This is a genomic window from Cysteiniphilum sp. JM-1 (assembly GCF_008711525.1).
GTDB lineage: Bacteria > Pseudomonadota > Gammaproteobacteria > Francisellales > Francisellaceae > Caedibacter.
The window spans coordinates 57,672-108,416 of sequence record NZ_VXKS01000009.1 but is presented as its reverse complement, the minus strand read 5'-3'; the positions used below and the strand labels follow the sequence as shown (position 1 = coordinate 108,416).

Here is a 50,745-nt window from a genome sequence, read left to right as displayed (position 1 = left end):
GCGTATTCGCACATTATTATCGACTGCTCGCAAACAGGGTTGGAAGGTTATTGATACCATTGCGGATGTCTTTAATGGCAAAATCCCACAGTTCAATTAACAAGCTGCTGGGTAGTTACCATTGTTTTAATATATTTCAACCGGTAGGACTAAGTAATTTTTTATGATAGTCATTGCATGACTATCAATATGCATGTAATTTTTAGGCACAAATATGTGCACCATCTGTTCTTAATCTATTGATGTCTGTTCTGTAATCTATCCGTCGTGTAAACCTATCAACTAAAAAACAGGATATATTCAATGAAAAAATATTTTTTAAATCAAAAGATTAAGTCTTTAGCTCTATGTGTTGCAGCAGCATCAGGTGCTATCACTTTAGCAGGATGTAATTTGTCTGCTCCTAGTGACGATAATACGCAAAATAATCCTGATGTTGAAGCAATTCAACTACAAATAGGGACCGAAGTTGAGCCTGCAAAATTAATTAAAAGTCAATCGCAAGCAGTAATTAAGCAAAGTATTGCTTTTCCACGTAAGCCTCAGCTAGCTATTGCAAGTAAGTCTGATGCTGAATCAGTTGTGCATTTAAATGAGGTTGAAGTAATATCTAATGATAATATTGAACTTATTTCTTCATCTTTTAATCGTAATGATTTAACTGAAGGGAATAACGCGCAATTAATAACGCATATTGCTTATAAAGGGCAGACAGATCTACCTAATGCAAGCTTTAAATTACATGTTAAAGTTGATGGCGCTAAGGATATTGAGACTGAGTTTGATCATATACATTTAGTCCCTGAAATCAACGATGAAAGTGGTGTTGAGGTTAAGAAAACAACAGTTTATTGTGATGGTAAACTGGTTATTAAATTTAAGTTAGATGATAGCTTAGAGCCAGGAGATAATCTTGTACTTGACATAGCAAAAGGTGAAAATAGCCAATGGTTTTATGATGCGATCAGTGAATTTGATAAGCAACTGATCAATGAACAACAGCAGATTGTCATTGCGGAGCATGAATTCATAGTTGATGATAATGGCTTTTCAGAAATCGTATTACATTTGGATGTTGATAAGTTAGCAAGTCATAAAGAACAATTACTTGATAATGTAAACACTGGTGGTTTGATACATTTTGATGCAAGTGATATTAAACAAAAAAATATTGATATTGATGTTAACTTAGCGCCAGTCACTTTCTCAGAAGATAGTGTATTTTTTGCAAGATCTGATGATCCAATAACATTGCGATTAACAAATCACACAAATAAGAAGTTAAATGGTTTTACTATTGCTGACGAGAACTCTATAAAAGGCATTACTGTTTCTGGATTGCCAAACCTTTTAAATCCAGGTGAGACAGTCGATGTTGAGCTTAATGCGTCAGTAGAAGCAGCTGCCAATAAAAAGCCTTTAAAAATCAACTATCAAACTGAAAATAAAAATAAAATAGAGACTGTTGAGTTGTCCGTGACGGTTGCAAATGCTCAAATTTCTGTAAAGGATATTGAGAGTCGTTATTTGCCTACAGAAGGAGAGTATCCTGTATATACTCTAGTTTCTAACACTGGAGATTTTAATTGGTATCCAGCGGCAAGAGTAAGTGCAAATGCTTATTATCCGAAAATCAATCATATGCCAGATACATCAATAGATGGGGGATTGCCATGTGATAACTATGTAGAAGATGGATTACCTCAAGGAGGTAGTTGCTTGATGCTCGTTGACATCGTAAAACCAAAGACAATACCAGGAACTAAAACTTTTAAAATTATTTCAAAAGCCAAAGATGGCAGTTTCATCACAAACTTAGATAAAAATATTGAAAAAACTTATCAATTTAATACTGTCAAGGAAGGAATCACTTTCCAAAAAGAAGGTGAGAAAATTGATAAATTAGAAATTCCTGCAGGAGAAGAGAAGGTAAAGGTCACAGTATTTAATGATACACTGCAGGATATTCATAATATTCAAGCAGAGCTTACAAATAACAAAAATATTTCGATTGTTAATAACAGTTGCACAGAAGAGCTAGGGGCAAAGTTAAGTTGTGATATTACTTTAAAAGTTAAAAGAGATGGAATAGTTAACACTAGTACAAGTATTGTTTTATCTGCTAAGGAGATTACGACGTGTTTGCTTCCTTCTCAGTTAACATTACCGATTGAGATAAAAGTAAAAGAGAGAGTTATTTTTGCAACTGATGGGCTATATGATGGCAATCTAGGTGGTCAAGATGGCGCGAATGCTATATGTCAGAAAGAAGCAAAAGAAAAAGGTTTTAAAGGTGATTTCACCGCAATTTTGAGCCAAATAAATTTAAAACATTCATATGATCAAGAAGCTCGTTATGTAACCGTTGTCAATAATGAGAGCACAGTATTATATAACATCAATACTATGTATCAAACTTTAAGTGATGTTACACCTCATAAAGCATTACATGCTCTACTGCCAAAAGATGCTGATAACAAGTATGCGTGGTTTTTAAGTGATCCTAGATACACAGCTATAGCCTCATGTGAGCAATGGCATACTAATAGCAATACCCTTGGTAGTGTAACAAATGCTAGTGATAAGTCATTTTTGAACCAGAATCCTGTTCTTGAAAAATGCAGCACACAAAAACATCTATACTGCATGCAAAAATAGTCATCTAATCAATCAGAAAAGATCAAAAAAATTATACAAAATCATTGTTAAAAACCATTGCTTCTGATCGTGGTAGCTATTCTCTAATGTTCTTAAAGATAGCCTAAGCCACTTCGTTGATAAAAATGTCACAATAAAGCTAAATTCTGTGCGCTATATAGACTTATTATAAAAAAATAATTGATTAAAATAAATTCAGACCACTTTGAGTGGTCAGTACAGTAATTTATCACCCCACTATTAAAATAGAATAAAGGAAAATATATGAAACCAACAAAAATTGCTTTAATGTTTACAGCTATCTTATCAGGCAGTATCGCACTGAGTGGTTGCGATTTAAAACTAAACCCATTTAAAAAGAAAGGTGCAGATTCTGAGCCGACACCTGCGCCAGCTCCAATCAAACCAACTATAAATATTTCTGCCAATGGCAATATGCCAAAAATGTTAAAAAAAGGTGGTAAAGTTAATGCATGTCAACGAGTAGAAGTTGAGAGACCCGCATCTTTTGACTCTTTATCAATTGGTGCTCAAGCAGTTTCTTATAAACTTACAGGTATGAGCTTAAGTGATAGTTCTAAGAATAAATTAAAGTTTTCTCAAACCTCCAGTAACCAAGAAAGCAATTATGCTTGGATAGTCTGTGGTGACTTGCAATATGATGGTAATGACGATAAAGGAGCAGCAGATGCTAAATATGCTTTTAAAACATTGATTGAAAGCGCTGACGGAGCATTAGAGGGGCAGTCTAAGGAGTACCAAATTGATTTATCAGAAGATAATTTATATAGCATAGATTTTAAGACTGTTAAGTTTGATCGCTCAGGAAAAGCTGAGCTTAAGTTTACCCCAAAGCTGTCACGTGATGGTGAATTAACAATTGATAAGTATTATAACCCACAGATACAGATTAATGAGCAGTATTTTCCTGCTTTTAAAAAAATTTATGCTTCTCATAATATACCTGTAAATATGAAATGTAGCGATATGCTATGTACACAAACAATAATGTATGATTTTAATGACTTGTTTAACATAGTATCTGAATCTTCAGGTTCAGATACTGGTGCAATTGAGGTTGCGGATATGTTTACCTTTATAGCCGATAATTCGAAAGATCAGGATATCACGGGGACTCTCAATAACAACATAATAACTATTAATAACTCTAATATAAATTTCTCAGCACCAGGGGTAAATAAAATCAACCTACACAATGTTTCAGGAATTGAGTTATCCTTATCGCTTTTTGTTGATGCAGATATGCAAGATAATTTAGGATTAGAGTTTATAGTGGGTAGCAAAAAGTACGCCTTTGGTCAAGATTTTAAGGTTGCAGTAGACGAAATAATAACGCTTGAAGTTAAAGCTACACAAGCAACTAAATTAGGTGAAATGAAAATCAATATATCTGATAATCATCAGACATTAGAGGTTTTAAATATTAACGTTACTTCAGATAAACATTTCAATTTTAGCGTTAAGAATGTCTATAAAAATAACGATCCAATAGTGACCATAACAAATAGAGGTGCATTTGACCTTGATGTATCATCTATGAAATTTAAGCTTTTCCAGGAAGATGTCGTCGTAAAAGATTTAAACGTTACCTTTAATTGTAGCAAAGCATTAGCTCCTAACGAATCCTGTGAGATTATGTTAAAATCTAAAGTATTTCAGGAGAAATCCAACTTTAAACTGGAAATTAGCGATAACGGACTAACTAAAGATGGAATATTTAAAATTCTAGAAGCCGATGATTATGAGCTAGAATTAATACTTAATCCTAATTATGACATCAATATTAACGATAATGTAGTTGAATTCAGCTCAATGAACCTTTACAACAACGATTCAAAAAAAGAGTTCGATAGCAAAACATTTAATTTTGATATTTATAACCCATCCAATAAGGATATTCAGCTCAAAGAAGTTAAAATTAATGGATATGATGCTTTCTCTCTGAGCTCGATTTTTAAAGATATGACTATATATCCTAAAAAATCTGCTAAAGGCATTATATCATTGAAGAACGTAAATGATAGTGAAGATTCGCTCATGGAATTGACCTTTTTACACCCTGAAACAGGAGCAGAAATAAAGCAAAATTATACATTAAAATTCACTAAATTGTACCAACGCATTCTTAAACTATCAAATGAACGCTACAATGGAAAAAGTATTGGTGCTAATATTGATAACGACGATCTTGTTTGTGGAAATGACTTTCAGATAGTACTAACAAAAGACTTTAATAGTGAGTCATCATATACTTCTATATCTAAGAAAATACATTTAAGGGACAATCAGTATTTTACTTCTGAGTATAGTGGTGCAATTGTTGTGCTACCAGGGGGGTTTAAGAATGGAGAGACAATTCAAAATTTACGCGATGAGAAGCATGCATATGTAGATCATAATGAATACTGGTTCCATATGAATGATGGCCAGAAAAACAACTGCAACAGCTGGACATCAGATGGAAAAAAAGACCCTGGTCGCCATGCTTATAGCTATGGAAATTGGTTGCCAGTAAATAAGGATAATGGGGACATAAGCTGTAGTAATAAAAGAAGAGTCATGTGTGTTAGCAAGATTTAGATAAACAAAATAAAAAGGACAAAAAATGCAAAAAAATATTGAAAACAATCATGCGCTTTTAGCTCGTCTCACGGCTCAACGGCAAATGCTAGCAGCTAAGCTCAATGCAAAGAAAGAGATTATGGCACAGATCATGACCATTCAAGCAGAAATTGCAGCGATAGAACAAGAGTATAGCTCAATATGTGGTATTGAGACGCTAAAAAGTTCATACTTTTAACTGGAGTTAGGCTCTCTTCACTAAAGGCGTTTGCTTTGGATACATATTGATACTTTCTGAAATATTTTTATGATGATTGTGGTTTGAATTTGCTAGAATCTATGTTAAATCTAAGTGCTGGGTTACTCTGGTTATGTCAAAACTGATTTTAATTGTTGATGATGATAAAGAAATTTGTAGTTATATTGAACAAATATTACGAACAGAGGGATATTTTGTTCGTGTGGCATACAATGCTACAGAAGCTGAAATCCTAATAGAATCAGATAAGCCTGATTTGGTTTTGTTAGATATTATGATGCCTGGAGAAAGTGGGATTGATTTTTGCAGAAGGATTTATGACCTATATCAAATGCCAATTATGATGTTAACAGCATCAAGTGAGCTGGTTGATGAAGTATTGGCATATGAGTTTGGTGCGGATAATTATTTATCAAAGCCGTTTAATCGTAAGCTACTACTTGCAAAGATCAAGCATATGTTAAGACGCTTTTCAAATACGAAGGATAAGAGCGTTCGTTACTTCATTTTTGAAGATTGTGCGCTTGATTTGTATGAAAAAACATTGATTAGCAAAGAGGGAGTTGTAAAAGATCTCTCACTGTCAGAATATAAGATATTATTGGCTTTGATAAAAAGTCAGGGAAAGATTTTAACACGTGACGACTTGATTCGTCACATTTATCATAGAGACTTTGATGGATATAACCGAGCGATTGATGTTTCAATTAGTCGATTACGTAGAAAGCTAGGGGGAGACGCACGCAAAAATAAATTCATCAAAACTATCTCAGGTTTTGGTTATTTGTTTTTGCCTGCTGTCTTAGCAAAGAAAACGCTAATATTCGACAATGAATTAAGTAGTGAATGTGAGTAAAACAAATATCAGGTATATTTACTCTTGGGTTTTTAGTGTTAGTTTCACCTTGCTTTTCATAGTTGGTTGTCTACTCTCAGTCGAAACCTATTTACAGTATTTAGAACGTCAACGCTATAAGTCATTAGATATTATGGCAAGCGCATTGCCTAATTTATATGATAATAAGTCGTTAGATACATTGTACAAAGAGGGCTTTGCGTATAATTGGTCACACAGCCCTAAATATGATAATAATGTAATAATTAATTTGCAGATGTTTGAGAAGTTATCAAACACTGAGCATTACGCAGATTTGTTAACATACTTGGATAAGTATTTAGATCATAATATGATGCCAAATTATGCGGTTTCTTTGTGCGATCAACAATTGGCAAAATGTTTAAATTTATCGGTCACCGGTAGTGCGTATAAATACTTAGTATTACTGTCTGTATTGTTTTTTTTGTCTTTGGTTACGCTACTTTTTGTTTATTTTAGTTTAACTCAGCGAATGACACATGCTATGTTTCGTTTAACAACAGTTGCTAATAGACTGGGGTTGACCAATTTAAAGGTAACCTCTATTGCGCCATTAAATATCTACAATGCTGAAAAAGCGCTAAAAGAAATTGTGACTCAGCTAGAGCGCATCGTGGGTGAACAAATGCATATGTTATGTGCTATTTCGCATGATTTAAAAACACCATTAACAAAAGCAAAGCTCTATGCAGATGAGCATCTTCTAAAGAAAGATAATTTAAAGCTTAATACTTATTTTGATGAGATTGAGCACCTTCTCACGCAGATTTTGTCTTATACACGGCAACAGCATGATCAAGAGCCTCGGTGTAGACTCAATTTATATGATTTGCTCGAGTCTGAATGCTCAGATTATCAGTTTCATCATTTTGATGTGACTTTAAACGTTGCCGCCAATGATCAGCAATATTTGATAAGTGTACAGCGAAGAGCATTCAAGCGTGCAGTGCGCAATATTATTGATAATGCCTTAAAATATGCTGGTAAAGTGGTTATTGAAATCAGTGCTAACAAAGAAGAGTTAGTACTTTGCTTTTCTGATAATGGTCCTGGTATCCCAGAAGAAATCTTACATAGGGTTTGTGAGCCATTTTATCGTGTAGATTCATCACGACAAAACAACAACGGCATGCCAAGCATAGGCTTGGGATTATCACTTGTTCGAACCATATTAAAACAAAATAACATTAAACTTAAAATGATAAATCGTACGCAAGGTGGCTTGAAAGTGCAGTTTATCATTCCGATTTCTAGATAAATATCATCTGCTGTTTTCCAAGTAATTAGCATGTTGCTTTTTAGCGTAAAGTGGTGCGCAGGTTATCCTTATTTTGTTTCTATTGACTATTTAAAATACATCTATCCCAGAATTTGGGTAACTACATATGCTAAACAATTATCAACCTTAGGGAAAATGAAAAAAATGAAAAAAATAAAAAAAATAATTAGTATATTATCAATCGCAGCATTATTAACTACAGCAAATACTGGTTTGTTTGCAGCTGAAAATGATCCTGTTCTGAAGGAGAAGACTATTGAAGGTCTTCGTACAGCATTAAGCAAAGTACATGATAAGAGCTTGGGTGGTGATGTTAAAAGTATTAAACATTTAAAAATGATGACTGAGGATGCTAAAAAAGGTAAGCATTTAAAATCAATAATTGATGCAATTGTTGTCACAACTACTGTTGTCCCTCAATATAATTCTTTTAGTCAGGATGCGCTTTTAGCTCAGATGAAAACCTCAACAATAGCCGCTGGAGATTCTTTAACAAAGGCGTTACAAAATATTACTAAAATTGATGTAATGAATCAATATATTCAAGAATCACGCGTTGAATTTCAAAATGCTTGGGAAAAACGTATAAGTTTTTTAAATGCTGAAGAAGGCACCAGAAAAAAAGCCCAGAAATTTAATTATTTTCTAGACTACTTAATGTTAAATGGATTAATGCTTTCGCCAAATACAGCTAACCTAGAACAGGCGACAGCAGCATATGACAAGCTCAATGTTATGGCTTATGAATTGCCGCAAAATGCTTATGATGCTTATGACAAGGCATTGGAGATGACTAGGGAGCAAATATTTGATATTAACCAAGATATGTTGATTTCAGAGTTACGTGCTTTTGCAGATAAATCAGCGATCAATAATTTATATAACCTAGCGACGGCTATAAATCAAAGTATTGAGGTTATGTTAGCACAAGAATATCACTTCAAAATTTTTAGGAAAACCATTTTCTCAATTGGATTTCCTCAAGAGGTAAAAGATGTTGTTCACCAAGCTGAAAAGAAGTTTGGTATGAGCGAATTATATAGTGCTTTGCAAGTACTTGTGGGTAATACTGCAGAGAACACAGCTATCCCGATGACTGCTTACTATAGCAAAATGACAGAAGCTGCTAAGCATAATGTTTTTGCAAAACTCATGGTTGTTTTAGCGCAACTAGTTGCAAACACACTTAATCATGCGACAGCTGATGATCAGTTTAATATAACGGATGAGCAAGCATATTATGTTGTTATGTATCATTCATTACAGCAGCTAAATCAAAGCATTGACTAAAAAAACTTATTAAGAATGATATGGCGACTTGGTCGCTTTTTGTTCTTCACTATTCAGGTACATCATGACAACGATTGTTACATTTTACAAACATACTTTTAAGTATTTTTATTACAAAAAGGATATAACTTATGATTAAATCGACATTTAAATCATTAAAAAAAGCATCAGGGATTCACTGGTTTGTTAATATCAACAAAACGTTCCTTAGTCTATTTCGATTGAAAAAGGCAAAAAGTAGTATTGGTGATAAGGAAACTCAAGAGCTTTCACAGGATATATTAATAAGTTTAGGTTTGAATGAGGAGAAACTTACCAAAATTAGCAAAAGATTTAAATTATATAGTTACTTGTTTTATTTGTTCTCGTTGTTATCAATTGTTTTTATGGTGTATTCGTTTGTAACCGATTCTGTGCGTGGTGGACTAATGTCATTTGCTTTAACCGTTTTGTTAACTGCCTATGCTTTTAAGTTTCATTTCTGGTATTTTCAAGTAAGGTCAAGAAAATTAGGTGTAACGTTAAAAGAGTTTATAAAAGCGCGTGGACGCTGCTAGCTTAAAAGGAATCATTCATGTTTGGCAATATTAATCCGTTTGGACAAAATCCAGATGATAAATCAATAGAAATCCTACGAAGTATTTTTGGTGTATTTGGGGATATACCTAAAGAAGATGCTACACAGCCACTGCTACATGAGCTAATTTATAATTTTACAACTGCTGTGCTAATGATTAGTACTATTATTTATGGTTTTATTGTTGTTGTAGGCACCATAAACTCAGCGAAAGAAGGTAATTTTCTTGGCAAAGATTGGGATAGTTACTGGATGCCTTTGCGTTTATCTGTTGGTGCTGGCTTGATTGTGCCAATAGTCAAAGGTTATTGCATTGCTCAGTATTTTGTAATGACGGTTGTGCTGATGGGGATTGGTTTGGCTAATACCGTTTTAGAGGATACCATGAAGAGCGTTAATAATGGAACGCCTGCTGTTATAAGTCCAAATTTAAAAGGTAAACTTGACGATGCTCTGGGGTTAATGGTTTTTAATAATGTGATGATATCCAAGCTAGGGCAACTTGCAATATCAGCGCAAGGTGGTCAGGGCAATACCGTTTGTGAACCTCTAAGACAACTAAGTGATAGCTTGTCTCAATACCAATGTCAGTATCACATAATGCAAGATTATGATCCAACGATGTTTATCCAAAATGAAGGGTTATTGTTCCAATTTAAAAAAATTATCAAAATTCCGTACGTAGCAGATAGCTTGCAATATGGCAAAAAATCTACTGCTTATTTAGACGGTGATATTTATGGTCAGTTTAGAATATTGAGGATGCGGCTAAATGGAAAGCTATTCTTTAACTATTTGTCAATGCCTAATGACACCTCTTTTGCGACATCTTTCCATAACATATTCTATGAGCTCAATATCCCAGACAATACACCAAATTATAATAGCGCTATCATGCAAATCTCAACTGATGCGAATAATTTAACGCAAGAACAAGAGATAGATCTATCTGCACATTTAGATACACAAGCGATTAGGCAGTTGACTGAAGCAATGCTTAAAGCTTTAAGTGAAAAGTCAAATGATACTGCAGAAGATCACCCTGACTTAACAAAAACAGGTTGGTGGGATATTGATCAAGTCTATTTACAGTTAGACCAGAGTCTTAATAAGAATCTTAATAAATTATACGAAGCGCTTAAAACATTTGACAAAGTTTATCAGAACAATAAAGCCAATCAAGACTTGTCATCAGAGATAACAAATATTACATTAGATTTTTGGCATCAAAGACTAAACACGAAAGAGATTGACCATATTAAGAATATCTATGCAAGTGAGTATGAAGCTCCAGAGGAAGAAAAATTTTCAGAAACTGTAGAACTTAAAAAAGATCAACATAAGAGTCAGCCACAATATGAATTTCGTCTTGAAATGTCCGAGACAGCAAAAGGGCTTAAACAGCGTGTTAAAGAAGATAAATGGACGTATAAAACTGAAGCTGACAAACTCAATGCTTATCAGCTAATTGATCGCTACGTGTATGACGGTTTGCCATTTGATTATGCTTATATGATCCAGATTATGACATCCATTATGCAGACAAATGCACAAAACAACCCAAATGATCCAATATATGGACAGGTGATTGTTAGTTTATTGAACACGTTGGAGTATGTTAATCAATCAGGTGTTCATTTAAAGTTGGCTGCGGGAGACGCTAGTGTTGATAATACTGTTAGTCAAAGTAAGCGGATGCTTGATAAAATATTTGGTAGAAGTATTGGCGATGTCAATACCGGAATTTTGTCTGATATCTGGAAGATTGGTCAAACTGAGGATAATGACGGTATTATTGGTGGGCAAACGTCACAAGTAACAAGCTTTATTCAGTTAGGGCATTCAATGATTGATACGGCTATTGAAAGTATTTTTTCTGTGTATCAGGGTATCAAAGATAAGATTTCTAATGTGAAGTTAGCGGCGAACATAAGTTATGGTATTTCGAGTACGTTTACACTCACGGCAGGGTTTATTCCTGCCCAGATTCCCGCTGGTCTAATATCGATATCCAATCCATGGCATCAGATACCTAAAGCATTTGCTGAAGTAGCAAAGACAGGAGGAGATATAACGATTAAATACCTTATGCTTGATTTAACTAGTGAGCTTATAATGCTACCATTTTTATTTTTAATTGCAGGATTTTTATTTATTACAGGTGTATTATTTGCCTTTGTTATTCCGCTGATGCCATTTATATTATTCTGGGCTGCTAAGGTAGCATGGTTACTGCTTGTTGTTGAGGCGGTGATTGCCGCACCTATTATGGCAATGGGCTTAATTTATCCGGAAGGGCATAAGTTGTGGGGTAAGGCACAAACTGGGTTATCCATTTTAGTAAGTCTTATATTTAAGCCAGTATTATTTGTGATTGGTATGTTTGTGGGGATGGTTGCTGTATATCTTGTGGTGAACTTTACCTCAACAGCGCTACATACCATTCTTGGTCAGATTACCAATATGGGTAGTGGTGTAACCAATTCGTGGACAACGGGTGTCGTGTCATTGATTGCCATTTTGACTTATGCGGGCTTTATGGTGCTGTGCTTTCAGAAATGTTTTTCGCCTATTTATTTAATTCCTGAGCAGTTATTAAAGTGGATTGGCGGAACCAGTCATGGTGGCAGTGATGGCTCAGAGCTAAATCAAGTAAAAGGCAATGTGGAAAAAGAGGCAGGAGAAATGAAATCTGCAGGACAAGAAGCCTCGAATAAGGCGCAAGAGTATCAAAAATCAGATGGTGATACTTATGCACAGTCTTTTTCTTCTGGCGGGCAGGCTGTCGGAAGTATGTCAGGGTTTGTGGGGCAAAAGAAACAAGAAAAAATGTTTCAAGAGGCTCGCAATAAAGAGAATGAGGCTAAATTAGTTAAGAATGAAGAAAATTCAAATCAACCTAATCGAGAATAATACATTTGGTTTGGCATTATCATAAATTGGCAAAATTTTTAAGGTGTAAATATGGAAAAGAGAGAAGTTAGTCAACGAGATAGAATAAGATGTAGTCGAAGTGTGATTGCTAAATCTGCTAATAAACTTCTGGTGGCGGAAAGAAAATCTTTTGCAAAATCTATGATTGGAGATGAACTCACAGCTATAAAAAGTCGTAACTTAAAGTGCAAATCTGAATATGGAGAAAATAAGTCATCTACAAACATAGTTTTAGAAAAAGACATTCATTTGAACTCTGATAAAGAGTCAGAAGCGCAACAGCAGAAAGATGCAGTTAAGCTGGTAATTAGGGCAAATGATGTATCTCATAAAGAAAAGCAAAATGCTAAAACGTGTAAAGGTTCGAAAATCTTTGAGCACTATAAAAAGGATAAAAAATATGAGATAGATGGCAAGCGCTTTACATTTGTAGAAGAAAAGGGTTGTTTTCAGATTTTATTTAGCGATAAAGAACTTCAAAATATTGACTTTAATGTAAATAGGCGTCCTCAGGCAAGATTATTACTACAGATTGCTGAGAAAACAGGCTGTGGTATTATTGTAACTCCAGGATCAAAGATGGAAATGGCTCTAAAGGCGGTTCAGCAAGAAGGTGTGGGTAGAAATGTCATTGTTGGTGATAGCCTTAGTTGCGTCAAAGAACTACAAAAATTGAATGAAGCAACAGTAAAACTTGTGCCAAAAACTCCTTTTTCTGAGAAAGAACAACAACTGGATCAGTCTAATGAGACTTCGATGAAAGTTGGGCAATAACAGCGTTATTTGCAATTTGCACAAGTATTAACAAGAAAAAATAAGAAAGCAACCCATTTGATGTTTAAGATGCAAAGAACTCTGGGAACATCAAAAGAACAAAAATTATTAAGGAATAAAAATGGAAAGCACATCAGATCTAAATTTTACTAGCAGTGATATGGAAAGCACATCAGATCTAAATTTTACTAGCAGTGATAATGAGTTATTATTTGGCGATATAAAATCGAGATTAACACAATTAGAGGCTAAATTAACGGATAGTGGTACACGCGATAAATTCAATGCCTACATGAAGATGCTGATATCTGATAAAATTGCGGTCATTACTGCAACCATAGCACCCGTAGATGAGGTGAAAGAATTATTCATATTAGAAGATGGAGGAGTTGATCAAAATTCATTGCAAGAGTATGCGGATAAATCATACTATAGTGTGAATCATCAAGAATGTGATGATAAGAATATTAAATGCGTAATTGCAGTTAATGGTGGTGACGAGGGTGATGCTCAACTCGAATTACTCATTGAGGCAGCTAAAAAGGAAGGGATTCTAATGGTATACACGGGGAAATGGGGGGGGGGCAAAAGCATGCATTTCATAGAGAGGAAGGAATTACAAAGCTCTTAGGTGAATTTGACTATGAAGTAGATAATGCTCTAGATGTTTATGTGCAACTACAGGATTTTAATGATTCTTTTCAGATGTTGGAGCTTAAAAGGTGCTCAAGTGGAGAGTATCTAGATAAGATTGAGCCTATGAAAGCATCCGAACGGATAGTAAAAGGTTTACAATTATCAGATGGTGGCAATCAAGAATTTCTACGAGTTGGTATAGTTGGCTCTTCATATGTATATTTAAATAATCATCAGCAACTTTTGTTAGGCAGCAAAGTAAGAGCGTTGGGGCAGCATGGTGGAAATGATAATGGCAGTGAGTACTGGGCATCAGAGCCAGGATTTGTAATTAATCTAGCTGCAGCGATAGAAATGATAAGTTCTCAAGAAAAAATTTTTAATGACAACGGTAAAGCTTGTGAAGTAAAATATACACCGAATAAATTGATTAAATCCATCAAACAATCTAATGCTACAAAACTTAATTTTGTGTTGACTACTGTGCTGTCTGATGCCGCTGTTGTGACACAACCTGGAAAGCATGTTGATAAAAAATGTCTAGGACAAAAAAACAGTGGTAATAAATCCCACGATGATAAATATCTAAGTGTCGTTCAAGAAAATAAATATGACGATCAATATTCAGAGTTTAGATCTGAATATGTATCACAATTAGTCAAGTTGGGAAAAGATGATAACACTCAAATCGAGCTCAAAAAGCAGCCCTCATTTACGTACGGAAATAAGATTCCTCCCAATTTTGTTTATACTGAACGAGTTAAACGAGATGCTAATATATTAAAAAATCACGGTCATTTCAGCACAACTCCATGAGCTATCAAACCCATTACAAAATTCGTTTTTGGGCGCCCCTATGTGTCAGAGCCCTCTTTCAAAACTAAATAAAAATGAATAACCGCCGTCATTTGCTTGATTGTGGACTTAGGAGAAAGTCCTTTCAGGGGGGGTGCTGAGTGTAAGCACTTATTTGTGCGTATTATGATCTTCTTTATTTTTATTATCAAAATACAATAGTGACGAACAAAGCTAAAGTAGCTTTAAGAAAATTGACATAAACACACCTAAAAGGACTCATTATGAAAAATAAAGCAATTAAATCTTTAATCATTGGTAATATTCTTTTCTTATCAGTGCTAGGTTCTTCCCAAGCTTTTGCTGGATATTCCAGTGGTGATTGGTTAAGTATGGCAGGTAATTTATGGAAGCAAATTCAAGGGATGATTACTTTTGTTCAAATTATTGCCACATTGATAGGTGTTTGGTTTTGTTTCCATGCACTACAATTATTTAGAAAACATCATACGTCTCAAGGGGCGCAAGGTGAAAATATTAAAAATGCGATTGGTCATGCAGCTGTTGGCGTTTTTCTAATAGGCTTAATCCCGATGATTCAAATGCTGCAATCAACTGTGATGAAAAATGCTGGTGATGGGGAGTCTCAAAAAACATTCCAGATTAATCAAGGTGATTTTGATATCAAATAACGAGTCTAGTTTCCATTATTTGAATAGAGGTGATAATGAAAAGTAATATTAAAATAAGCAAGACAATTCAGTTGATAGCAATGACAGGCGCACTAGTCTGTTTATCAGGTTGTTCAACCATTATGTCTTTGCCTGGTGTTTCGTATTTTAAGAAAAAACCTGAAAAAGCAAATACAGGTGTAACAGGTCAACAGTTAAATGAAACCGTGTTGTTGCAAATAAATCAGTCAGCTGAACGTATTTCAGTATCTTTAAGTGAGCTTAATCGTGTTTATGCTATGGCACATAAAACGACAGAGATGCCATTTCAAGATGTCGATGGCAATAAGTTATCTAAAGCACTTGAAATTACTTGGTATGGTGCTGTACAACCCTTGTTGGAGAAGATTGCTGAGAATGTTGGTTATCAATTCCAAGTTTTTGGAACAGAGTCAGAGTTTCCTGTTATTGTGAGGGTTGGAGATGATCGTTCACCTAAAAAAGCTACTGCATTCGAAATTTTACAAGATATCCAGCTGCAGAGTGCTAAACAGGTCAAAATTTTCATCAATACTGACAAGAAGCTAGTTAGTATGAGGTATGTTTAATGATTTATGATTCACCAGATCTTTATTTAGACACTGTCTATGATAATAAGATCGTACAAAAAACGGATGAAAAGTTTAATATTAGAAGTAAGGCATTAAAAAATGCCGCTTATGAATATGGGACTCAAGCAGGCTTATATTGGGCATCGGAAACAATTAATAGAACGCTACGTCTAATCTCTAATACACTCGATCAAGTATATAACTTTGCACCTCTTATCTTGGAGAGCAATATTTTACCACCGGTAATTATTAGCTCAAAAAATAAAATGCAAGTACAAGATTATAAGGTTACTTTTTCGGGATCTTTTTATAAGATTGTACGCCCTGCTAAGTTTTATTCTAATATGCCTACTTGGCATGACTATTTGATTTTAAATTACCCTGAGCCATTAAAGCCAGATATCTCTATCATGCCGAAGAATACTCAAGAGCAAAGTCTATGGAATAGATATTTATCCGATGCAACGGTGATTGGTGTTAATCAGGCTAAGCAAATATACACACAAAAATTAAGTGAGCTTGAGCGTGATTATGTTGGGATGATCTATTATAAACGTTTGTTTAGCAATGGGATGGTTGATTATCCTGTTATTAGCTCTACTCAATTAGCTGTTTCAGCGAAAGATAATGCTATGTCAATTGATAATCGTGCTTTAATGATTGATAAACAACCACAGTTAAATGCTAATTTACAGGATTGGAAGCCAGAAGTGGAAGCTTTACGGTAAATAAGGACACGAATATGTTAAATATTTTGATAACACTACTAACCATTGCGATGTCAGTTAATGTTGCTTGTGCAGCAAAAACAGCTATTTCAAGTGATTCCGTACCTAAGAACTCAGCAGATTTTACTCAAGCGCTTGATAAAAGTTTTCCCCTATCAAGTGATGAAATTGCTCAGATTCGAGAAAAGGCTGAAGAAAACGAAAAAGCAACTGCCGTTATGCCAGGGCAAAGTAGTGTTGCATCAGCTCCTAGAATTCTAAATATTGACCTAAATCCAATGGCACAGACGGTACCTCCGGTTATTCGTCTGGGATTAGGCAGGATAAGTTCTGTGGTAATGACTGATATTTCTGGAAAAAATTTAAAGGTATTAAAGTATAGCTTGGGTGATAGTGCAGCTTTTAATGTTGAATATGTAGAAGAAACTAAGGTTATCATTTTACAAGCTAAGCAGGCGTATCAAGAAACAAATCTTTTAATTATTGTTGAAGGAGTACAAACACCGATTATGCTGACTTTAACCTCAGGGCAAAAAGTATATGACTCAATCGATTATGTGCGGATAACAAGAGCAGATGATATTCAAGGTATGCAAGCTAAGCCAAATTTTAAAACAAGCTCCGTTCTCACACAATTGTTAACAGGAATAGCACCACAAGGAGCTAAGCGACTTACAATAGACTCTGAAGGCTCTAATCGTATGTGGAGTTGGCAAGGAAAATATTTGTTGGTAACAAATGGCATCTTGTTGTCGCCACGTTGGCAAGATAAATCCTCAGTAAACAATGGTGATGTTACTCTTAATGCTTATATTTTTGATCAAGCATCTAGCTTGGTTGTTAGTAACAATGGTCATGTTGAATCAGTTAAAGTGCAAATTTAGCATCTAAAAACAAAGGTACTTGGAATGAGTTTAATGAGAAAATTGATTAAGAAACCATCGGTTAAATTATTAGGTATTGCTGTGATTGGTGTTTGTGTGATAAGCATTTATTTTGGTGGTAATGAAAAGTCTGGAGCTGATTTGCCACCGAGTAAAATTGATAGTATTAAGCAATCCAAAAATAAAATAGCTTATCAAGAGCTTATGAAGAAGTATAATGAGCAGATTTATGATGAGGCTGAAAAAAATGGTAAAAGCTATATTGAAAGCACTGTACAAAAATATAATAAGCAAGAACTCGAGTCTGATCAACAGGCACAGAGCAGATCACTTAAGGATAGGGTGCATAGTCAGTCAAATATATTAGAAAAAACAAAAAAAGAGTATGTGAAACAACAGCAAAGTGTATCTCATGATCAACAGATTAAAGAAAATGTTGAAATTGCTGAAGCGCGTGATTTACAAGATGCTTTTACAAAGTTAAAAGAAAAATGGGGTAGAAATTATACTCTTACTACTACAAAAATAGCTGTAGATGATAGCTCTGAAAAAACGGCACATGAAATATCCTCAGAGTTACCACCTAGAATTCAAGCGGGTGAAATTTTATTTGCCGTTATTCATACCTCAGTCAACAGTGACCAAAAAGGCACGCCAGTATTGGCTGAAGTTGTAACAGGAGAATATAAAGGTGCAAAATTAATAGGTGCATTTCAACTAGCGGATAAATCACTTGTAATTAAATTCAATATGCTGGCACTTCCAGGGCAAAAGGCTTTAGCAATTGATGCTTTTGCTGTTGATCCTGATAGCGCACAAATGGGAATGGCGTCGGATGTTGACAATCACTATCTATCACGTTACGGCAGTCTTTTTGCGGCGTCATTTTTAGAAGGATTTGGTAATGCATTCAATCAGTCTAGCAACTATTATATATACCCATATGACCAAAAATTCCCGATCCAGAGAGAGGTTACGGTTGATGATGCCATTGCTTCAGGTCTAGGTCAGATGGGAACCGCTATGGCTGATGAAGTAAAACAAAACTTTAGAAGACCTCCAACGGTTACCTTAAATCAAGGGACTTCTATTGGTGTGTTATTTAATAAGGATGTGATGTATGGATGATATTAAACTATTCAAAATACATTATTTTACAGAAAGTGATTTAGCAGACATCTTATCTTTTTATGCAACTAAACCGATTAGTGATATTCATTTTCAAGTTAATTCGCCGATCAAAGTGCGCTCAAAGGGGTTGCTCTTATCCATTACTGATAAACCTTTATTTCATCAGGAAATGATTGATATTGTTAATGCATTGTATGGTAGTAATGGCTTTGCTGAAATTTTAAAAGGAAATGAGTTGGATTTTTCATACTCTTTGAAGCTATTCGACAGTAGTGTTGTGCGTTATCGAGTTAATATTACTGCCTGTAATGGTGATTTTAACACTTCAGGGCAAATTACAATGCGACTTATTCAAAATAGCATTCCACAATTGACCCAGTTAGTAGTTGAAGATGATTTAAGGCAGATATTAGTTAAACATAAAGGTCTAGTAATTATAGCAGGTTCGACCGGCTCTGGTAAAAGCACATTATTGGCAAGCGCTTTAGAGTATCGTATGCAAACAGAGGCGTGCAAGGTTGTAACGTACGAAGCACCTATTGAATATACATTTAGCCCAAAAAGGACAGATTCAATTATTACACAATCGGAGGTTCCCAAACATATCCAAAGTTTTGAATCAGGTATTAGAAATGCGATGCGTCGTGACCCTGATGTAATCATGGTTGGTGAAACGCGTGATTTAGATACTTTACTAGCGCTGTTAAATGCTGCAATTACTGGTCATGCCGTGTGTACAACAATGCATAGCCAAGGTGTGGTAGATACTTTTTCTCGAATCAAACATTTATTAGGTGATGATAGGTTGGCTATTTTTGACTTAATACGTTCATTGGATGCAATAGTTTGGCAGAAATTAATTCGTACAAAATCAGGGAGTTATGAGGCTATAAGGGAGTATCTAATATTAGATGAAAGAACCAAAACTTTAGTAGTAGATGCACTGCAAAAGAATGACCTAAATTTATTGGATATTTTATTAAAAGAGAAAAACACACACCGGCAGAATAAAATTGAGAATCTTATTTCCAGAGGTGAATTAGATAATAGCTTATATATTTAAAAATTATGGAGTTGTGATGTTAAGAAGATTTATTAAAGGTTGCCTTTTTGTGCTTACGTTATCCTTAAGCATTACCTTTGCTGCAACTAAAATTGTGATTGATAATGTGGATACTGAAAATCAGGAAGTTAAAGTTGAAATAGAGAATACGTTATGTGCATCATTAAGTTGGAATGGAACCATTTATTTTTATGATGAAAATAATAAACTCTTGGGCTATAAAAATTTTATTAAAATAGGTAATATTCAAAACAACTTAGATGCGAACATACCTCAAAAAACTAAAGCTAAAATAGTTGTAAAAGTGGGCACTCAGAAGTTGCCCAGATGTAGTTATTCTAATTTTGGTCATGTAAGATTGGCAAAATTTAGGCTTATAGTTACCGATAAAAAGACAAGAAAAGTTTATTCAAACACATTTGCATTTATAGATACTACTGGCGGTAAAGAAGAAGGGTTTGTAAATCAATTAGTTGATCCTGATATTATGGATGATTTAATTAACGAAAAAGATAAGCATTTTAATGGAGAGGAGCTACCAGAATCTACTGATCAAAATCTGTTGCATAAAATATTTGATACACGTAAAGCAATTACTTTTGGCTTTTGTAGCTTAAATAACAGAGATGGCGCAACTGACTGTCAGCAGACGAAGGTTACTAGAGTTAGTAAGGGTGATTATGCTGAGCTATACATCAGACTACTTGAGAAGCCTCAAAATATAAGCTTCTTTGGCTTGGAGCAGTTTATTATGAGAAATGATTCAGGCGAATCTGTTTTTATAACACAAGAAGATATAAAAAATAACGGCTCAGATATTATTCCTTGGTCTACTATCTTGAATAGCGGCAAAATTTGTAAAGGAAATTATTGCTGTAGTTATGACCCAGGATTTAAGAATATCAACTGTATGAGTGATGGGTTAGAAGTAAAACTTCCAAATCCAAATAGTTTGCAAATATTTTGTCTTGAAAATGGAAATATCACTCAGTCATGTATGATTGCTAGTGGAAATAGTAAAAATAGATATAAAAGTAACCGTTGGCTATGGTAGTAAATTTATGGAAAATATAAACAAAACAATAGATAATTACTCATTTTTTGATGCTGCGGCAAATATAAACTTTTCGTTTGTTGCAAATATGCCAAGCATCCAAAGAGAAAGCATTGAAAAATATATCAGTAAAGCACTTAATTCCGAGGCGTTTAAGCAAAAATTTAATTTTGGAATAATTAAAAATAAAGACAATCACATTCATCTTTCTGTGAGTGAGGATGATTCTGGTTATTACCTGCTTGAGGGTAGAATTAACTTTAATGTTGAACTTTTTAATCATGATACTGAGTTAGATACATCACCCGAGGTGCGTGAGGGAAAGTTAGAAATCACAATTATCCATGAGTTAGCTCATGCATTGCATTCGATAGAGTTGGGTGCGGATGATTATATTCTGAACTTCAAAAATACTCATGCCTCATGCTCAGAATATACTAATTTGGAAGAGGAGTTCATTATTAAAGAAATCGAGAAAAATTATATTGAACAGGATGAGCACTTGAGCAAACTTTTTGTTGCTCGTGGCACACACCAACGTTTTGTCATCACCAAAGCTGAATATGATACGCTTGAGAACAAAAAACAGTACCGACTGCCGAGCCCTTTTCGAGAAAATGATAATCAGGATATTGACTCTGTTTCATCAGAGAGTGATTCAGCGAATGATTATAAGTAATTATTAATTACATAAATACAGTCTAAAAAACAAATTACTAGGAGTTTAATATGACTAAGGATAATAAACATAAATTAACTCAATTATTGACACTGCTAAATGACTTGGGAAGTACTCGGTATGAGATTGCAAGTCAATTAGAGAGAGAATTTTTTCTGAATCAGACAAGAGATAATATATCACCAAGATTTTTTGCTCAGAGACTAAAATCATTAGGGAAAAGGGTGGAAAGTGTTACTGATGACTCAAAATGGCTAAATGAAGATTATACCAATGAGTATTATAATACATTAGAGACGATTTCCACTAAAAATATGCAATACCTAGATAGTATTTTAGAAATGTCAGAAGAGCGTCGGAAGGTGAATAATAAAATTAAAAACATTAAAGAAAATTATGTGATTGAAGATAAAAAAAAAGTTATTATAAGAAATGACTATGTATCTAAATTGCAACAAGTAGTTGAGCTTATGCAAGACATGGTTGAGGATAGAGATTTAAAAGAAGTTGTTACCAAAGTTGCTGTCTTGTTAAAAAAACCATTAAGCTATGCATTAGCACTACAAAAATGGAATGAAGTTATTGAAGATGCTGAATTTCAGCATGCTAAGCTCGTACATCATCAGGATGATGCCCGAGATTATGAAGATAAAAAACGAAAAACAAAGCGCTATCATTATCAGCAAGTAGACTTAAAAAGCTTGAATACTTTGGTTTTGTCTTGGTTTAAATTACATCCTAATGTATTTCCTAAAAGCATAAAAGGGCGCGCTACGTTTAGTATTAGCGCAGGTAATTTTGTAAATGATGTTGATGATCGCAAATTTACAGGAACTGTTGCACTTGGATTAAATAAAGATAAAGGAATTCTAGTAGACAGTAAACGTTATCGTTCTGCTCAACAGTATTTTGATAATATTGTGCTAAACATTCCAATGTCAGCACAATATGTCAATACAAAAGAGATGGATCCAGATCTTAATACTTTTAAAGCACATATTGAAGGGATGATTGCTGATAAAAGTGATAATAATACTCTTGATATTCATCCAGAAAATGTTTCTAGTAAATTACGCGACAAAATTCAATCAGCCCAAGCAGTTCAAAGTTTTGGGGACGTAGAAGATATGCTGAGTGATATTGATTCTGTTGATCTAGACTCTAATGGTGTTGGAGAAAAAACTCAAGTGATAAATCAGGATTTTAAGATGGGCAGTAAATCAACAAAATTAAGCTATGAGGACTTTAGCCAAAGAGTCAAAGTGTTAATGGCACAAAATAAGCTTAGTGAGCCGCTTGAGCTCTTATCTGCTTCAAATAAAGAAACGTTTGATAGTCAAGAAAGTAGTAGGAAAAAGCTATATAAAACCTTAGAAAGTTTGCAAGAATATGATAAGGATCAGTATGAAATCGATAGTCAAATAAAACCTTATGTTCCGGTTATGTCTGCTAAAAAAACTAAAACCACACTCAATCTGGCTGAAGAACTCAGCTTTGTATCGCAAGTAAGGAATAATGCCTTAGATTTTGATTATCAATTATTAGACTCTGATTTAAAAAAACTAATAAAAGCAGCGAGTTTGGAAGAAAAAGTTATTATAGCGCAGTTAGATAGCAATGATGGGTCACCAAGCCAAGATAATATATTATCTTTGGCAGATGCAATTAGTAAGCGGGTTACAGAACAAAGCTTCGCTATCAATGATTGTTTTGGTTTGATTTTACGTGTTGGAGGTAATCATTGGATTAATGCTGTAGTTAATATTAACTCTACAGATAAAAGAATATTACTTAAAGTAACAGATAGTTTTGGTGATACATATAATGCTAAAACAGCGGCTCAAGCAATTGAAAATGCATTAACTAAAAGTATTGTTGATGATAGTTATGGTCATGCTTTACTAAAGAAAGAATATCAAGGTGATGAATCGGAAGCCAGAATATATCGCTTGTATAATGATTATTTGGGAAATAACTTGTTTAGTGAGCCGATGTCGGTTAAAAAAATTGAAAACTATCGTAATTATCAATGCGATTTTGAAATCACAAAATATAAAAGACAAAAGGATACTGTAAGTTGTGGTCTTTGGGCATTTGCCGATCTCGCGCAAAAGCTACCTACTGATCCAGCAAATATCTTTATGCAAGATTTGCATGGCATTAACCTTGGCAAGATTAATGACAAGAAGCTCAGAATGCAGTTGGCTGAAAGTCTTCATAATGGTATGGATTTAATTAATGATCAGCAAAGTGATAAAAAATCAATAAAAGAGAGGATGGAGGAAATACACATCAGAACTTTTTTTGAAGAGGGTGAGCATAAAAAAGTAACAGCCAGCAAACTTTATGAAAAACAACAAGCTTTAATTGATTTCTTGCTGTCCAAAAAACCTAACGAATATCAAAATAAGAAATTATCAGAGTTTTTTGAAAAAGGGACATCGGCAGAAGATATTACAAATTCTTTATCAATAATACGTTCAATCATGGTTCAGAGAGAAGCCAAGTTATATCCGGCATCAAGGAAAGATCAACATTTAGCATTAGAAAAGACAGTAAATGATATACACAAAGGTTTTAGGCTTGAAAGTAAGTTCAATATTGAGGGTAATCCATGCATGTTGACAGAGAAGCTTATGCAAGAGAAGTTACAAAGCTCTCTGTCACGCATGACGGGTAATAGTAATGTTTGGCAACACAATATGAGCTATAATGATAAAAAACTTTGGTGTCGAGGAGGTTATTTAAAAAGTTCTATTGGTGTTACTTATTTAGATAAAAAAGATATTTCCAGACAAAAACACACAAGTGAAAACTACAATAATTTATATTGTAGCATGAAAGAAATTAATCCGAAGCCAAGAACAGATATTGTTTTATTTCAAACGTTAGTCAATCAAGGTTTGAATGCTGAAGGTAAAATGCTCGCAATGAAAAATAGTGCTTTAGAAAAATTATCGAAACGTGAAACTAAAAAACTTATTATTGCAACAAATCATTCATTGAACTTAAGTGGTATAGCCAAATTAAATAATTTTTTTGCTAATTCTTGGCTTGCAGGAAGAGGTGTGGATTATCGCTCGAATATTGTAAATCAAATGAAAATTAATTTAAATTATAAAAAACTTAGAGCTACAGATATTGTTAGGCAAAGCTTGGATAAGTACGAGGAAGCAATGCTCAAAATAAACCCTTCTCGTCGGGATATGCTATCAAGAGCAGCATATGAGCTTATTGCAGTAAATCAAGCGGGTGGTATGGTGCATAGCTCTTGTAAATCAGGCAAAGATCGTGAAGGTTTATTGTCTATTTTTGCAGATAGTTTGTTGATTTATAGACAGGAGTATAAGGATGGTTTCCCTGACTTGTATAACAAGGAAGATCAGAGGAGATTTGCAAAAATCTTTAAGTCACTTTTTGATAGTGAGCATATTATGAAAGTTGCAAATTTAAATGCTCCGGCAAGTTACGGGATTAAAAGCATTAAAAATATTTTACCTGATTTTTTATACAGGGAGGTGCAGAGCGATATGCTGGAAGTATACAAAAAATCTTCGAGTCTAAATAAAAAGTTCCCTAAAATTATTAGTGCACAAAAGGACGATGTATCCATCGCGACGGCGGTAGTATTTTAAACGTGTTGGTGATTAGCAAGTGATCTAGGCAATGGGCGACGAACTTTAGTATGCGCAAGATGAATTAGACAAGAGGATTGGGGGTTGATGTTAGCTCCGTTAACAACGTCTCAGGGGATTGCATTACCAATAGTTGTACTAAGTGTTTATCCAAGGTAATACAGCCATCAATGCCAAGCGCAAATAAGGTGCTTGAATTTACCTTATCAGCCGTTTTAAGCTCGATATCAAGTCGTGTTAATGAACACATGCTGACATTGACAATATTATCATTGCCACCAAGTGCGTTAACAATGGCATCGATGTCATAGCACTTAGCTTCTTCGCTCACTGTTTTTACGGTTTTTGCAGTTGTTTTACTATGGTTGCCTACTTTATCTGCAGCTGTATTAATAAATGGGATATCAGCGGAATATGGTAACGCTTCATTCATCTCACCTGCAATAAGATCTGCCTCAGGTCCTAGGATCACTTGAACGGTTTTACTATCAGGCACAACGATGCCGCGCGCACCGAGCTTTTTAAGCAATGCTTGATTGATGTTACTACTGTCTTTGACTTGTAAGCGTAAGCGTGTTGTGCACGCATCAATATTATCTAAGTTGTTTTTACCACCTAAAGCACCAATAAAGTTAAGTGCACGTGAGTCGGTTAACTGAGATGCTTCTTTTTCATCTTTTTCATCTTCTTCAACCACTTCATCGACCTCGCGACCAATGGTTAACAGGTTGAACTTCTTAATAAAGAAACTAAATAAGAAATAATAAACAACAGCAGTCACTGCACCCACAGGCAGCAATAACCACGGATGTGTATCCATCTTAAAGAAAAGCACATAGTCAATTAGTCCTGCTGAAAAGGTAAACCCGAGTTTGACACCTAGTACATACATTACAACCATTGAAATACCAGTAAGTAAAGCATGTATCAGATATAAAACGGGTGCCAAAAACATAAAGCTATATTCAATCGGTTCAGTCACCCCAGTTAAAAAGGCAGTTAAGGCGATAGAAAACAGCATACCAGCAACAGCCTTTTGCTTGTGACTATGGGCATGGCGATACATCGCAAAGCAAGCTGCAGGTAAGCCAAACATCATAATGGGGAAGAAACCTGCCATAAACGCACCTGCTGTTGGGTCACCTGCCATAAAGCGTGCAATATCGCCATGAACAACGCCAGCAGCACCATGAAATGAACCAAATTGAAACCACACGAGATTGTTTAAGATATGATGTAAACCAAACATCAATAAAATACGGTTAAAAACACCATAGAGGAACAAACCAATCGAGCCTGAACCAATTAACCAATTGCCAAAGGCGTTAATACCTTCTTGAATCGGTGGCCAGATGTATCCAAAGAGAAAGCCAAGCAATACCGCAGTCAGTCCCGTAATAATCGGCACAAAACGTTTACCACCAAAAAATGCGAGGTATTCGGGGAGTTTGATTTCATAGAAACGATTATAAAGCATGCCGGCAACAATACCAATGACAATCCCCCCAAGTACACCCGTATTAACGCCGGTATCAATCGTATTGATAACACTATTCATAATAAAGAAACCAACGACAGCAGCAAGGGCAGCGGCACCATGATTTTTCTTAGCAAAGCCAAGGGCTACGCCCACAGCAAATAAAAGTGGTAAGTGGGCAAAGATCGCATTACCAGCATCGGCAATGGCTTTGATGTTGAGTAGGTCAGGTTGTCCAAATCGCAGTAAAATACCAGCAACGGGTAATACTGCAATTGGCAGCATTAATGCGCGACCAAGTTGTTGCAAATTTTGAAAGTTAAATTTCTTAGCCATTAGTTTCCTCCCTCATTAAAACTAATTTGTTGACGTACAAGTGTTCTTACAGCTTCGGCTGATTCAAGTGTTAAAGCTTGTTGTGCTAACTGTTGGCAATCAGTGAGCTTAAGTCGACGAATCAACGCTTTATTCTCAGCTAACATATTGCTGCGCATTGATAAATGCTTAATGCCTAAGCCAATGAGTATCGCAAGTGCTTCTTGATCTGCAGCCATTAAGCCACAAATGGAGAGCTTAGTATTGTGCTTTTGTGCGACAATATTGACGTTATTAATGGCATGAATAACCGCCGGATGTAAATGATCAATCTCAGCGGCAAGCGCATCATGCTCGCGATCCATTGCTAAAAGGTATTGTGTTAAGTCATTGGTGCCAATCGACATAAAATCGACTTCTTTGGCAAACAGCTCTGCTTGAAAGACAACACTTGGCACTTCTACCATAATGCCCAAGGGCTGTTTTATGCTAATACCAAGTTTCAGACGTTCTTCTTCATAGATGGCTTTGACCTGACGAAACTCAGCAATATTTGTAATCATTGGCAGCATAATATGCGCGTTAGGATTTTCTGTGCGAATGATTGCGCGCAATTGTGTGCGTAGAATATCAGGGTGCTTCAAACATAAGCGTATGCCGCGAACACCTAAAAAGGGATTCATTTCATGCGGCATATTTAAATAATCGATTTGTTTGTCGCCACCTGCATCTAAGGTGCGAATGATAATAGGTGTATCATTGGTTGCATCTAATACTTCATTATAAATGCCAAGTTGCTCATCTTCAGTTGGCGCTGCCAAGCGGTCATAAAAAATAAATTCGCTTCTAAAGAGTCCAACGCCTTCAGCACCTGATTGCGAGAAGTTGAGACATCCTTCAGCTGATTTGATATTCATATAACAATGAATCGTATGATCATCCTTTGTCTTAGCTGGTTCTGTTGCCTTAGCGCGCATTAGTGCTAAGGCATCATTTAAAGTAGCAATTTTAGCTTGGTATTGCGTTATCGTATCATGATCAGGATTAATAATGGCATAACCATCCGTTGCATTTAAGATAACATCTTGAGCACAATGGTTAAATAAACTGCTATCCACTTGGATTAATAAAGGCAGGTTATTGTTATTGGCAATAATCGCAACATGAGAGGTGCGACCGCCTTTTGTTGAGATAAAACCTACGACATTTTGATCCGCCTCTAAAATATCTGATAAGGTAAACTCGTCAGCGATAAGAATGGTGGGCTTGCTATAGTGTCTTTTAGTTGGTGTGCTATTGGTTAGTATATATAAGACTTGTTTGCGAATGTCTTTCAAATCGGCAACACGTTCTTGCAGCAGGATGTTTTGAGTCTTCTCTAAAATGGTGATTGATTCTAAAATTGCATGATCCCATGCATATTCTGCTGTTTTGCCTTGAGCTAGAAATTGAATGACGCTGCTATTAATATTCGCATCATTTAAAAGCGCTATATGCGCACCAAGCATCGCATGCTTTGCTTTATCATACGCATAAGTAGTCATTTGTGCTGATAGTTGCTTTTCATGCTTTTCTTTCGCTAATGTAAAGCGCTCGAGCTCTTGTGCTTCTGGTACATTTGCTTCATCGGCATAGTTAAAGCTTTCTTCATTAATTTGTTGTAACTGACCAATAGCAAGCCCTTTAGCAGCAGAGATGCCAAGGTATTGATTACCTTTAACTTTAGTCTGATTAAGTTCAGATTTTATGGGTTGTGCTTCGGCTATGTGATCATCAACAAAGTTAACGAGTGCATTTTCTAATGCGCAAGCTGCCTTTTCAGCATCTTCACCGCTGACAGTCAGTGTGATTTTGTCATTGAGTTGTATATTTAGTCCCATCAATGCCACAAGACTTTTAACATCAGCGCTACTATTGTTTTTATATATTATCGCAGTGGCATCAAATGATTTTAAAGTATGTGCTAGTAATGCCGCAGGACGAGCATGCAAGCCATGTGGGTTATTGATGATTATAGTACGCGTCACAAAAATCTGGTCTTGCGTTTTTAATGCTGATTTGTTGCTATCATTATGCGCTGTGCTATCTAAGCTAATGACTGGTGTTTGTGCCGAGCACCTTCCTTTTATCTTCAATAAAAGATCATCCTCTTGATAATCAGTGATAATCACCGGTGTAATTAAGGATTTAATTTTTTTACTTATAGTGCTTAGATCAAAGCTAAGTAGTAGCGTGTTGATATCAACCTGATCGTTGATTGATACATGCACATCAATTCCTTGACCATTAAGTGCAACACTTTCAAGCCCTAAGTGAATAAGTACATCATAGCCTGACTCAGTAGCAATGGTGATGGCATGTTTTGTTTTCGCAATATTTTTAACAATGCCTGTTACTGGCGAGTAGATGTTTTGATCCAAAGGCTCAATTGCGAAGCCATTACCAACCATTTTTTGTGCAAATACTGGATCTGGCACTTGATCTAATTCAACAATAAACCCGTTAACGGGTGCGTATAATGTTAACCCCATTGTCTATCCCTCACTATCATTGTTTTATACCCCATAATGTTACTTGGCTTTGTACTAGCTAGAGTTACTAGCATTTATAATGTTTAGCTAAAACAAAAGTAGCTATAAAATACATCTTATGTAGTTTACTTTCAATAAATATGTATTATTTACTGTGATGTATACCATCGGTGTAGTGTAGAGTATGGGGGTGGGTCATTTTGTAGCATTTAACTTTCATTAATCGCTAAACGTATACGGACAAGCAGCCCATTGGGTTGTAAGTTTTCAAAACTTAGTTTGCCGGAGTTAAACTCAATAGCCACTCGAGTAATAGCTAGTCCCAAGCCATGACCATCAATATTTTGATGTGCATCGTGTTGCGCACGTGTAAATGCGCGAGCAATATTTTTTAAGTCGCTCTCTGAAATGCCAGGACCGTTATCTTTAACATCAATGACAATATGATCATTTTCAATGTAGGCATTTAACGTGTAATTAGGTGCATACTTTACCGCATTATTAATGATATTTAATAACGCACGCTTTAATAAATTAGGATATCCCAAGAAAAAGGTATGTGCTGTTAGCTGATTGTCAAAAATAAAGTTATAGCCACGTTGGCTAAGCTGCTGATATAGATTGTCAAGAAATGCGCACAGATCAAAACTCACTTTGGCATTGTTATTACCACGCTCTGCAAAAGCCAAAGATGAGTCAATAATCATTTGCATCTCATCGATTTCTTGACTTAGGATTGCTTGGGCTTTTTCGTTATCAATAATGTATTTTAAGAGTTTTAATTTGGTCAGCGAGTTCTTCATATCATGCGACATTGACGACAACATAATCGTTTTTTCTTGGAGTAATAATTGAATCTGCTGTTTAAGGATTGATACATCTTTATTCAAGTATTTTGGTAAATGGCTTATTTGTTTGTCGGTGGTTGCTGAATTAAGCAGTAATTTAGGCAGAATAAAGCGTGCTAAATACCACATGAAAAATAGTAAAAGAATAATCGCAATGCTAATACTAATGCTGCTACTTAAAAGATAAGGTAAATCATCATCAGGACTTAAAAAGACATAAAAAGTAATAATCTTATGGCCTTTATCATCGTTAATCGGACTGGTGATAAATAACTGATGATGAGTTTGTAGGTCATGATGCATTTGATCAAATAACTCATTGCTAACAAAGGTATTCTTTACTTCATAGGCGCCAGCAACTTTTTGAAAGATAATATTAAATTGATTGAGCTGTGTACTTCGATCGACTTCTGTTTGAAAGTAAACAAAACGTGGCTCAACATTGGCTTGCGTTAGAAATTGATTACGAATGCGCAGTAAACTAAACAATGAGTTTTGCACTAATGAATCCTCATATTTTGAGTGATAGTGCAGGTGAATGGCGGTAATAAAAAAGCTATTGAGAATGACTAGAATCAACATAACACTAATTAGTTTTGGAAAACTGATATAGTTCTTTAGAAAAAGCGTTGTGAAGTGCGTATTTATTTTTTGTGTGAGTTGGTTTGGCATGCTTTTTCCATTAATTACATATCAGATCCTTTTGCAGCTTAAGTATAGAGCGCCAAAGCGATAATGCAAAAATAGGAAAATTGAAAAATTGAAAAACGGATTAATATGGCTAAACAAGCATTGAAATCGCAACGATAAACATCATCAGATGCTGGATAAGCAGCTTGCAAAAAATCCGACTAATGCAGAGTATAAGATAATCATGTGTGCGAGCATGTCTATTTGAAGTAGCTCATTGTAGAGTTTTTTTACCTAAAGTAATACAAAGGTGACTGCAATTATTGAGTTTATGCCATGTTTTTTATTAAGATGAATCGCTGTTATGGTTCTTAAGGTATATAAATAGATGCAATTTAGAAAATTAATGCTGTTGACTTCATCGATGCTGATGTCATTGACCAGTGTTGCAATGAATAAAACAGATCTAGCGAATTTCAATAAAGCAGAAAGCCTGTTTTTGGCAAAAAATTATAAAGACTACTATCAAGTCAAAGCAAAGCTTACTAAAACACCGTTATATCCCTTTTTGCAATATCAAGAGATCTCAGTTGATCCGGATGTGTTTAAACAAGAAACCATCGATGCTTATTTAAAGCAAAATCAAGGCAGCTTTTGGGCAAGTCAATTAAAGCAGGATTTAGCAAATTACTATCTTAAGCAAAAAGATTGGCAGAAGTTCCTACATTATTATGACAATAACTTAGGCTTTAATGGCAAGTGTTATGCTGTTGTTGCCGAGTATAGCGTTGGTGATAAGGCTAAGGCGATTAATGATTTTACTGATCTTTGGTTATCGCGTGCGCGTTTGCCAAAAGCATGTAATGATTTTGAGTCAACCTGGGAAAGTAAGGTGACGCTCAACGAGCGCCAAATTAGGCTCAAAGCCTATTCACTAGCTACTTCTGGCTATGTTGAAGATGCACTGAAATGGATCAATAAGACAAACAATAAAGAGCTAGAAGGCTTTTATGCACTATGGTTAAAAACGACACAAAATCCTAAAAAATATATGGATGACTGGACAGTTCAATATCATAAAATCAATGGATTCTCATCCGCTATTATCAGTGTTATGGACAATCTATCGGCTAAAGATACACATTATGCTGAGGATTTTTGGCTTGCCTTTAAACAAAAACATTTGCTAGATAATAAAACGATTAATCTAATCAATGCCGAAATTGCGATTGGTTATGCTAGAGCGCACAACAAAAAAGCACTGCAGTGGCTTAAAGATATCGAAAATGAATATGCATCAAGTCTATTATGGCAATGGCGTTTACGTACAGCAATTTATTGGAATGATTATAATGGTTATTTAAATTGGTATAGTGAATTGCCGCAATCGCTCAAATCAGAAGATGGTTGGCGTTATTGGCAGGCAAAAAGTTACCAAGCTTTAAAGCAAGCTGATAAAGCTAAACCGATTTTAACAGCGTTGGCAAAAGATACGAGTTATTATGGCTTTTTAGCTGCCGATGACTTAGGTCTGCCTTATGCGTTAAATAATAAACCCGTTAAGGTTGATCAAAAAACCGTAGATGAGATGGCAAATAATCAGACCGTTTTGCAGATCTTTGATTTGTATCAGATCAAAGAGTATGGTTTATCGTTTGCTTTATGGCGCTTTAGTCGAAATGGCTTCACTAACGAGGAGCAATTAGCCATTGCTGAGCTTGCAGAGAAACAGAAAATTTACCAGATTTCAACCAGTGCCTATGCTAATGCGGGAAGTTCGAGCAATCTAACTGGTTTATATCCGCTAGCATTTTGGTCGGATGTGCAAAAAGCAGGTAAAGAGTTTCATATCAAACCAGATGTAATTGTCTCGATGATGCGTCAAGAGTCTGCCTTTCGTGTGCACGGTGTATCTTCGGCAAGTGCGACAGGACTCATGCAGCTTTTACCAACAACAGCGGCATTTCTAGCAAAAAAATACCGCTTAAGCTATGAAGATGATGATTTATACAAACCGCAAAAAGTGATTATGTTAGGAGCTGCTAATTTAAACTTTATGGATCAGTTGTTTAACAATAATTTGATTATTGGTATGGCAGCATATAACGCAGGGCAAGGTAATGCGGCGAATTGGTTACCAGCGCAACAACTAGATGCAGATCAATGGATTGAAATCATCCCGTTTGGTGAGACGCGCAAATACGTTAAGAATATCTTGCGCAATATGGTGGTCTATAATCAGGCGATATTGGGCAATAAGAAGTTTCGCTTAGGGCAGGTAATGCAACCAATATCACAAAAAGATAAAACTTAAGAAAGACTAAGGATAAACCAACGTGCCAATCATTGCATAATGATCAGATAAATCTGGCATGTCACCTAGGTGCTTATTTTTAAGAGCAACGATTTCAACGGTTGATTGTGCGCCACTTGGACATGTAGCGCCATCGATACAAAGAATGTGATCAAGTGTTGTTCTTTCATCACTGACTGCCATGCTATTGGTTAATTTGTCATAGCTAAAGGGCAGTGTGTTTTGAGCAAAAGGCGCGCTTGATTTTAAATGCAGCATACTAAGCAATGTTTGATAGACGATATTGCCCGTTGTGGGTTCTGTGGTACTCGAATAGCCGCTATCTGCGTTAAAGTCACCCATTAAAATGACTTTGTCATTACTTGTGTAATGCCTATTTGAAATCGCTTCTTGCAAAGCACCCATTTGTCTTTTCCAAACATTAAATTCATTATCATCGATAGTGCCGCTAAAGCTTTGTGCATGTAGTGAAATGAAGTTATATACTTGATGGTCTTTTTCAATAGCAACAAATACTGCCCCTTTATTAGAAATCCCTTCAAGTCCATAAGAGCGTGGGAAAACAACATATTGAGGCTGACCAACAATCGGATATCTGCTATAAATAACAACGCCACCATTAAGCAGATTTAGATGCTCTAAACTCGGCTGACCCACGACATTTGTCCGATATTTATAGCCAAAAGCTTTCATGCGTTTATCCAAGATATAAAAAGAAATCGGTGCAATTGCTTCTTGCAGTGCGACAACATCGATATTATGTTGGGCAATCTCTTTAGGGATATAATAAGCGCGTTGATAAGGTTTATTTAAATTCGTGGTTAACGGGGTAGGGATGTTGGGTAATAAATTCACATTATACGTCATCACTTTGATCTCAGTAGCAAATAGATAGGGTGTGATTACTAACATCAAAGCACTGATGATTAACTTCCATCGTTTCATTGTCTTCTCCTTTAATTTCCTTTTAAGTTGGGGATGAGCATGTCTTCTCATATGCTCAAGGACAGTGTAGAAGAAAATGATGTAAAGTATACTAAAGCAGAGTGAAAATAGTATTTTTCCCTTAGAGTTTTAGGTTTTTATTTTTTTGCTGTTTTTATTGTTTTTAACGCTTTTACTTACTTTTGCTCGCTATTGACGTTAAAATACAGCCCCATTGCAAGTGATGAAATTAACGAAATTGATTTATGTTGGATACTGCTGATTTATTATTTGAATTAGGCACGGAAGAGCTGCCACCGAAAGCCTTAAAAAATATGGCGCAAAAGCTATTAGAAAATGTCAGTAAAGCATTAGATGAGTTAGAGATTGGCTATCAATCTAAGCAATTTTATGCCTCACCAAGACGTCTGGCTTTTGTGATTGAACAATTACAAACAACGCAAAAAGATAAATTAATCGATAAAGAAGGTCCTTTTATCGATAAAGCATATGATACGGATGGTAAGCCAACTAAAGCCGCTTTAGGCTTTGCCAAGTCTTGTGGTGTGAGTTTTGATAAGCTTACCACTATTGAACACAGCAAAGGCGCACGCCTTTTTTATCAAGTGGCACAAAAGGGACAAAAAACTAAAGAGATTATTGCTGATATTATTGATAACGCTTTGAAGAAATTACCGATTCCCAAAATGATGCGTTGGGGCGATGAAGAATATCAGTTCGTGCGTCCTGTGCATTGGGCAATACTGCTTCTTGCTGATGAGCTAGTTGATGCTTCCTTTTATGGTTGTAAAACTTCACATATCAGCTATGGTCATCGTTTTCACGCACCAGATGCAATACATATTAATGATGCCAGTGACTATGTACGTAAACTGGAAACGGCATATGTATTGGTCGATTGGCAAGTGCGTAAAGATAAAGTAGTCACATCTGCCAAAGCATTAGCCGAGAAACATCAAGCCAATGCAGTGCTAAATGATGATTTAGTTGAAGAGGTTACCGCCATTGTCGAGTATCCGCATGCCTTATTATGTGATTTTGATCAGCGCTTTTTACGCGTGCCACAAGAAGCATTAATATCGGCCATGGAAGAACACCAAAAGTGCTTTGCCTTAGTTGATAATAACAATAAGATGATCAATCATTTTATTACCATGAGTAATATCGCAAGCTCCAACCCACAAACGGTGATTAAAGGTAACAATAAGGTAATGGCAGCTCGCTTATCAGATGCCGCGTTTTTCTATGATACCGATGTTAAAAAGCCGTTAGAAACGTATGTTGAAAAGCTAAAGGTTGTCACATTCCAAAAGGAATTGGGCTCTGTATTTGATCGCACAGCGCGCATCGCGTTATTAGCGCAAGCGATTGCTAAGGTTATTGGTGCAGATGAGCAGCTTGCGCATCGCGCGGGTTACTTAAGTAAGGCAGATCTCATGACCGATATGGTCTATGAGTTTACTGATTTACAAGGCATTATCGGTAAATATTATGCCAAAGCACATGGCGAAGATGATGAAGTATGTCAGGCAATTGAAGAGCAATATTGGCCAAAATACGCAGGCGATAAGCTACCTCAAAGTAAAGTAGCACAAGCGTTAGCCATCGCTGAGAAAGTGGATACTTTGGTTGGTATATTTGGCATTGGACAAAAGCCAACAGGGGATAAGGATCCATTTGCTTTAAGGCGTGCAGCGATTGGTGTGCTACGTATATTAAAAGAGCATCACTTAGCGATCTCATTATCAAGCTTGATTGAGTTATCGATCAACACCTTCCAAGCAGGTCAATTAAGCGCACAAGCAGATTTAAAGGATAGTTTGAAGCAATTCTTCATTGATCGCTTGAAAGTGATCTATAAAGAAGAGGGTGTAGCCGGAGAAGTCTTTGAAGCGGTTAAAGCGGTTGATCACGCCGATGTTGCTGATTTTGATGCGCGTGTTAATGCTTTACTTGCCTTTAAATCGCATACAGCATGCGAGCGCTTGGCACAAAGCAACAAACGTGTTGCCAATATTCTGGCAAAAAATGCCATAAATGAGGCGAATGATGCGTTGAATATTGATCAAAGCTTATTGCAAGAAGCTGCAGAGATTAATCTATTTGAAGCATTGTACGCTGTTGAAAGTAAGCTATCTACCTTAATAAGTGACAAAAAATACCAAGAGGCATTATTGATTTTATCAACACTCGATGAACCAATTGCCGAGTTTTTTGAACACGTCATGGTGATTACTGAGGATGAAAAGATTAAAAATAATCGTCTGGCAATCTTACAAAAAATAGCATACTTATTTCGTCAAGTTGCTGATTTATCTGTTTTGTAACAAGAAATAGCAGGGCATATGCTATACGCCCTTACATATTAATGGTGTGCTTTATTTTTGACTGCAACTTATCGATAAATGCGCTAATAAATGCAATTCTTTCTTGGGCTTGGGGCAAGGATTTTTTAATCATAAGCTTTTGATCTTGGCTTAATTGGAAATCTTGCGGTTGCATTTGTACTAGCGTAATCAGGTGAATAGGATCAAATTTAAGTGGAGCATTAAAACCTATCTTGCCTCCTGATGAGTGCATTTCGATTTTATGAATACCAAGGTGAGTGGCGCTTAATTTCAAATGAGTTATATCAAATAAATACTGCGCATGCTCGGGCAATAAACCAAAGCGATCAATTACTTCAACTTTGATTCTATCTAACTCATCGTGTGTTTCCGCACTGGAGATGCGTTTGTAAAGCCCAAGACGCGTGTGCACATCGTAGATATATTCTTCAGGGAAAAGTGTAGGGATTCTAAGCTCAATTTGGGCATCCAGCTGGAAGGATTGATTGATCTTGGTTGCATCAAATGTTTCGCCTTTTTGTAGTGCTGAGATGGTTTTTTGCAGTAAATCCATATACAGATTAAAGCCAATGCCTTGCATATTACCACTTTGCTCTTTGCCAAGCATTTCACCGGCACCTCGGATTTCAAGATCATGGTTAGCCAGCATATAGCCACCACCTAATGACTCTGTTTCTAAGATTGCTTCAAGGCGTTTTTTAGCGTCTTTTGCTAATGATGCCTCAGGTGGTGTCAGTAAATAAGCATAGGCCTGATGATGTGAGCGTCCAACGCGACCTCGCAGCTGATGCAATTGTGCTAAGCCAAAATTATCCGCGCGTTCAATCACAATGGTATTGGCATTAGCAATATCAATACCGGTTTCAATAATTGTGGTGCATACCAGAATTTGATAGCGATTTTGTTGGAACTCAAACATGATTTTCTCAAGTTCACGCTCGCGCATTTGCCCATGCGCTACTGCAATGTTGATATCAGGGAAAAGCTTTTGTAACTCCTCAGCCTTATGATAAATCGTGCTAACACTGTTGTGAAGATAGTAGGCTTGCCCACCTCTTAGTGCCTCACGCATCACGGCTTCTTTAACAATGCCATTATTATATTGTCGAACAAATGTCTTAACCGATAGGCGTTTAGCAGGTGCCGTGGCAATCACTGACAAATCGCGAATATTAGAAAATGCCATATTTAAGGTGCGCGGAATAGGTGTTGCAGTCATCGTTAGAATATCGATATTAGCGCGCATTGCTTTCATTTTTTCTTTGTGCGTCACGCCAAAGCGATGTTCTTCATCGATAATTAATAATCCCAAATTATGGAACTTAATTTTCTCAGATAATAATTTATGTGTGCCGATCACAATATCGATATTCCCATCGTTGATTTGTTTGATCGCATCGTTTTGCTCTTTGGTTGTTTTAAAGCGTGATAGTACTTCAACTCTTCCTCCCATCTCACTAAATCGATCACTAAAGTTATCAAAATGCTGTTGCGCTAATAAGGTTGTTGGTGCTAAAACTGCCACTTGTTTATTGTTACTTGCGGCAATAAAGGCGGCACGCATCGCCACTTCTGTTTTACCAAAACCAACATCACCACACACCAAGCGATCCATAGGCTTATCTGAGATCATATCTTTAATGACATCATTAATTGCAATGGCTTGATCAGGTGTTTCTTCAAAGGGAAACCCTTCACAAAATGCCAGATAGTCTTTTTCATGGAAGATATTGCCATAGCCTTGCTTAAGAGCGCGTTCTGCATAAATTGCCAACAAATCAGCGGCAACATCATTGATCTTTTTAGCCGCTTTTTCTTTTTCCTTCTGCCAAGTATCGGTGCCAAGCTTACTAATGGGTGCATGTTCAAGCTCAGTACCACTATAGCGACTGACTAGGTGTAGTGCATAGATTGGCACATATAGCTTTTCATCATTTTTAAATTTAAGCGTTAGAAACTCAGTGTCTTGTGTGCCGAAATCAAGTTTAGTTAAGCCATCAAAGCGGGCAATACCATGTTCAATATGCACCACGGGACTGCCTAGGCTTAATTCCGATAAGTCTTTAAGGGCGACAGTAGGAATAGCTTCATTTTTTTGTTTAATGCGTGTGCGTAAATTAATCGCACTATGATTTGCAAATAAATCAAACTCGGTAACGATGAGTGTTTTATTCGTCTTATTGTGGGTGATAATGCCTTGGGTAAAGGGCGCGACAGTAATTGAGCGTGCTGAGCCTGATTCAAGCGCATCACTGAAGTTGACATAGGTATCAAGCGTCAAGCCCAACTTACTTAGATTTTCATACATAAGCGCTTTTCTGCCGGGGCTTTCAGCACAAAAAATAACTTTGTTAAAGCTTGTGTTTGCTAATAAATCCAGGAGCTTTTGATAGGGCTCTTTATATTGATAATGCACATGAATATCAGGTAGAGCTTCAACTTCAAGGTTATTTGCCTTGGTTTTATCTTGAGATAACCATTTAATGTGCGTGAAGTCTTTGATTAAGCCATTAAATGCAGCAGGGGACAAGAAAACTTGCTCAGGTTGTAAAATAGGGCGCTCGCGATCATGCGCTAACTGGTCATGTCTTGTCAAAATATCAGTGTGATATTTTTCTAATGACAATTGGCAGTTATAAATGCTATGAATGATCGTATCTTGTGGTAAATAGTCAAAAAGCGTATTAACACGTTCAAAAAATAGCGGCAGATAAAACTCGATACCACTGATCATCTGCCCTTTAATGATGCTTTGATAAATTTGATTTTGGGTATCCGCGTGCGGTATCAGTTCATACCAGTTTAATGCAAATTGATCGAGTGTTTTTTTATCAAGGACAAACTCTTGTGTTGGCAATATGTTGACTTCATCAATTGGCGAGTGAGAGCGTTGTGTTTCCACATCAATACAACGAATACTGTCAACCTCATCATCAAATAGGTCAATACGATAGGCGTCATCCGATCCCATCGGAAAAATATCCAAAATACTGCCACGCACACTAAACTCACCTCGAGCAATCACTTGAGTGACATTCTGATAGCCTGTTGTTTCTAGTTGACGTTTTTTTAGCGTTAGATCAAGCTTGTCGCCTTTTTTAATCATAAAGGCATTAGCATGCAAAAAGGACTTTGGTGGTAGATATTTAGTCAGCGTATTAACACTGGCAATGATAATACTATTGGGGTTATTTTGAATCTGATTTAAGGTATTTAAACGCGATGAGATGACATCTTCACTCGCAGAGAAATAGTCAAAAGGCAAAATCTCAAGATCAGCAAAATGTAAAATGACTTTTTGTGGCAGTAAAAAGCACAGCTCATCATATAGTTGTAATGCGATTTGTGCGCTCTCACACACTAATAAATGAGGCTTTTGATCATTTGCCAAGATGTATTCATTTAAGGCAAGCGATAGTGCCGTAGGTATGGCGTTGGCATAAATATTGCGTGTTGCTTTTGGCAGAATCTGCATGAGAAATTTAAATCTAGAATATTGCGTGGCGTTATTTTAGCGAACTGGCTTGGCATATACCAGAAAATACCAGAAAAGATGTCAATTATTGCGCGGTATAACCACCATCAATAGCAATATTGCTACCTAATAAAAAACTGCCTGCTTGATCAATAAGATAATAGATTAAGCTTGCCACTTCTTCTGGTTGTCCTAAGCGTTTTGCCGGTTGTAGCAATTGTTCTTCTTTATGAATGGCATTGATATCCGCGCCTGATTTTTGAGAATAGTTTCGTATTGCCTGCCAATAAAGTGGTGTTTCAATCGTGCCAGGGCAAACACAATTGGCAGTAATGTTATCTTTAGCATAATCAAGGGCGATGTTTTTGGTCAGCTGAGCGATAGCAGCTTTTGTTAAGCCGTAAACCGCTGAGTTATTTTTAGCGACAAAAGACTGATCTGAGCCAATAGTAATAATGCGTCCACCATCGACGTTTCGTTTCATCAATGAAATGGTTTCTTTAAGCACAAAAAAGCATGAGGTAAGGTTGGTGTTTAATACGCGAAAATAATCTTTCTCTGACGTGTTTTCAATACTGGCAGAGAAGTGAATGCCCGCATTGGAGATAAGCGCGTCAATACGTGGATATTTTTCTTTAATTTGTTTAAAAGTATCCTTGATTGCCACAACTTGACTTAAATCAGTTTGAATATAATCAATACCTTTAAGTTCGTTGGGGGCGATATCAAGATTAATCACCTGATAGTCATTGGCGTGAAATAGCTCACAGCACGCCTTGCCAATGCCTTGGCTGCCACCGGTAATGATAATGGTTTTTTTTGAGGTCATAACGAAATTTGATTGCCTTGCTTATAACTACCAACTGTAAAGAAAAAGTGACTGAAAGCAAGAAAAACAAGAAAAATGCTGCTATTTTTTCTTATTTTTGATGGTCTGTGGTACACTCCAAAAACCTTTTATTTAGTATATTGAGGTCACCTCAATGATGATCAGTGATGTCGAATTTCAATCACGTGTTGCTCAAGCTTGGCCGAAAGCTAAAAGTTTACAAGTAACAGATGAACAAGAAAAAACATTTTATCGTGAGAAAATAAAACGATTATTAAAAGAGAAAAATGCCTGTTTAATTGCCCATTACTATGTCGATGCGGATATTCAAGCATTAGCTGAGGAAACCGGTGGTATGCTAGGCGACTCCCTCGCTATGGCACGCTTTGGCAAGGATCACCCAGCGGAAACACTAGTCGTTGCCGGTGTGCGTTTTATGGGTGAGAGTGCTAAGATCTTGTCACCTCATAAAAAAGTCATTATGCCGACATTGGAAGCTGAGTGTTCACTTGATGTGAGTTGTCAAGAGGAAGAATTTAAAGCGTTTATTGCTGAGCACCCTGATCGCACGGTTGTCGTTTATGTGAACACTTCAGCGCGTATTAAGGCTTTGGCTGATTGGACGGTTACCTCATCCAATGCCTTACAAATTTGTGAATACTTGAATGATCAAGGTCAAAAAATTCTGTGGGCACCGGATAAATACCTAGGACGTTGGATTGAGAAGCAAACTGGTGCGGATATGGTGCATTATAATGGAGCGTGCATTGTGCATGAAGAATTTAAAGCGCGTGCACTCCTTGATTTAAAAACACAATATCCAGAAGCTGCTGTGTTAGTGCATCCAGAATCACCTCAAGAGATTGTGGCACTGGCTGATGCCGTGGGCTCCACTTCACAATTATTGGAAGCATCAAAAAACTTACCAAATCCTATTTTTATCGTAGCGACGGAAGCCGGTATTTTTTATAAGATGAAGCAAGCTTCACCACATAAGGTGTTTATTGAAGCGCCAACCATGGGTAATAGTGCGACATGTAAATCCTGTGCGCATTGTCCGTGGATGGGGATGAATACCTTAAAAAATCTCGCTGAAGTTTTAGAGAAAGGGGACAATGAAATTATCGTGCCAGATGATGTGCGTGAGCGTGCAATGGTGCCATTAACGCGAATGGTGGAGTTTAACAATAAATGAGTCATACACACTTACAAACCGAACAAATTACCGAAGTCCCTAAGGCGCTTGTGACAACAATGGTAACGCAAGCACTGGCTGAGGATATTGATCAAGGCGATATTAATGCTTTATTGATCAATGAACATGAACAAGCCCGTGCACGCGTGATCACCCGTGAGCCGATGGTGATGTGTGGCTATGATTGGGTGAATGAAGTCTTTAGACAAGTTGATCCTAGTTTGAAAATCCACTGGTATCATCATGATGGTGAAGAGGTTCTTGCGAATAAAACACTTTTTGAAGTTGAGGGTTTAGCACGCAGTATCTTATCCGCTGAGCGCAATGCGCTTAATTTCTTGCAAATGCTCTCAGCTGTTGCCACAAAAACGCGTGAATATATACAAGCGATCAAAGGCACGGAGTGCACAATACTTGATACACGCAAAACGATTCCAGGGTTTCGCTTGGCGCAAAAATATGCCGTTACTTGTGGTGGCGGGATGAATCACCGCATTGGTTTATTTGATGCCTTTTTAATTAAAGAAAACCATATTGCAGCGTGTGATCACTCCATTACCAAGGCGATTGAAAAAGCGCGAGAAATCGCGCCACAGAAAATGGTTGAAGTTGAGGTTGAGAACTTTGACGAGCTTAATGAAGCACTAAAAGCGCATGCCGATGTAATTATGCTTGATAATTTTTCATTAAGAGATATGCAAAAGGCCGTTAGTATCGCTAAGGGGAAAGCGCAACTTGAGGCCTCTGGTAATATGTCGCTTGACAGTATTTATGCGGTTGCACAAACCGGCGTTGATTTTATCTCGATTGGTGCATTGACTAAAAACATTCAAGCGATTGATTTATCGATGCGGTTTGTATGATGTAGGCAATTTAGCCTTGTAATTTCCAATTAATTGTTGTGATTTGATCGCCATCCTGAGAGTTGGTTGTTGGCTTAGCATGGAATAAAACATAAGGGATGCACTGAGAATCATACCGCTCCCGTTCCACGGGTGCGGTATGACTCCTCAATATGTTAACGTTGCGATTTGATTAAGCAGTATGCTTTGCTGCTTGGTGCTAATTTAACCAATGCTTGGTTTGATTACAAATGACTAAAAATGACTCCATCATTGAGAATGAAAAGCCAGTATCTTTCTCATCATATGATAGTTGATTTATTTTTATGATAAATTCATTAGGAAAAACCCTAGGTATGATCAAATATTTAGCCCGATATAATCTGTTTGCAGAAACTATTTGATTAAAAAAACAGATACGATGGGGTAGTCTTTAACATGCTTTGTTTTAACTATGTGCGATATTTATGTTTTGCAGCATATCTTTTACTTATTGCTGGGTGTGGCGTAAAAGGTGACGGGACGGATGAAACTAGAGTATCCATGGGTACGAATGTTAGTCTGCCACACTATATCAAGGAGCATAGTAAAGCCGTAGTCGTCTTGAAACTCTCCAATGATGATGGTGATCCCTTAATTATCGGCAGTCATTCGGATACGAGTCATGACGTTAAAATTTCAAATATTTTTATTAATAATAAAGAAGTGAGTTTAGCCACAGATTTAGCAAGTGTAGAAACTTGCTTTAATGATCGGGGTGTTTTTAAGCATTTTACACATGAGTGCACAATCCCTCTTTATGTTACGGCAAGCCAGTTAGGTGCGCTTAATTTTGATGTCAGTGTGAGCACGACAACAAACCAAGTATTTGATAAGCATTTTTCGACAACGGTTAAGCCACAAGGTAATGCGCTATTAGATGAGCCAATACTGAATTTTTTATCTGCACATAATAATGATATTTTTCTAAGTTATGATACACAGAGCGTGACACTATTTAATCCAAGTGTTATCCCTTTAAACAATGTTACTTTGTCTTATAATGATAAAATTGTCTCAAGGCAGCAGATAATCCCCGCATTAGCTACTGTAGATATTTCGCTTAATACAGGTCATTTAAGCTCATTATTCAATCAAGGTGTGTTTACGATTAGCGCTTCAAATATGCGTGATGATATTCAACTGAAAACTTATAACAGTCAGGCATTTTCGTTTAATAATGTTTATATTAGTCGGCCGAGTCAACGCTATGAAATGACGATCATACCTAAGCATGACTTAAAAGTAAGTGCTGTGAATATCATGCTGCCAAAGGGTGTGAGGATTGATAGCTATAACCCTTTATTTGTTGGCGGCATCTTGCAAGCGAATCAACGTTATAGTCTATGGCTTATTGCTGATACCGATAGCTTTGGCTCAGGCTTTATCAGTGTAACAGGACAGTTTGATAAGCAAACTGAAGTATATACGGGTAAAGTTGTGGTGGCGCCAATAAAATTACAAACGGACGTACCAATATTTACAGGCAATAGTAAGTCGTACTATTTCACAATATATAATGACTCGCCATTTGTTTGGCAGGGATTTTCTCAAGTCAATTTTGATGATAATGAGTTTGTGAAAGATCAGCGCTTTTCCTATCTCCCTCAGCCACAGGATTGCTTGCATTTGACATCACTTAAACCAAACGAAGCCTGTAAGATATATTATAGCTACGTACCACCGCAAAAAGAGCAACAAGATAGCGAGCCCTATTATCTAAAAATTAATGCGCTTGATAGCAATTTACAAGCTGATACTGAGATTCCTGTTTATGTTAAACCTGTTGGGCAAAAGTTTTGGCGTTTTTATCATAAAATAAATGATACTGATTATTTGTATACGCTTTACAATGGCAGTGACACGCCTGTTAGCACCGAGATACTAAGTAAAGGAGTTGACGTTAGTAGTCAGCTAAAAAGGCATGCTTGTGAGTTTGTAAATCAAAAAGTTACTTTAGCAAGTCATGGGGTATGTCAGTTTAAGGTAGAAGCCGGCAGTGAACTGGCAACATTAGATATCAAAAACAACTTATTTAACACCAGAGATTATATTTTCCCTATACATGGTGTTTTGGCAAATATGGGTAGTCAAATTCATATATTGCTATCACAAGATTCACAAGACAGTCAGACGATAGATGTTGCTAAGCTAGACCCTAAGATCAAATCAATACATAGCGCCATAGCAGATGAGCATGGAGATATTTATTTTGCAAGTGATGATGTAAGTAATACGCTATTTAAGTATAGTAATGAGCAATTATTTCCATTAACACTCTCTCAAACCTACCCGCAATTTCTGCAACACTTACTTTATATTGATAGTATGCAGGTAATACTTGTTACCAGTTATAATCCTGTGACTAAGCTAAATAGTGTTTATCAGGTTGCCAGTGACTTCAGTAGCGTTACCAAAGTTGCGAGTTTCACAGGCTCTATTCAATCATTGATTTTAGTTGGTAAAGAGCAAGCGCTACTTGCGATTAACACATCAAGTAACAGTGGGGTACGATATATTACTATAGCGCAGGATGCAAGCAAAACGCATATAGCGCCACTGATACATTTATTTGATAGTCCGCGCTATATTATGGCGCTATCAAGTCAGAATCGACTGATTAATATTCTTGTGAATTTGATGGGGCAGTTGACATGGTATCAATTATCAGACAAAGGTGAGCTGATATCGCGCTCAATTGAAGTCTCGAATATTCTGCCATATGGATTATTAAGTGCAATTACTGGTATTGGTGATGCGTTTTATATCAGTAATTTACGTTCTCAATCTGGTAAATATTTACTTTATTTTACGGCAGGTAGTAATGTCAAAGAGGTTTATCAAAGTGCAAGTAATTATCAGCATATGACCCTAGCAAACCAAGGCGTTTATTATAGCGCTAAAAACCATGGTGGAACCTATGATGTTAGTCAATTATCGCCAGCTCAAGAAGAAAAGGCTAAGAGCAACAAAGTGATGATGTCTTTGAGCAATAATCCTGCGTTTATGCAGTCAGTGAAGAAAAGTGTCATCTCAACACAGGATTATGCAGTCTATTTACCGCCAAAAATCACATTGCAAGAAGGGCAGAATTATTCACTGACACCGGTTATTTTCCCAGAGGATAAAAACTTGGGTTATCAGTGGGATTCTGCAAAAGAGGTACATGTTGTAGATAGTACGCAAAAAACAGTACAGATAATAGCTCCGGCATACCGTAAAGATCATAACATCTATGACTTTAAATTAGTTGTTGCCGATAGCAAAGGCAATAAACAAACGGTTTTCTCCTCACTTGAGGTATTGGCCGATAGCAAAAAGAAAGCAACAGCAAATGCTGGTTTAGCTCAGTCAGTAGAGGAAGGTAAAACACACCAAATACTTGCTAGCGCCGTTGCTGGAGAAGGTAGATCTATTAGCTCATATCATTGGCGTGGCAATGGTGCAAGTTATTTAAGTGATCCCAATGTATTACAACCCATTTTTACAGCACCTTCTTATAAAGGGGGCTTGCAAGATAAGTATGAACTAACATTGAGTGTGACGGATAATTCAGGCATTGTTAGTGAGCCTAGTAGTGTTATTTATACGGTAACGCCAGATGCGCTATTAGAACCAAGTGTTGAGATTGTAGCGGATACACAGGTAACAGAAGGGCAGAAGATAACATTAGAAGCAAAAGCAACCGCAAAAGGTCAGCGCAGTATCCCTGAGGGTAACTACCATTGGCTAGTACCTGAAGGTTGGGAAATTGTAGGTGATCGCAATCATAAACAATTAACAGTAAAAGTGCCTAAATATACAACAGCAGGTATTAAAGGAAGCTTTAAAGTTTCGGTGATTGATAGCGTAGGCGCCAAGAGTGCTCAAGCAGACCATAGTATTGAAATCATGGCAGATGAAGGTTTACAACCAAAGGTGAGTTTAGGTAGTGATCGCACGGTGATTGAAGGGCAAAGCATTACTATTAATGCAGTTGCCCAAGCAGGTGATGGTCGATCAATCAGTAAATATCAGTTCTCTGGTTCAGCAGTAGCACATTTGAAAGGACAAGATCAAGAAAGAGTCTTTACAGCTCCGAGTTTTTTAGGTGGTGAGGATAAGTATCAATTGCAAGTGATTGCAATTGATAATACTGGAATTCAAAGTAAGCCTGCATCTATTAATATCATTGTAACGTCTGATAGCAGTAAAGATCCTATTGTAAGCAGTATTAGTGATAATAAGGACAGTGAGGTAGTTGAAGGTGATGAGATTACTTTAATAGCGCATGCCCAAGCTGGTAATGGTAGAAGTATTCCTGCCAATGCCTATCATTGGCTAATAAAAAATAAGGTATGGAAAATAGATGGGGCAAGTGATGAACGTGAGCTTCATTTGCAAGCCCCTGCTTATAAGGGGTCATCTGAAGATGAGCTTGAGATGAGTGTATTTGTCACCGATAACACACAGCAATCAAGTGCGACAGTTCATCACACTATTATTGTTATGCCTGATTCAAAACTGAAACCTGAAATTATTATGGTTAATCCTCTAAGAAAAGTAACAGAAGGTGAGCGGATTAATGTTGATAACATTATGGTACAAGCAAAAGGGCAGCGTCAAATTACCAGCTATAAATGGATAGCTAGTGGTGGTATTCAGTTAAACGGCTCAGACACCTTAAGTCCCAGTTTTACAGCGCCAGCTTACCAATTAAACGGTAATGAATATCAGTTGGAGCTGACAGTGACTGACTCAACAGGGCAGATATCAACAAAAATACTTAACTATATTGTAGAAGCTAATAGCACTCTAAAGCCTACGGTAACGATCCAAGGCAGTACAGAAGTGACTGAGAGCCGAGAGATCACCTTAAGTGCTAATGCACAAGCCAAAGGTGGGCGTAATATCCCAGAGAGTAACTATCGATGGCAGATCCCTAAGGACTGGGTAATTGAGGGGAGTGAAGTAGCAAAAAACATTACCTTAAGGGCACCGGCATATAGTGGACTAGGTCAGGAAGGTGAGATTGCGTTAAAGGTTATTGATAGCTCAGAGATAAGTAGTGATCAAACAATATTAACGATATCTGTTAATCCTGATGACGAACTTAGACCAATGGCAAATGCGGGCGGTAATCAAACAATAGAAGAAGGTCGTTCTTATAATATATCAGGCTCAGCAAATCCCAAAGGTAGCCGATATATTAAATCCTACACATGGAGTGGTGATGGTGCACAGCATTTAATATCAGGGAAAGATACCGCGACTCCCGTATTTAAAGCCCCAGCATATAGGGGTAGGGCAGATAGCTATCATTTGTCTTTGGTTGTTACTGATAATACAGGCGTTAACAGTGCGGTTAGTACGGTGACTTATACGATACAAGCCAATAGCAGTTTAAAGCCGATGGTAACGATTGAAGGTGATACACAAGTTACAGAAAGTCGAGAGATCACCTTAAATGCTAATGCACAAGCCAAAGGTGGGCGCAATATTCCGGAGAATAGCTATCATTGGCTGGTTCCTAAGGGCTGGGTGATTAAGGGGGGTGGTACGGCAAAACACATTACCTTAAAAGCACCGGCGTATAGCGGACTGGGTCAAGAAGGTGAGGTTGCATTAACCGTTATTGATAATACAGGGGTAAGTAGTGATCAAACAACCTTGAGCATATCCGTTGAGCCTGATGATGCACTTAAGCCAACGGCCAATGCAGGAGGTAACCAAATAATAGAGGAAGGTCAATCTCGCCAAGTATCAGGTTCAGGCAGTCCAAAAGGTGGTCGACATATTACATCTTACACATGGAGTGGTGATGGTGCACAGCATTTAACATCAGGGAGAGAAACAGCAACACCCGTATTTACAGCGCCTGCATATAATGGTGTCTCAGATAGCTACAATTTATCATTGATTGTTACCGATAATACAGGGGTTAAAAGCATTGCTAATACAGTGAAGTATACAATACAAGCCAATAGCAGTTTAAAGCCGACGGTCACAATCCAAGGAAATAAACAGGTTATAGAAAACCAAGAGATCACCTTAAATGCTAATGCACAAGCAAAGGGTGGGCGCAATATTCCAGAGAATAATTATCATTGGCTTATCCCTAAGGGTTGGGCGTTCATAGGAGATCAACACGCAAAGCATATTACCTTGAAAGCACCGGCATATAGTGGGTCAGGTCAACAAGGTGAGATAGGATTAACAGTTATCGACAGCACAGGGGTAAGTAGTGATTACGCCATATTAACTATATCAGTTGATGCGGATGATGCTCTAGCGCCAACGGTGGTATTAGGCGGAAACCATCGTGTTATTGAAGGAGAGAAGATAAATATTAATGCAATAGTCAATGCAGGTGTTGGACGAAATATTGAAGACTATCAGTGGTCTGGAACTGCTATGGCACATACAACAGGAGACGATACGCATAAAGAGTTTACTGCACCTATGTTTAATCAAGGTGGTAAAAATAGCTATGTGCTTAAATTAACCGTTACCGATAATACCGGAGTGCAAACTGAGCAATCGATAATAATTAATGTGCTTGAAAATGTGCAATTACAAATAGCAGCAACAAAACCATTACCTGAAAATATTATGATTAATCAACCTTATAAAGTGCAGTTTCGCGTGATAAATCAAGGCAATCGAATTGCCAAAGGCTTAGGAAACATTATTTTCTCTGATGGCTTACAGCAAAGTAGTAGTACTTGCTCTCAAGACTTAGGCATCGCTGATTCTTGTGAGATTCATGCTGTATTTGAAACAGCGACTAAAGGTGCCTATACGCCCACGATAAAAGTAATGTATGCAAATAAAGCACAAATGATGGCAAGTGTTGGAAGTACTGTGGCTACTGAAGTTGAAGCTTTACATTGGGACTTTGCAAAAGAGGGTGACAGGCGTTTTTCCGGTGTTACTTTGGGCTATAAAGATAAGTTTATCAATGATAATGCACAATTACTTGCCTATGTAAATGTAGCTGATCTGCAAGCAACTACAAATACAGAGGTATCTGGTTTACCAAGTAAGTTGACTGATAAAGAAATCACTGGCAACCCAGATCACACGGCTTTTAGCGCAGAGCTTAAAAATGCGCAAGGCAAAGTTGTCAGCTTTAATTTTAAAGGTTATAGAAGTCTTATCGATGGCAGTCGTTGGTTCCCATTAAATAGAGTAACTGATCAAATGTTAGATAAAAACCAAATGGTCTTTCAGTTGGTCAAAACAGCTGCTTATGATCAAGCACACGCGGGTCGTTATACAGGACAAGTATTAATGAGTGTCAAAGATCCTGATTTTGGATATCAGTTGATATACGATGTGGCTTTAACCGTCATAATATATAAAGCCCCAAGCATTACAATGCCAGATAATGGCAATATCACTGAGCAAACTAATAAAGTGTTAAGTGCTACTGTAGAGGGCGATACAAGTGCACCAGATCAAACACTTAGCTATCATTGGCAGGCATCAGATCCTCATATTGTAATCAATAATTCGAATCAGTTAAACACAAGCTTTGATGTGCCAGCTTATCGTGCAAATGGTAACAATCAATATACATTCACTTTAACGGTGACAAATGCGTATGGCAAATCATCAACTGGGCAGGTGACGTATCAAGTAACGCCTAATGATGATTTTTTGCCAACGGTTAATATCAATGGTGTGAGCGGTATTATCGAGTCTCAAGAGTTTAGCTTAAATGCTGGCGCACAAGCTAAAGGTGGGCGAAGTATAAGCAATTATACGTGGCATATTCCCGCACCTTGGCAAATTATTAGCGGCGCTAATCAAGCACAAATTACCATTAAAGCACCTCAATATAAATCAGCAGGGCAA

31 protein-coding genes (1 of these 31 cut by a window edge) are annotated in these 50,745 nt (G+C 36.6%); 25 read left to right on the top strand and 6 right to left on the bottom strand.

Features of this window, described 5'->3' with window-relative positions; translation table 11 throughout:
• Nucleotides 1-303: 303 nt before the first annotated feature.
• The 20 genes from F3D68_RS05830 (at nt 304) to F3D68_RS05735 (ending at nt 25,118) form a co-directional block, all read left to right on the top strand.
• Nucleotides 304-2,658, top strand: coding sequence for a hypothetical protein (locus tag F3D68_RS05830; protein WP_151193510.1), 2,355 nt, complete (start codon nt 304-306; stop codon nt 2,656-2,658).
• 264 nt (nt 2,659-2,922) lie between these two features.
• Nucleotides 2,923-5,259 (top strand): hypothetical protein, encoded by a 2,337-nt coding sequence (locus tag F3D68_RS05825; RefSeq protein ID WP_151193509.1) that lies wholly within the window; start codon nt 2,923-2,925, stop codon nt 5,257-5,259.
• A 25-nt stretch (nt 5,260-5,284) separates the two neighbouring features.
• Complete coding sequence (locus F3D68_RS05820) at nt 5,285-5,479, top strand: hypothetical protein (RefSeq protein WP_151193508.1); 195 nt, start codon at nt 5,285-5,287, stop codon at nt 5,477-5,479.
• A 133-nt stretch (nt 5,480-5,612) separates the two neighbouring features.
• Complete coding sequence (locus F3D68_RS05815; protein ID WP_151193507.1) at nt 5,613-6,356, top strand: response regulator transcription factor; 744 nt, start codon at nt 5,613-5,615, stop codon at nt 6,354-6,356.
• Nucleotides 6,349-7,635, top strand: coding sequence for a sensor histidine kinase (locus F3D68_RS05810; protein ID WP_151193506.1), 1,287 nt, complete (start codon nt 6,349-6,351; stop codon nt 7,633-7,635). The genes F3D68_RS05815 and F3D68_RS05810 overlap by 8 nt, the downstream gene beginning before the upstream one ends.
• 30 nt (nt 7,636-7,665) lie before the next feature.
• Nucleotides 7,666-8,946: a hypothetical protein gene (locus F3D68_RS05805; protein WP_151193505.1), complete on the top strand. Its 1,281-nt coding sequence runs from the start codon at nt 7,666-7,668 to the stop codon at nt 8,944-8,946.
• Nucleotides 8,947-9,077: 131 nt separating this feature from the next.
• On the top strand, nt 9,078-9,503 hold the full coding sequence (locus F3D68_RS05800; RefSeq protein ID WP_151193504.1) for a hypothetical protein: 426 nt from the start codon (nt 9,078-9,080) through the stop codon (nt 9,501-9,503).
• Nucleotides 9,504-9,520: 17 nt separating this feature from the next.
• Nucleotides 9,521-12,436 (top strand): DotA/TraY family protein, encoded by a 2,916-nt coding sequence (locus tag F3D68_RS05795; RefSeq protein WP_151193503.1) that lies wholly within the window; start codon nt 9,521-9,523, stop codon nt 12,434-12,436.
• A 51-nt stretch (nt 12,437-12,487) separates the two neighbouring features.
• The gene (locus tag F3D68_RS05790; protein ID WP_151193502.1) at nt 12,488-13,231 is read left to right on the top strand and encodes a hypothetical protein; all 744 of its coding nucleotides are present in this window, start codon (nt 12,488-12,490) and stop codon (nt 13,229-13,231) included.
• Nucleotides 13,232-13,352: 121 nt separating this feature from the next.
• The gene (locus F3D68_RS05785) at nt 13,353-13,862 is read left to right on the top strand and encodes a hypothetical protein (protein ID WP_151193501.1); all 510 of its coding nucleotides are present in this window, start codon (nt 13,353-13,355) and stop codon (nt 13,860-13,862) included.
• A complete protein-coding gene (locus F3D68_RS05780; protein ID WP_151193500.1) occupies nt 13,805-14,683 on the top strand; it encodes a hypothetical protein in 879 nt (292 codons plus the stop codon). Before F3D68_RS05785 ends, F3D68_RS05780 begins: the two co-directional genes overlap by 58 nt.
• A 263-nt stretch (nt 14,684-14,946) precedes the next feature.
• Nucleotides 14,947-15,354, top strand: a complete 408-nt coding sequence (locus F3D68_RS05775) for a hypothetical protein (protein ID WP_151193499.1) — start codon at nt 14,947-14,949, stop codon at nt 15,352-15,354.
• 35 nt (nt 15,355-15,389) lie between these two features.
• The gene (locus F3D68_RS05770) at nt 15,390-15,941 is read left to right on the top strand and encodes a DotD/TraH family lipoprotein (RefSeq protein ID WP_151193498.1); all 552 of its coding nucleotides are present in this window, start codon (nt 15,390-15,392) and stop codon (nt 15,939-15,941) included.
• Entirely contained in the window at nt 15,941-16,672 is a 732-nt protein-coding gene (locus F3D68_RS05765; RefSeq protein ID WP_151193497.1) for a type IV secretory system conjugative DNA transfer family protein, read from the top strand. The genes F3D68_RS05770 and F3D68_RS05765 overlap by 1 nt, the downstream gene beginning before the upstream one ends.
• A gap of 14 nt (nt 16,673-16,686) precedes the next feature.
• A complete protein-coding gene (locus tag F3D68_RS05760; protein WP_151193496.1) occupies nt 16,687-17,556 on the top strand; it encodes a DotH/IcmK family type IV secretion protein in 870 nt (289 codons plus the stop codon).
• A gap of 24 nt (nt 17,557-17,580) precedes the next feature.
• Complete coding sequence (locus F3D68_RS05755) at nt 17,581-18,684, top strand: TrbI/VirB10 family protein (protein WP_151193495.1); 1,104 nt, start codon at nt 17,581-17,583, stop codon at nt 18,682-18,684.
• Nucleotides 18,677-19,750, top strand: a complete 1,074-nt coding sequence (locus F3D68_RS05750) for a type IV pilus twitching motility protein PilT (protein WP_151193494.1) — start codon at nt 18,677-18,679, stop codon at nt 19,748-19,750. Before F3D68_RS05755 ends, F3D68_RS05750 begins: the two co-directional genes overlap by 8 nt.
• Before the next feature lie 16 nt (nt 19,751-19,766).
• Nucleotides 19,767-20,804: a hypothetical protein gene (locus F3D68_RS05745; protein WP_151193493.1), complete on the top strand. Its 1,038-nt coding sequence runs from the start codon at nt 19,767-19,769 to the stop codon at nt 20,802-20,804.
• Nucleotides 20,805-20,811: 7 nt separating this feature from the next.
• Entirely contained in the window at nt 20,812-21,483 is a 672-nt protein-coding gene (locus F3D68_RS05740; RefSeq protein WP_151193492.1) for a hypothetical protein, read from the top strand.
• Between the two features lie 50 nt (nt 21,484-21,533).
• The gene (locus F3D68_RS05735) at nt 21,534-25,118 is read left to right on the top strand and encodes a hypothetical protein (RefSeq protein ID WP_151193491.1); all 3,585 of its coding nucleotides are present in this window, start codon (nt 21,534-21,536) and stop codon (nt 25,116-25,118) included.
• A gap of 64 nt (nt 25,119-25,182) precedes the next feature.
• Here F3D68_RS05735 and nagE read toward each other — a convergent pair whose 3' ends face one another.
• The 3 genes from nagE to F3D68_RS05720 form a co-directional block, all read right to left on the bottom strand.
• Nucleotides 25,183-26,931, bottom strand: a complete 1,749-nt coding sequence (gene nagE, locus F3D68_RS05730; protein ID WP_151193490.1) for an N-acetylglucosamine-specific PTS transporter subunit IIBC — start codon at nt 26,929-26,931, stop codon at nt 25,183-25,185.
• Nucleotides 26,931-29,441: a phosphoenolpyruvate--protein phosphotransferase gene (ptsP, locus tag F3D68_RS05725; RefSeq protein WP_151193489.1), complete on the bottom strand. Its 2,511-nt coding sequence runs from the start codon at nt 29,439-29,441 to the stop codon at nt 26,931-26,933. Before ptsP ends, nagE begins: the two co-directional genes overlap by 1 nt.
• A 209-nt stretch (nt 29,442-29,650) precedes the next feature.
• A complete protein-coding gene (locus F3D68_RS05720) occupies nt 29,651-30,961 on the bottom strand; it encodes a sensor histidine kinase (protein WP_151193488.1) in 1,311 nt (436 codons plus the stop codon).
• A 346-nt stretch (nt 30,962-31,307) separates the two neighbouring features.
• Between F3D68_RS05720 and F3D68_RS05715 the strand changes: the two genes are divergently transcribed.
• On the top strand, nt 31,308-33,233 hold the full coding sequence (locus tag F3D68_RS05715; RefSeq protein WP_151193487.1) for a lytic transglycosylase domain-containing protein: 1,926 nt from the start codon (nt 31,308-31,310) through the stop codon (nt 33,231-33,233).
• Between the two features lie 6 nt (nt 33,234-33,239).
• On the opposite strand, the gene F3D68_RS05710 is transcribed toward F3D68_RS05715, so the two are convergent.
• Nucleotides 33,240-34,178, bottom strand: coding sequence for a sphingomyelin phosphodiesterase (locus F3D68_RS05710; RefSeq protein ID WP_191092719.1), 939 nt, complete (start codon nt 34,176-34,178; stop codon nt 33,240-33,242).
• A gap of 245 nt (nt 34,179-34,423) precedes the next feature.
• On the opposite strand from F3D68_RS05710, the gene glyS reads away from it, so the two are divergent.
• On the top strand, nt 34,424-36,505 hold the full coding sequence (gene glyS / locus F3D68_RS05705; RefSeq protein ID WP_151193485.1) for a glycine--tRNA ligase subunit beta: 2,082 nt from the start codon (nt 34,424-34,426) through the stop codon (nt 36,503-36,505).
• A gap of 31 nt (nt 36,506-36,536) precedes the next feature.
• On the opposite strand, the gene mfd is transcribed toward glyS, so the two are convergent.
• Both mfd and F3D68_RS05695 read right to left on the bottom strand, forming a co-directional pair.
• Nucleotides 36,537-40,001 carry a transcription-repair coupling factor gene (gene mfd / locus F3D68_RS05700; RefSeq protein ID WP_151193484.1) on the bottom strand — a complete coding sequence of 1,155 codons (3,465 nt, stop codon included), beginning with the start codon at nt 39,999-40,001 and terminating at the stop codon, nt 36,537-36,539.
• 85 nt (nt 40,002-40,086) lie between these two features.
• Complete coding sequence (locus F3D68_RS05695; RefSeq protein WP_151193483.1) at nt 40,087-40,830, bottom strand: SDR family NAD(P)-dependent oxidoreductase; 744 nt, start codon at nt 40,828-40,830, stop codon at nt 40,087-40,089.
• Nucleotides 40,831-40,987: 157 nt separating this feature from the next.
• Here F3D68_RS05695 and nadA point away from each other — a divergent pair, with 157 nt between their 5' ends.
• The 3 genes from nadA to F3D68_RS05680 form a co-directional block, all read left to right on the top strand.
• The gene (gene nadA, locus F3D68_RS05690; RefSeq protein WP_151193513.1) at nt 40,988-42,025 is read left to right on the top strand and encodes a quinolinate synthase NadA; all 1,038 of its coding nucleotides are present in this window, start codon (nt 40,988-40,990) and stop codon (nt 42,023-42,025) included.
• The gene (gene nadC / locus F3D68_RS05685; RefSeq protein WP_151193482.1) at nt 42,022-42,888 is read left to right on the top strand and encodes a carboxylating nicotinate-nucleotide diphosphorylase; all 867 of its coding nucleotides are present in this window, start codon (nt 42,022-42,024) and stop codon (nt 42,886-42,888) included. Before nadA ends, nadC begins: the two co-directional genes overlap by 4 nt.
• A gap of 417 nt (nt 42,889-43,305) precedes the next feature.
• Nucleotides 43,306-50,745, top strand: partial view of a PKD domain-containing protein gene (locus tag F3D68_RS05680; protein WP_151193481.1) — the 5' portion only. 1,056 nt of this gene lie beyond the right edge of the window; 7,440 of the gene's 8,496 nt are visible here — the first part of the coding sequence; its start codon is at nt 43,306-43,308; its stop codon lies beyond the right edge, outside the window.

Coding starts and splice junctions, on each gene's coding strand:
- F3D68_RS05830 (WP_151193510.1), top strand. CDS start 304: ATGAAAAAATATTTTTTAAATCAAAAGATTAAGTCTTTAGCTCTATGT.
- F3D68_RS05825 (WP_151193509.1), top strand. CDS start 2,923: ATGAAACCAACAAAAATTGCTTTAATGTTTACAGCTATCTTATCAGGC.
- F3D68_RS05820 (WP_151193508.1), top strand. CDS start 5,285: ATGCAAAAAAATATTGAAAACAATCATGCGCTTTTAGCTCGTCTCACG.
- F3D68_RS05815 (WP_151193507.1), top strand. CDS start 5,613: ATGTCAAAACTGATTTTAATTGTTGATGATGATAAAGAAATTTGTAGT.
- F3D68_RS05805 (WP_151193505.1), top strand. CDS start 7,666: ATGTTGCTTTTTAGCGTAAAGTGGTGCGCAGGTTATCCTTATTTTGTT.
- F3D68_RS05800 (WP_151193504.1), top strand. CDS start 9,078: ATGATTAAATCGACATTTAAATCATTAAAAAAAGCATCAGGGATTCAC.
- F3D68_RS05795 (WP_151193503.1), top strand. CDS start 9,521: ATGTTTGGCAATATTAATCCGTTTGGACAAAATCCAGATGATAAATCA.
- F3D68_RS05790 (WP_151193502.1), top strand. CDS start 12,488: ATGGAAAAGAGAGAAGTTAGTCAACGAGATAGAATAAGATGTAGTCGA.
- F3D68_RS05785 (WP_151193501.1), top strand. CDS start 13,353: ATGGAAAGCACATCAGATCTAAATTTTACTAGCAGTGATATGGAAAGC.
- F3D68_RS05780 (WP_151193500.1), top strand. CDS start 13,805: ATGGGGGGGGGGCAAAAGCATGCATTTCATAGAGAGGAAGGAATTACA.
- F3D68_RS05775 (WP_151193499.1), top strand. CDS start 14,947: ATGAAAAATAAAGCAATTAAATCTTTAATCATTGGTAATATTCTTTTC.
- F3D68_RS05770 (WP_151193498.1), top strand. CDS start 15,390: ATGAAAAGTAATATTAAAATAAGCAAGACAATTCAGTTGATAGCAATG.
- F3D68_RS05765 (WP_151193497.1), top strand. CDS start 15,941: ATGATTTATGATTCACCAGATCTTTATTTAGACACTGTCTATGATAAT.
- F3D68_RS05760 (WP_151193496.1), top strand. CDS start 16,687: ATGTTAAATATTTTGATAACACTACTAACCATTGCGATGTCAGTTAAT.
- F3D68_RS05755 (WP_151193495.1), top strand. CDS start 17,581: ATGAGTTTAATGAGAAAATTGATTAAGAAACCATCGGTTAAATTATTA.
- F3D68_RS05750 (WP_151193494.1), top strand. CDS start 18,677: ATGGATGATATTAAACTATTCAAAATACATTATTTTACAGAAAGTGAT.
- F3D68_RS05745 (WP_151193493.1), top strand. CDS start 19,767: ATGTTAAGAAGATTTATTAAAGGTTGCCTTTTTGTGCTTACGTTATCC.
- F3D68_RS05740 (WP_151193492.1), top strand. CDS start 20,812: ATGGAAAATATAAACAAAACAATAGATAATTACTCATTTTTTGATGCT.
- F3D68_RS05735 (WP_151193491.1), top strand. CDS start 21,534: ATGACTAAGGATAATAAACATAAATTAACTCAATTATTGACACTGCTA.
- nagE (WP_151193490.1), bottom strand. CDS start 26,931: ATGGCTAAGAAATTTAACTTTCAAAATTTGCAACAACTTGGTCGCGCA.
- ptsP (WP_151193489.1), bottom strand. CDS start 29,441: ATGGGGTTAACATTATACGCACCCGTTAACGGGTTTATTGTTGAATTA.
- F3D68_RS05720 (WP_151193488.1), bottom strand. CDS start 30,961: ATGCCAAACCAACTCACACAAAAAATAAATACGCACTTCACAACGCTT.
- F3D68_RS05715 (WP_151193487.1), top strand. CDS start 31,308: ATGCAATTTAGAAAATTAATGCTGTTGACTTCATCGATGCTGATGTCA.
- F3D68_RS05710 (WP_191092719.1), bottom strand. CDS start 34,178: ATGAAACGATGGAAGTTAATCATCAGTGCTTTGATGTTAGTAATCACA.
- glyS (WP_151193485.1), top strand. CDS start 34,424: ATGTTGGATACTGCTGATTTATTATTTGAATTAGGCACGGAAGAGCTG.
- mfd (WP_151193484.1), bottom strand. CDS start 40,001: ATGCAGATTCTGCCAAAAGCAACACGCAATATTTATGCCAACGCCATA.
- F3D68_RS05695 (WP_151193483.1), bottom strand. CDS start 40,830: ATGACCTCAAAAAAAACCATTATCATTACCGGTGGCAGCCAAGGCATT.
- nadA (WP_151193513.1), top strand. CDS start 40,988: ATGATCAGTGATGTCGAATTTCAATCACGTGTTGCTCAAGCTTGGCCG.
- nadC (WP_151193482.1), top strand. CDS start 42,022: ATGAGTCATACACACTTACAAACCGAACAAATTACCGAAGTCCCTAAG.